Here is a 54,218-nt window from a genome sequence, read left to right as displayed (position 1 = left end):
CGACCGGCGGCAGCCTCAAGCTCTCGATCTGCTCCTTCATCGGCTTGCCGTGGTCGATCACCGCATGCGCGCCGAGATCGAGGCACCATTTTTGCGATTCCGGCCGCGTCGCCGTGGCGAGCACCGTGAGGCCCGTGAGGCGGCGCGCAAGCTGGATCAGGATCGAGCCGACGCCGCCGGCGCCGCCCGTGATCAGCAGCGTGCGCGGATCGACGCTCTTGCCCGGCACCGCGCCGAGCCGGTCGAACAGCAGTTCCCAGGCGGTGATGGAGGTGAGGGGAAGGGCTGCTCCTTGCGCGAACGACAGGCTCTTCGGCTTGTTGCCGACGATGCGCTCGTCGACCAGGTGGAATTCGGAATTGGTGCCCTGGCGCAGGATCGAGCCGGCGTAAAACACCTCGTCGCCCGGCTTGAACAGCATGACGTCCGGACCCACGGCATCGACGATTCCGGCCGCGTCATAGCCAAGAATCTTCGTCTCGCCCTCGGGCGGGGCGGCACGCTTGCGTACCTTGTAATCGACCGGGTTCGCCGAGATGGCCTTCACGGCGACGCGGATATCGCGCCCCTTGGGCTCGGGCTTTGCGGTCTCGAAATCGATCAGCGCGTCCTGATCCTCGATCGGAAGCGATTTTTTGTAGCCGACGGCCTTCATGGCTTGTCTCCATCAAATGGCGCGTAGCTTGTGATCTGCGCCTGGCCCGCTAACTGTCCCGCTAGCCCCGATTTGGCAAGTACTGTAAATTCGGGGATATAGTCCCTGTTTGGATACTATTGGGAAAACACGCATGAAGCGGCGAGATTTTACCCGGCGTCCCGGCTGCTCGGTCGAGGCGACGCTGGACCTGATCGACGGCAAGTGGAAGGGCGTGATCCTCTACCACCTCCAGGACGACACCCAGCGCTTCGGCGAACTGCGCCGCCGGATGCCCGGCATCACCCAGCGCATGCTGACAAAGCAGCTTCGCGCGCTGGAGGAGGACAAGCTCGTCATCCGCAAGGTCTACGCCGAGGTGCCGCCGCGCGTGGAGTATTGCCTCTCCGAGCTTGGCGAGAGCCTGCGGCCGGTGATCGACATCCTGAAGGCCTGGGGCGAAAGCCATCAGCAACGGCTGTCATGCGCGCCGCCGCCCGAAGCGGAGCCGGTCAAGAAGCCGAAGCGCGCAGCGTAACTCTCCGGGAGCGGACCGTGCCGCTCCCGGAAGAGATTGCATCAGAACGCAAACTGCGTGCGCAACGCGACCGCATCGAACTTCGAGCCAGTGTCCGCCGCCGACACCGCCGAGGCCTGCTTCGACACCGTGCCATGCAGATAGTCGAGCATGAAGCGCACATTGCCGTTGACGTACCAGTTGAGCGCCAGCGTGTAGACGGTTTGCCGCCCGCCGGCGATGCCGGCGGCGGTCGCCAACTGATCGTTCAGATCCACGGTCGAGTAGCGACCGGCGATCTCCCAGGCACCCCAGCCGCCGCCGTTGATCGAGAACGGATTGTTCGGCTTGACGCCGCCATAGGCCGCGTTGCTCGGATTGTACTTGCGCGATTCACCGGTCAGGACATAGGCCGCCTGTGCGTAGCCCCCCTGGAATTTCAGGCTCGACGTACCGATGGGCGCCACCGCGGTGTTCGCACCGCGATCGATGTTGAACCAGTAGTATTCGCCCTGGACCCAGAGCGGTCCATAGGTGGCCGCGGCTTCCACGCCATAGACCTGCGCGCCCGACACATTTGCAATCGCTCCGGTCGAGATCAGCGTCGTGGGATCGATGCGCAGCTCGGGACGATCGCTGAGCGTGAGCGTTTGCGTGTTCGCGAGCAGATTGCGCGGCGGCTGGATCAGCCATTCCGCGTCGGCGCCGAGATGCACCGAGTAGTCGTTGCCGCTCACGACCTGACCCGCAACGCGGGCGGTCGCGCCGTATTGCTCGCTGGTCCCGGGAGGTGACACGCTCGAGGCCGAGTGAATGGCACCCGAGGTCGGGCCGGTCACGTAAGCGCCGGCCCAGAACACGTCATTGTACCAGCGGGCACCGGCGGCGGAACGGAAGTCGCCGGCGGCGATATTTTGCGCGATGATGCCGACCGAGGCGCGTTCCATGAACGCAATGTCGTTGGAACTCGTGGATTCATCCAGGGTCCAGGCAAGGTCCATGATGCCGGCTTCGATTGCCATCTTGCCGCCGAACGGCTTCAGCCCCGTGTAGCTCACCCAAGCATTCTCGATGCCGGAGGTGCCTCCGCCCGGCAGGAAGCCGACAGGGGTCGCGCCGGCGGCGCCCGTGCCGCCAAATCCGTCGGACGAGCCCCCGAAATCGTAGATCAGCGCGAAATTCCAGTCTTCGAGGAATTTCCCGACGACACCGATGCGCGCGCGACGCACGTTTTCGCCGCTGTCCAGTTTTTGCGGCACAGTTGCCGCCGTGTTGGGACGATAGTCATAGCCGCCCATATCGTAGTGCACGCGACCGGTGATCGCGACGCAGTTCGCCCCGTCGGCGGTGCAGATGGTCGGCCGGTTGTTCGGCATCGTCACGACGGCGCCGGACGCGGGCGCCGGTCCCTTGAGCGGGATCGCCGCGCTGGCATTGGCCACGACCGCCTTCGCCTCCGAGCGCGCTTCGGCCTTGGCCTCCGCCTTTGCTTCGGCTTTGGCCTTCGCCGTGGCCGCCGTGTTGGCGGCGGTCTGGCTCTGGAGCTTGTCGAGCTTCTGCTCCAGCATCTTCAATTGCTGCTTCAGCAGAGCGATCTCCTGATCGCTGCTGCTTGCCGTTTGGGCCTGGGCCTGCGAGGCCGCCAGCGCACCGGCGAGACCAATCGCGGTGGCTGCAAGTCTTGTCCTGCTCACATCATGACTCCATCGTTTGACGAACTTCCCCAAGTCGCAACGGGAGAGCCTAGGTATGATCGATGACTGCCCCGCGACGCTGCGCCCGGTTGCGCGGTTCCCACTGATGCCAATTCGCCGCAACCGAATCCGCTCGACACCACAATGGTGGATGACGCGCATCATGCCAATCCACCGCCCAGGTAAATTGTCATTTCGCATGCGGGACTTGCAAGGCGGACACACCGGAAAGGCGGCTGAATAATGCCCCCTGGCGCCCTTCTATTGGCGGGCGAACGCGCCTATATTCCGGCGTCTTTTCCGAGAGGTAGGAATGTTTCGATCGACCCGGACCGCCGTCATCACGGCATTGTGCATAGCGTTTTCAGCCCACCTCAATCCGGCCGCCGCGCAGGACCGTCGTGCACCGTCCTCGCCCGCCGAGCTGCGGCTGTCCTATGCGCCGATCGTGCAGCGGGTGCAGCCAGCCGTCGTCAACGTCTACGCCGCCAAGGTGGTGCAGAACCGCAATCCGCTGCTGGACGACCCGATCTTCCGCCGCTTCTTCGGCGTGCCGGGCCAGCAGCCCGAGCAGATGCAGCGCTCGCTCGGCTCCGGTGTCATCGTCGATGCCTCCGGCCTCGTCGTCACCAACGTCCACGTCATCGAGGGCGCGGACCAGGTGAAAGTATCGCTGTCGGACAAGCGGGAATTCGAGGCCGAGATCCTGCTGAAGGATCCGCGCACCGATCTCGCCGTGCTGCGCCTGAAGGACACCAAGGAAAAGTTTCCGACCCTCGACTTCACCAATTCCGACGAACTGCTGGTTGGCGACGTCGTGCTCGCGATCGGCAATCCCTTCGGCGTCGGCCAGACCGTGACCCACGGCATCATCTCGGCGCTCGCGCGCACCCAGGTCGGCATCACCGACTACCAGTTCTTCATCCAGACCGATGCGGCCATCAATCCCGGCAATTCCGGCGGCGCGCTGGTCGACATGAGCGGAAAGCTCGCCGGCATCAATACCGCGATCTATTCGCGCTCCGGCGGCTCGCAAGGCATCGGCTTTGCGATCCCCGCCAACATGGTGCGCGTCGTCGTGGCCTCCGCCAAGAGCGGCGGCAAGGCGGTGAAGCGGCCGTGGTTAGGGGCAAAATTGCAGGCGGTGACGCCCGAGATCGCCGAGAGCCTCGGCCTGCGTTCGCCGACCGGCGCGCTGGTCGCAAGCGTGGTCTCGACCGGCCCCGCGGCCAAGGCCGGCCTGAAATCCTCCGACCTCATCACCGGGATCGACGGCCAGACCGTGGATGATCCCAACGCCTTCGATTACCGTTTCGCCACGCGTCCGCTCGGCGGCACGGCGCAGATCGACGTGCAGCGCGGCGGCAAGCCGCTCAAGGTCACGATCGCGCTCGAGACCGCACCGGACTCCGGCCGCAACGAACTCGTCGTCACCGCGCGCTCGCCGTTCCAGGGCGCGAAGGTCTCGTCCATCACGCCGGCGGTTGCCGACGAGCTGCATCTGGACGCCGACACCGAAGGCGTCGTGATCACCGATCTCGGCGGCGACAGCGCGGCTGCGAGTGTCGGCTTCCAGAAGGGCGACATCATCCTCGCCGTCAACAACCAGAAGATCGGCAGGACCGCCGACCTCGAAAAGGCGGCGGGCGAACGGCCGCGGATCTGGCGCATCACGCTGGTGCGTGGCGGCCAGCAGATCAACGTCACGCTGGGCGGATGAGCCCGAAGCGACCACAGGAGACGCCAACTCTCTTCGCCGCGGCGGGGCTCGACCACGAGGCTCCGCATCCGCTGCCGGATCGGCTGCGCCCGCGTGCGCTGTCGGAGGTCGTTGGCCAGGACCATATCCTCGGTCCCGACGGTGCGCTGACGCGCATGCTGGAGACGCGCACGCTCGGCTCGCTGGTGTTCTGGGGCCCGCCCGGCACCGGCAAGACCACGGTGGCGCGGCTGCTGGCGGATGCGACCGATCTGCATTTCGAGCAGATCTCCGCGGTGTTCTCCGGCGTCGCCGATCTGAAGAAGGCGTTTGACGCCGCACGCGCCCGCCGTGAGATGGGCAAGGGCACGCTGCTGTTCGTCGACGAGGTGCATCGCTTCAATCGCGCCCAGCAGGATTCGTTTCTGCCGGTGATGGAGGACGGCACCGTCGTGATGGTCGGCGCGACCACCGAAAACCCGTCCTTCGAGCTCAACGCGGCGTTGCTCTCTCGTGCGCGCGTGCTGGTGTTTCGCTCGCTCGATGCCGCCGCGATCGAAAAACTGTTCGCGCATGCCGAAGAGGTCGAAGGCCGCAAGCTGCCGCTCGATGACGAGGCGCGCGCCGTGCTGGTGCGCATGGCCGACGGCGACGGCCGGGCATCGCTGACGCTGGTCGAGGAGGTCTGGCGTTCGGCGCGGGCGGACGAGATTTTCAACGCGGCGCAGGTGCAGGAGATCCTGCAGCGCCGCGCACCGATCTACGACAAGTCGGCCGACGGTCACTACAACCTGATCTCGGCGCTGCATAAGTCGGTGCGGGGCTCCGACCCCGACGCCGCGCTGTATTACCTCGCGCGCATGCTCGATGCCGGCGAGGACCCGCTGTTCCTGGCCCGCCGCGTCGTACGCATGGCGGTCGAGGACATCGGCCTTGCCGATCCGCAGGCGCTCGTCATTGCCAACGCGGCCAAGGACGCCTTCGACTTCCTCGGCCATCCCGAGGGCGAGCTCGCGATCGCGCAAGCCGTCGTCTATCTCGCCACCGCGCCGAAATCGAATGCCGTCTACACGGCTTTCAAGGCCGCGATGCAGGTCGCAAAACAGGCCGGCTCTCTGCTACCGCCAAAGCACATCCTCAATTCCCCGACCAAGCTGATGAAGTCCGAAGGCTACGGCGCGGCCTACGAATACGACCACGACACCCCCGACGCCTTCTCCGGCCAGGACTATTTCCCGGAACTCCTGGGCCGCCAGACCTTCTACGACCCGCCCGAGCGCGGCTTCGAGCGCGAGATCCGCAAACGGCTGGATTACTGGGCGAAGCTCCGGAAGGAGCGGGGAGGCTCTCGCTAGAAACGGCCATTTCGCCGTGACGGCAGCCGGCTTTTAGGGTAGGCAGGCAACCATGAGTCGCCGCATCAAGAGAATGAACCCAAAGCCCCGTTCGCGTGACGAGCGCGACGATTCGCGTCCGTTCAAGGCGCGCACCGCCAAGAAGGCGGGACCGCGTCCGGGTGCCAAGCCGGGTGCGAAGCCGCCGCGCTTTGCGGCGGAGCGTGCCGAGCGGCGGCCGCCCAAGGCTGCGCCCGAAGCGTCTGCGCCGGCAAAGCCCGTCGAGGCGCTGCTGCCGACGAAGGTGCAGACCGTCAAGGTGACGGCTGATGAAAACAACATGCGCGTCGATCGTTTCCTGGAAGCGCGCTTTCCCGGCCTGTCGTTCTCCCACATCCAGCGCGTCGTCCGCAAAGGCGAGTTGCGGGTCGACGGCAAGCGCGTCGACAGCAAGGACCGCCTGGAGGAGGGCCAGAGCGTCCGCATTCCGCCGCTGAAGCTCGACACGCCGAAGGCGGCCAGCCCACTGTCGGAAGCTGCGCAAAAAACGCTTGCCGCGCTGAAGGAGATGACGATCTACGAGGACGACGACGTTCTCGTGCTGAACAAGCCGTTGGGCCTCGCCGTGCAGGGCGGCTCGGGCATGACACGGCACATCGACCAGATGCTGGAGGTGATGCGTGATTCCAAGGGCCAGAAGCCGCGCCTCGTGCACCGCATCGACCGGGAGACCTCGGGCTGCCTGCTGATCGCCAAGACGCGATTTGCCGCCTCGCATCTGACCGGCGCCTTTCGCTCGCGGTCCGCGCGAAAGACCTATTGGGCGCTGGTGCCGGGTCTGCCGAAGCCGAAGCAGGGCCGCATCTCGACCTTCCTCGCGAAGGAAGAGAGCGAGGACGACACCATCATGCGCATCGCCCAGCATGGCGACGAAGGTGCCAGCCACGCGGTGACGTATTATGCGGTGGTAGAGACCGCCGGCAACAAGCTGACCTGGGTGTCGCTCAAGCCCGTGACCGGCCGCACCCATCAGCTGCGCGCCCACATGGAGCATATCGGCCACCCCATCGTCGGCGATCCCAAATATTTCAACATCGAGAACTGGCAGCTGCCGGGCGGCCTGCAAAACCGGTTGCATCTGCTTGCGCGCCGCATCGTCATTCCGCATCCCCGCGGCGGCGTGATCGACGCCACCGCGCCATTGCCGCCGCACATGCAGCAGTCGTGGAATCTGCTCGGGCTCGATGCGAGCCGGTTTGATCCGATCGAGAACGCGCCGGAAGAGTAGGGATTGGGGCCTCGCTACCAGCCCCGTCATTGCGAGGAGCGAAGCGACGAAGCAATCCAGAATGCTTCTGCGGATATAGTCTGGATTGCTTTGCTGCGCTCGCAATGACGGTGTTGAGGCAGTGGCGACTGGCCCCCTCACTTCCGAAACTGCTCCAGAAACATCCGCAGACTGTCATGCGGGCTCTCGACATCGGTGATCAGCCAGCCTTCGGGTCCGTTGACCAGGACGAAGTTCAGCGTGACCTTCCGCCCGCGATTGTCGAAATTCGCCGCGACATAGGTCTTGTCGTATTGCCTGCGAACGACCGCGATCGCGACCGGGCCGAGCTTCCAGTTCGGGCTCTGCACCAGGAAGTCGTAGGGCTCGACCCTCGGCGCGCTCCAGGCCCTGCGCAGGCTGGGGTCGAACAATTGCCGGGCGGAGGCGGCATCGCGCGGCAGGCCTTTTGACAGCTCCGGCGCGCCTTCGCCGTAGTGCGCGTAGACATTGCGGACCAGCGATTCCGGGGTGCGGAAACCGGCGTCCGCCGCGGCCAGCCAGAGCCCGGCGAGCAGGGCCACAATGCCCGCAAGTTCCCTCATGTCTTGCCGCTCGCTTTATCAGCCGCCAGTCTTGGCTTACAAGCCTAGCATTCAGAGACCGGGGCCGAAACGAGATGCGCGAATTGTTCGATGAGGTTGCGGGGCGGTCCCCGCTCGATCCGCAGGAGGCGGTGCGCCAGGCCGCGCGTACGCCGCGGCGCAAGCGCTTCTACAAGGAGGCGGGCGTGGCCGAGGCCGAGGGCGGCTTCGCCATCACGCTGGACGGCAGGCCGATCCGGACGCCATCGGCCCGCCAGGTGGTGATCCCGTCGCGCGCGCTGGCCGATGCCGTGGCCGCGGAATGGGCGGCTCAGGGCGAGACGATCGATCCCGTGACGATGCCGCTGACGCGGATCGCCAACAGCGTCGTCGAGGGTGTCATCGATCGCGTCGAGCTCGTCAGCGACGACCTTGCAAAATACTTCGAGACCGATCTGCTGTTCTATCGCGCCGGCCACCCCGAAGGGCTGGTCGCCCGCGAGGCCACGCATTGGGACCCCGTGCTGTTCTGGGCCGCGGAGACGCTGGGCGCGCATTTCATCCTGTCCGAGGGCATCATGCATGTGAAGCAGCCGGACGAGGCCGTTCAGGCCGCCCGCGCCGCGCTGCCCGGTGATCCCTGGTCGATCGCGGCGCTCCACGTGGTCACGACCCTGACCGGTTCTGCGCTGCTGGCGCTGGCGCTCGCCCATGGCGTGCGCGATGCCGGCCAGGTCTGGGCCGCCGCCCATGTCGACGAGGACTGGAACGCCGAGAAATGGGGCGTGGACGAGGAGGCGGCTGCCCGCCGCGCCGCCCGCCTGAAGGATTTTCAGGCCGCCGTGGCGGTTTTGGCGGCCGTGAAGCCGCAAGCGGACAAAGGTCCTTAACGAGAGGTTTACGACGGGGCCTTAGGGTGGGGCCAGCGTTCCCAGGGCCCCTTCAGATGCCGACGCCGATAAGCTCGATCGTTCCCGTCAGTGCCGCCAGCCCTGTGGCTGATGCGGCGACGCCCGATCTTGTGCTCCAGGCCGGCAGCGTCGTGGACGCAAGGGTCGTCAGCGTGATGGCCGACAATCTGGTGCGGATCGCGATCGCCAATCTGTCGATGGATGTGATGTCCGAGGTGTCGCTGACACCGGGGCAAAATCTCCAGCTCGCAGTGTCGCAGAACGACGGCAACATCAGGCTCGCCATCATGAACGGGGCAGGCGAGGCGACGGCCGATCAGATCACGCTGACGCCGCGGGCGGTGTCACTCGTGGACAGCCCGTCGCTGGCGCCATCTGCGACCACCGCACGCAACACGCTGACGCCGTTGGAGCAGGTCGCCGTCACCGTGGCTTCGGCCGAGGCGGCGACAAAACAGGGCAGTCAGGCGCCGCTGTTCGCCAATCTCGCCTCCGTCGTCACCGGCAGCGATCTGCCGGCCGGACTGAAGCAGGCGGTGCTGGACGTGCTGGCGCAGCAGACGCCGCTCAACACCGCCCTCGACGGCGGTGATATCGAATCCGCCTTCCAGAAGTCCGGCCTGTTTCTCGAGGCGTCATTGGCCGCAGGCGCAACGCCGTCCTCCGGCACAATGCCGGACCTGAAGGCCGCGCTGCTGGTGCTGCGCCAGACATTGGCCACGCTCGAGACCGCCGCGCCACAGGCGCAAGGCGCCGCGATCGCTACGGCGGGGACATCGCAGGTCGCCGCCGTGCCGGCTCAGGCTGCGTCGCCGTCGACCGAGCTCGATATGACCCAACAGCCGCAGATGCCGCGCAGCGCCCATCTCGCGGCCGCTGTGCTCGCCGACATCGCCGGCGGCGCTCCGCAGGCCGCGATGCCGCGAACCATGTCCGCCGGCCTTGCCGCGGCCCTCCTTCAGGAGGTTACGCAAAACCTGCCGCGCCTGATCGGCAACGTGCCCGGCTCCAACAAGGCCGTGCCCGACGGCCATCTCTTCGAGGCCGCGGCGCGCGCGACACCGCCGCCGTTCCGCGGCGCGCTGCCGGCGCCGCAGGGGATCGCCTCTCCATCGCTCGCGCCGGATACGCCGCTCTCCGCAACGGTGCACCGTCTACTCGACGACACCGATGCCGCGATCGCGCGTCAAACGCTGCTCCAGGTCGCTTCGCTGCCTGATCGCACCGATGCCTCCGGCCATCGCATCGACCCGACCGCGCCGCAATGGAATTTCGAGATTCCCTTTGCGACGCCGCAGGGCACCGCGATGGCGCAATTCGAGATCTCGCGCGATGGCGGCAATGAGTCCTCTGATCCCGCCAAGCGCGCCTGGCGCGCGCGCTTCACGCTCAATGTCGAGCCGGCCGGCCCCGTGCATGCGCTGATCACGCTCAACGGCGACAAGACCTTTGTGCGGATGTGGGCGGAGCGGCCCGCGACCGCGCAGCAGCTCCGCGCCGGCATCGGCGAGCTCAATCAGGCCCTGACGCGCGCCGAGCTCAAGCCCGGCGACATCCTGGTGCGCGACGGCACGCCGCCGCAGCCGGCGCCGGCCCGCGCCGGCCACTTCCTGGATCGCGCCACATGAGCGATCCATCCAAGCTCGCAATTGCGCTGCACTACGAGAAGGGCAGCAACGCGCCCGTCGTCGTCGCCAAGGGCAAGGGCACGATCGGCGAAAAGATCGTCGAGATCGCCAAAGCCAACGACATCCCGATCGAGGAGAACGAGATCTTGGCCGGCGCGCTGTCCAAGGTCGAACTCGGCGAGGAGATTCCGCCCGACCTCTACAAGGCCGTCGCCGAAGTGCTGGTGTTCGTGTTGCGGCTGTCGGGCCGGGGGCGGTAGAGCATGATCCGGAAAAGTGTGCAGCGGTTTTCCGACAAGATCATGCTCAACAAATAACCTGTCATCGTTTCACCACGATAGCAGCTGCATGGTCGCGGCCATCTTCATTGCCCAACGGATACCGCTCTTGCTGACCCGCCGCTCCACGCTTGGCCTTCTCGCCGCAGCTGCCACCATGCCGCAGCGTGCGTTCGCGCATGTCGCGCCGCCGCGCAACGAGATCCGCGACAGCCTGGCAAAGCGCTTCACCGATCTCGGCACGGCGGGCACCTTCGTCGGCTACAAGGTCGAGGACTATCTGATCGTCGCCAGCGACAAGGAGCGCTCGGGCGAAGCGAAGCTGCCGGCCTCGACCTTCAAGATCCCGAACTCGCTGATTGCGCTGGAGACCGGCGTGGTCACCGATCCCGACAAGGACGTGTTCCCCTGGGACGGCGTGAAGCGGCCGATCGAGGCCTGGAACAAGGACCACACGATGCGCAGCGCCATCGCGGTCAGCGCCGTGCCGGTCTATCAGGAGATCGCGCGCCGGATCGGGCAAGAGCGGATGCAAAAGTATGTCGACATGTTCGACTACGGCAATCGCGATATCGGCGGCGGCATCGACCAGTTCTGGCTCACCGGCAATTTGCGCATCGACCCGGTCGAGCAGATCGATTTCGTCGATCGGCTGCGCCGCCGCGCGCTGCCGATCAGCAAGCGCAGCCAGGACCTCGTCGCCGACATCCTGCCGGTGACCAAGGTCGGCGACAGCGTCATCCGCGCCAAATCCGGCTTGCTCGGCGCCGAGCGCGGCGAGCCGTCGCTTGGCTGGATGGTCGGCTGGGCCGAGAAGGGCGAGGCGCACACCGTGTTCGCGCTCAACATGGACTGCAAGGAGCCGCGTCTCGTCGGCGAGCGCATGCCGTTGACGCAAGCCTGCCTTGCCGAGATCGGCGCGATCTAGCTGGCGCGTACGAACCTGCTAGCATCCTTCCGACCAAACAAAAGAAAAGGTCGGGAGGATAAAATGAAGTCAACGCCACTCTGGCTGTCGTCGCTCACGTTGGCCGCCGCCGGCGGCTGGCTCGCAGCCACGATGTTTGCCGCACCCGCCACCAGCAAGGAGCCGCGCTTTCCGCAGCTCACCATGGACCAGCTCGACGCCAAGCAGAAGCCGCTCGGCGAGCAGATCATGAAGGTGTCGAGCGTCGGCATCGGCGGGCCCTACAATCCGATGATCCGCAGCCCGGCGCTCGGCCAGCGACTGTTCGACCTGTTCTACTATCTGCGCTGGGAGACCTCGGTCCCGACCAAGCTGAATGAGTTCGCGATCCTGATCATCGGGCGGCAGTGGCGCTCGCAGGTGGAATGGTTCGCGCATGCGCCGCTGGCGGCCAAGGCCGGCCTGTCGGCGGATATCATCGCGGAGCTGAAGGCCAACAAGCGGCCGTCGAAAATGGCCGATGACGAGGCCGTGGTCTACGACTTCGTCACCGAGATCACGACGACCAAGAAAGTTTCTGACGAGACCTACACGCGGGCGAAGAAGGTGTTCAACGATCAGCAGATCGTCGATCTCACCGCGGTTGCCGGCAATTACGTGATGGTCGCGATGCTGCTGGCCATGGCGGAAGAGACGGTGCCGCCGGACAAGCAGGAGCCGTTCAAGCCGGGCGAGCCGTAGGAGGCGCGAGGAGCCCGCGACAAAATTGCGATGCCGTAGGGTGGGCAAAGGCGCATAGCGCCGTGCCCACCATCATCTAGTTGGTGGGCACGCTTTCGCTTTGCCCACCCTACGGCAGCGCGTGCGGGGCGGACAGTCTCACCCCAACTTGAACAGCGCCTGCAAAAACTCCACCACCGCCTTGCGCGACTCGGCGGCGGTTGTGGGGTTGCCGCCGACATGTGGGTTGAGCTCGACGCAGGAATCCTTGTAGGTGAACGGCGCGTTGGTATCGCCGTTCATCAGCACGCCGCCGTCGCCTTCCTTGATACGGCAGTTGCGCACGGTCTGCGCGTTGGCCGACACCGCAACGGCGCTGACGCCGAGCAGGCCGCTGTCGAAGCCGTGCGCGCTGTCGGGGTATTCGGTCAGCACCACATCGCGCCCGGCCGTCTTGAGCCGTCCGACGAACGCCTTGCAGCTCGTCACGGGATTGTAGTCGTCGGGCGTGCCATGGAAGATGCGGATCGGGCGTGCGGCGACGTCGCCGTCGCTTTGATACGTCGTCGAGCAATCCGGATAGAAGGGAATGTAAGCCGCGAACTGCACGCCGGACTTGTTCCAGAGCTTGTTGAAGCGATCGAGGCTCGCATAGAGCGTCGCCTGTCCGCCGCGCGAGAAGCCCATCAGCACGATGCGGTCAGGATCGACGCGGGGATGCTTCGCAAGAATCTCCAGTGAGCGGTAGATGTCGACGATCAGGTTGAGCCGGCCGAGCAGGGCCTGGTTCGGCCCCACCACCGTCAGCCCGCGGCCGGTAAAACCGTCGATCACGAAGGTCGAGATGCCCATGGCGTTGAAAGCGTGCACCCAGGCCTCGGTCGTGGCGCCGACGCCGCTCGAGCCGTGCATCAGCACCACGACGGGAAGCTTGCCGGTGCCCTGGGCGACGCGGAATTCGCCGGCGACCGTCACCGGCTTGCCGGCCGCCGCATCGCCGCTGAGGAATTGCTGGTCGGAGAGGGTGAGCGAGGGGATCGGATAGATCTCGGCGCGAGTGGCGACTTCCTTCGGCAGGGATTGCGCGTTGGCGCCAATGCCGGCGAGCAGTGTTGAAATGCAGAGCGCCATAGCGACGCGGAATGCCGTCGGCATCGTGATCCTCCCCCATGATTTTCATGGAGTAGAACAACGGACCTGCGCACTGTCAATTTGATGCGCGACGACCTCAGGTCTTATCCGCCTTCTTCGCCATCAGCGCCTGGTCGATCGCAAAGCCGCCGATCTCGCTCATCGCTTCCGAGATCACGTCGCCCTTGCGGGCAAAGCCGGCGGAGAGGACATCGAACTGCACCCGTGCCAGACGCAGCACCTCGAGCGGCACCGAGACCGCGGTGTCGTTGAAGCTGTCGACGGAGGCGCGCAAGCCGTCGAGCTCGGTGGTGAGCTTGCCGATATGGCTTTCCGCATCCTGCATCAGGCCGAGCAGCTTGCCGCGTTCGGCGTCGAACGCGGCGCGCTCGGCTGCCGCGGCCGCGGTCACCTCGGCGAGCTGGGTCCCCAGCGCCGCGATCTGGCTGACCATGGTGCTTGAGGCGAGCGCGGTCGTCTCGCGCAGCTCTACAAGGCGCTTGGTCTCTTCCTGTTGCTCGTGAAACAGCCGTTCGGCGGACATCGCCCGTTGCTTGAGCGATTCGATCAGCGCGGCCGCGCGCAGCAGCATCTCGCCGTTGCGCCCCGACACCATGCTGGCCATCCGCCGCAGGAAGTCGGTGGTTTCGGACGGGCTGTTCGGCGGCAGGGGGACGACCGTGGCGGACATGGGTGATGCTTGCAGCCAGACGTGGTGACCGCCGCCGTACCGACTGAGCTCACGCAACATTCGGCGCCTGATCGTGAAGGGAGCAAGCCTGAATCGGCCGGCCCGGTCAACCGGTGGGGGCCGACAAAACGACGGCAATCCCCTCAGGCGTCTTTCTGGCGGCCGATCCGCCCGAGATGGGTGAAGCCGAACCCGGCCGAATATTTCAGGCCGTAGCCGAGCGCCCGGTCGATGCCGATATGGGCGAGCCAGATCATGGCGATGGACAGCGTGAGCGGCGAGGCGAAGCCGAAGCCCAGCGTCAGCAGCGCCACCGGCGCCATGTAGCTGTGGGCGGCATTGTAGACCAGCGCCCCGAATCTGGCGTCGGCGAGGTACGCCAGGAAGCTCAGATCGGGGACGAAGAAGAGCAGGGCGAACACCAGCCACGAGCCGCCCCAGGAGGCGTAGAGCATCACCATCCCCGTGAACAGGGTCAGGCCTTCCAGCCGCAGCAGGATCTTGACGCCGCCGGTCGCCGCGCCCGTCTCGGCCGTTACCTCATCCATTGTCGTCTCCCAGGCAAAACTCTGTAATTCCTTGCGCTTTCCCGCTGCGGCAAGGCAGCCCTGCGGCGCCGAAAGCGGCTTCCCGGCCCGCAAAATGCCGTGTTAGAACCCCCGGCAATCGCATTTAGGCTAAGAACTGGCGGGAGCAAATGAAGAATATCCTGGACGCCCTTGAAGATCGTCGCGCCGGCGCAAAGCTCGGCGGCGGGGAGAAGCGCATCGAGGCGCAGCACGCCCGCGGCAAGCTGACCGCGCGCGAGCGCATCGAGCTCCTGCTCGACAAGGGATCGTTCGAGGAGTTCGACATGTTCGTCGAGCACCGCTCCACCGAGTTCGGCATGGAGAAGAACAAGATCCCCGGCGATGGCGTCGTCACCGGCTGGGGCACTGTCAACGGCCGCAAGACGTTTGTCTTCGCGAAAGACTTCACGGTGTTCGGCGGCTCGCTCTCCGAAACGCACGCGCTGAAGATCACAAAACTTCAGGACATGGCGATGAAGGCGCGGGCGCCCATCATCGGCCTCTATGACGCGGGCGGCGCCCGCATCCAGGAGGGCGTCGCCGCGCTCGCCGGCTATTCCTATGTGTTCCGCCGCAACGTGCTCGCCTCGGGCGTGATCCCGCAGATCTCCGTCATCATGGGGCCCTGCGCCGGCGGCGACGTATATTCGCCTGCCATGACCGACTTCATCTTCATGGTGAAGAACACCAGCTACATGTTCGTCACCGGCCCCGACGTGGTGAAGACCGTCACCAACGAGGTCGTCACGGCCGAAGAGCTCGGCGGTGCCTCGGTGCACGCCACGCGCTCCTCGATCGCCGACGGCGCCTTCGAGAACGACGTCGAGACGCTCTTGCAGATGCGGCGCCTGATCGACTTCCTGCCGTCCAACAACACCGACGGCGTGCCGGAATGGCCGAGCTTTGACGACATCGGCCGGGTCGACATGTCCTTGGACACGCTGATCCCCGACAATCCGAACAAGCCATATGACATGAAGGAGCTGATCCTGAAGGTCGTGGACGAGGGCGATTTCTTCGAGATCGCAGATGCCTTCGCCAAGAACATCGTCACCGGCTTTGGCCGCATCGCCGGCCGCACCGTCGGCTTCGTCGCCAACCAGCCGATGGTGCTGGCCGGCGTGCTCGACTCCGACGCCTCGCGCAAGGCCGCGCGCTTCGTCCGTTTCTGCGACGCCTTCAACATCCCGATCGTCACCTTCGTCGACGTGCCGGGCTTCCTGCCGGGCACCGCGCAGGAATATGGCGGCCTGATCAAGCACGGCGCAAAACTGCTGTTCGCGTATTCGCAGTGCACGGTGCCGCTGGTCACCATCATCACCCGCAAGGCCTATGGCGGCGCCTTCGACGTCATGGCCTCCAAGGAAATCGGCGCCGACATGAACTACGCCTGGCCGACCGCCCAGATCGCCGTGATGGGCGCCAAGGGCGCGGTCGAGATCATCTTCCGCGCTGACATCGGCGACCCCGACAAGATCGCGGCGCGCACCAAGGAATACGAAGACCGCTTCCTGTCCCCCTTCATCGCCGCCGAGCGTGGCTACATCGACGACGTCATCATGCCGCACTCGACGCGCAAGCGGATCGCCCGGGCGCTGGCGATGCTGAAGGACAAGAAGGTGGAGACGCCGGCGAAGAAGCACGACAATTTGCCGTTGTGAGGCCTCGTAGCCCGGATGGAGCGTAGCGAAATCCGGGTTTTTAACCCAAGTGCCGCATGTCGCTGATGACCGAAGACGATCCGACCGACGAGATTTCAGACATTGAGGCGCGGATCGAGCGGCTGGCCGAGATCGCCGAGCGATGCCGGAAGTACATTCTAGCATCCAAAATCGCGATTGGCGGCGGCGGCGCGCTGTTGTTGATCACGATCCTTGGGTTGTTCGGGACAGGTCTGACCGCGGCGCTCGGATCGATCGCCCTGGTGCTGGGTGGGATTGTGTCGCTCGGTTCGAACATCAGCACGCTGCAGCAAACCGAGAGCGCCATCGGTGCTGCGGAGGCGCTTCGCGCGCAACTGATCGGCAGGATCGACCTTCGCGTGGTTGAGGACACGCCGCTGAAATTGGTGTGAGGCGAAATTCGTAGGGTGGGTTAGCCCCGCGACTGCGCGAAGCGCAGTTCGCGCGGCGTAACCCACCATCCTTGTTGAAGCATGCGCTGGCGGATTGCGCTTGCGCTAATCCGCCCTACGTTTGGCATCCGCCGCAGCGAAATGCGTCATCTGATCGGCGTGGGCTTTTGCGAACGCCGGACGGCCCGTGGCGCGTGCGACGTAGTCGCGGCAGGCAGGACTGTCCGCCAGGCCGTCGAACTTGTCGACGACGCGCAGCACGTCCGACATCAGGATGTCGGCGACGGAGAAAGACCCCGCCAGCCATTCGCGGCCGGCCAGCACCGTCTCCATGTGCTTGAGCCTGAGTTTTAGGAAGTCGTCGACGAACTTCACGGCAGGTGAGCCATCGTCGCTGCCGGTGAACTTGAACATCGTCCAGGGCAGGGCAGGCATCTCCACCGAATTGAGCGCCGCGAACACCCACTCCTTTGCCTCGCTGCGACCGCGCGGATCGGTGGGCATCAGCCTGTCGCTGAGTTCGCCCAGATGCAGCAGGATCGCGCCGCTCTCGAAGATCGAGAGGTCGCCGTCGGTCAGCCACGGCACCTGGCCGAACGGCTGGTGCGCGAAATGCGCGGCGTCCCGCGGGCCAAACGGCACGCTCGCGACGCGGTAGGGCAGCGCGGCTTCTTCCAGCGCCCAGCGCACACGAAGGTCGCGCACGAAACCCCGCGGCATCTCGGGAACCCAATCGAAGGTGGTGAGGGTGAGGTTGGCCATGCGGTGTCTCCGTGCTGTCTGGGCATAGGACGGATGAAGGACGCGCGTTCCGACAGGCGCGGACGGTTTTTCTCCGCGGGCAGGGACCGTAGGGTGGGCAAAGGCGCACTTGCGCCGTGCCCACCATCTTTTGGCCGACGACAGAAGTGGTGGGCGCGCTCCGCTTTGCCCACCCTACGGGGCCACTGGGCTTCGCTCACTGCCCAAGCTTCGCCAACTTGCCTTGCTTCGCGGCGTCGACCGCGCGCTCTGCATCTTCCGGCAGCAGGGTCCGCTCCGCCACCTGCCGCGCCGCCTCGCGGCGGACCGCCGCCACATACGCCCCATCATCTGCATATCGCTCCGCGATCGACAGCCTGGGATCGTGCACTTCCTTCCGCGCGGCCTCGGTCGGTGCGAATGGCACCACCGCGCCTTGCAGCGGATAGAGCGCCGTCGGGCCAAATCCTTGCGCGCGCGGATTCCATGCGGTGTAGGTCGCGCGTGGCACCGCGAGCGCAAGCTGGCGGATACCTGCGATGGCCATGCCGTCATTGTCCGCCTTCGGCACGAACACGGGATAGCGGCCGATCTCCTTGGGCGGCAGCACGCTCTGGTCGGAGAAGGCGGCGAGCGTGTGGATGCCGGCATAGGGCAGGCCGGGGATATCCATCGGCACCGCGCCTTGCGCCGGCACCAGCGTGCCGTGGGCGCGCATGGGGACGCGGCTTGCGGGCGGCTTGATGCCGTCGCTGATCCAGGCGTTGAGGTCGGTGAGCAGCGCGCGCATCGGCCCGCCCGCATGCATCGGGTTCTGCGGCAGCGACATCGCCGGCACGCCCTTGCGCATCACGTCGGCGGCTTCTGCGAAATGCGGCGTGCCTGCGATCATGTAAGCGCGGACGTTGTCGGGGAGGTCGAGGTGGTTGCCGGCGAGGTCGGTGACCAGCAACGAGGCGTGCGAGGCCCACCATTCGTGCTCGCTGTCGGTCTGCATCATCTTCGGACACGTCGCCGAGAGCGCGCAACGGCGGAGCAGGCCGTCGGTCTTGCCGGAATAGGGATCGCTGAGGCTCGCATAAGTGAAGGGGAAGAGATCGGCCTGCCACGCCGGATCCTGCGGATGGCGCGGGTTGCGGCCGGGCTGGCCGAAGCGGACGTTTGTCGCCATCCGCCGCGTGCCCGCGACATGCGGCATCAATCCGTCGAACACCGTGCGCCCCTGGAGATCCTCGTTGAAGCCGAGATAGAGGAAGTCGCGCAGGAAGCGGCCGGATTGCGACACGCCGAAGCCGATGGCGCGGCTGACGGAGGGATGCAGGCCGTTCAGCAGCGGGTTCGCCTGCGTCTCGTCGTGGCGGAGAAAGCTGACGACGTCGCGCACGGCGGCATAGCCCATGCCGAGCGGGACAGGATCGCGCGCGGTGTAGGTGATCTCGTAGAGCGCGCCGGCATCAAAACCGTCGGGCCGGGTGATCTCCACCGTCACGGGATCGACGAGCTTTGCGAGGAGGCCAGAAGGCGACTGCCGCGGATCGGCCCAGGCGGCGCGCACGGAGACCTTGAGGTCGGCGGCGTCGGTCGCCGGCCAGGTCAGCGTCGCACGCGCGGGATTGGTCGTGTTGTCGAAGACCACCTCTTCGCGCGCGGGCCCGGTGATGGTCTTCAGCACCGGCGCCGTCATCGCCATCTGGCCGGGCTTGGAGGGGATGTCGCCCTGCCAGCCGACCCAGACCATCGTAAAGCCTTGGCGATGCAGGAAGCCGATGCCGGCGTCCTCGGCCTTGTCGGCATTGTTGGCGCCGGGCTGGGCGGAATCGTCGAACAATTGCGGTGCCAGCTTGCGGCCGCGATTGGGCACCTCGAGCAGCAGTGTGCCGTTGCCGTGGGTGGGATCGGTGGGCCGCAGGATCACGACGTCGGCGGTGGCTGCCACCTTGCCGTCGGAGCTACGCGGCGCGAGCGCGAGGTCGGTGATGACAGCGTTGCGATCGTCCGACGGGTTGAGCGCGAAGGTCGCGCGCGCGGTGATGCGCTCATAGGTGCCGACATCGCCAAAGCTGCGTCCGGCAAAGGCGGGCTCGCGCGCGAGGATGTCGAAGCGGACGATTTCGGCGAGCGAGACCGTGGGCCACAGGCACGTGATCGCAACGAGGCCCGTGATGATCCTGCGCATGGCCATTCCTTCCCCCATCGGCGCGATCCGAATGTTCCGTCGCGCGGGCTTTTTTGTTGCCGCGACTATAACCGTCTATGCTGCGGCCAAACAACGGGAGGAAACACATGCCTGCTGCCTACTCCGTCGTCCGTGCCACCGTCACCGACGCCAGCAAGCGCGCCGCCTTCGACACATGGTACGAGACGGAACATGTGCCGGACGCGGTGAAGGCGTTCGGCGTGAACAAGGCCTGGCGGTTCTGGAGCCTCGACGATCCCTCGCTGCATCAGGCCATGTATCAGTTCGATGACGAGGCCAGGCTGGCTGCGATGCTCAGGGGCGATGCGTTGAAGCAGCTCGTCGCCGATTTCAATCGCGACTGGCCGGACGTGAAGCGCACGCGCGAGACGCTGGTGCTGGCGCAGGAGTTTGCGAAGCAGGACGCCGGAGCGTAGCTCGCACCGAGTCCCGCAGCTCGTTCGTCCCTGACACCCATGTCATGAACCTGAAGATGCGATTCAGCTTCCGTTCATGTCGTGATCGCGACACTCCCTCTGCATCACTTGCTCGATAGCCTAGAGGACATGTCATGGAGCGTCGGAACTTTTTGAAACTTGCATTCGGCGTCGCGGCTGGAGCCGCGACGTTGACCGCGACCGCACAAGCTGCGCCGTTGGCGCCGCAGCCGCTTGGTGATCCCGCGCGCGCGCCGCAAGGCAATCCCGACGCTCGTCCCGCCGTCACCACCAGTGAGGAGACCGCGCAGCTCAAGCCCGAGCAGGTGCATTGGCATGGCCACCACCGCCATTGGGGCTGGCGCCGCCGCCACTGGGGTTGGCATCGCCGGCGCTGGCACCGCCACCACTGGTAAGCTCGGCACAAGCCAGGCCTTGAACGGGGATCGCGATTGCGGTCCCCGTTTTTATTCGGAGCCGGCGGATGCGACGCCAGGCGTTCAAAACGAAAATGGCCGCGCAGGCTTTCGCCGCACGGCCATCTCGCGATACGAAAAGGTCAGATCAGATCGGGCGGCAGCGGCCACCCCACCAACGGAAGCCGTACGGGCAGACGCGGGCGCGGGGCACGACGACGACCGGCGGGGCAACCACCACCGGGCCGGGCCGCACAACGACCGCACCGCGCATCGGGCGGCAGCCGCCATAGGCGCCGCGGTACCAGCCGGGGCCGCAGCCACCGGCGGCGCTGGCCGCTTCGCTGAAACCGACGACCGCGCTGGCGAGCATGACGGCGGCAAACAGGTATTTCATGTGATCTTCCTCTTGTCCTTGGGCAGGTTTTTGGGGCGCTTGCGGCGCACAATGAATCAAAAGACACGATTCGACACGTTAAATTTGGGGACGTGCCGACACGTCGCGATCCAAACCTGCCAATCATGACCTGAATGCGGCATGAACATTCTCCGCATGCGGCTTCCGGCGACAGCGATGGCGATGGCGCGCCGTCCCGATGGAATCGGAACGGAGCTCCAGGTTCTTTGTTCTGATGCGTTTCTTTGACGCGAACCGGTATCGACGTCGCTCGAAAACGCTCTAGCGGCCGAGAAAGCCCAGCACCAATTCCTTGTACTTCTCCGGCGCCTCCAGGAAGACGAGGTGTCCGGTGTCCGGGATCACTTCGGCCCGCGCGTTCGGCATCTTGGCCGCAAGCGCTTTCGCGAGCTCCGCGTTCTGGCCCATTTTCGCGCGCAATGCCTCCGGCGCGTTCGGACGGCCCGGCGCGTTGTGATCGTCGGCGCCCATGATGAACAGCGTCGGCTCTGTGATCAACGCGACCTCGTGCGCGACCGGCTCGCGATAGATCATCTGGCCGGAGCTGACGTAGGCGCGCAGCCAGCGCGGATAATCGGGACTGCCTTTGATGTTGAAGCGGGCGTCGACGAACGGCGTGATCGCGTCGTCCGGCAGCTTGATCGCGTAATTGGTCTGGAGCTGCTTGCGGTAGCCGTCGGGTGTGAGCTTGTCCTCGGTCTCGATGATCTTCTCGGTCGGCGTCGGCGGCACGTAGAGGCGGTAGTCTTCCAGCCCGATCGGCGCGGTCAGCACGAGATGGGCGACGCGGTCCGGATAGGCGCGGGCGATGCGTACGCCCAGCATGCCGCCGAGCGAATGCGCGACGACCTCGGCTTTGTCGATCTTGAGATGATCGAGCAGGGCGATGGTGTTGCGCGCCAGATTGTCGAAGTGCAGTTCGCCTTGCGGCTTGGAGGATTTGCCGAAGCCGATCTGGTCCGGCACCACGACGCGGAAGCCTGCCTCGCTCAGCATCTTGATGACGGGCGCCCAGTAGCTCGACGGAAAATTGCGCCCGTGCAGCAGCACGACGGTGCGGCCGTTCGGCCGCTCGGGCGTGACGTCCATATAGGCCATGCTGAGCTGCTCGCCGTCATTGATGACAGGCAGCAGATGCACGGGATACGGATAGGCAAAGCCTTCGAGCGCGATGCCATAGGGCTCGCGCGGGGTAGTGTCGGCGGCGTAAGCGAAAGAGAGCGGGGCGGTGAGGAGGGCGGCGGCAAGCGCGACCGGGAGGAGGCGGTTCATGAAGATCTCGTAATTGGAGCCGTCATTCCGGGGGCACGTCGAACACGCGAACCCGGAATCTTGAAGTTCCAGGTTCGATGCTTCGCATCGCCTCGGAACGATACTGCGCTTAAAGCGATGGATGGCCCGGTCAAGCCCGGCCATGACGGAAGCCGTGGTTCACACGCAAACGTGCGATCTCACGCACCTGGCGTGATCAATCCTTCCCGGTCCCGAACAGCGTCGCAAACTGCTTCTCGCCGGTACGTGTGAAATTCACCACGCGGCTGCCGGGCGTGGCGTCGCGCGCGGCCCATTTCAGCTCGGCGAACCGCTGCATCATGGCGGCGCCCAGCGTGCCGGCGAGATGATGGCGCCGCTCGCTCCAGTCCAGGCAGGCCTTGCACACCGGACGGCGCGGATGGGTGAGCATGTCGGGCAAGATCTGCAAATGCTTTGCGAGGAAGCGCTCGCCCTCGGCCGTCAGCTCGATGTCCTGCTTCTTCTGCCTGACCAGGTTTCGTGTGCGTAGACTGTCGAGCATCTGCACGCCGAGATCGCCGGCGAGGTGGTCGTAGCAGATCCGCGCGCGCCGCAGCGCCGGATCCTTCGGCCCGGTGCGCACGCGCATGTGGCCGGTCCGCGCGGCAAGGCCCGCAAGGCCTTCGAGCACGCCGGCCACGTCATCGTCGGTGAGGCGGTAGTAGCGGTGGCGGCCCTGCTTCTCCGGCTCGATCAGCCCGCCGGCCTCGAGCTTGGCCAGATGCGAGCTCGCGGTCTGCGGAGTGATGCCGGCCTCCTGCGCGAGCTCGCTCGCCGTCAGCGCGCGGCCGTTCATCAGCGCGGTGAGCATGTTGGCGCGGGCGGGGTCGCCGACCAGCGAGGCAATCATGGCGATGTCAGGACCTGATTTCATGCTTCGACGGTAGCCGAAGCATTGCGGTGGAGCAAGGACGTAGTCTGTCCCTGCGAACACGTCATTGCGAGCGAAGCGAAGCAATCCAGTTGCTTCAGCGGCGACGGTGTTGCTCGCGCTTGTCGCGATGAAAAATCAGCGAGCTCACCATGTCCGTCACCGTCTTCATCCGCTACCAGCTCGATCCCTTCAAGCGCGCGCAGTTCGAGGAGTACTCGAAGCGCTGGCTCACCATCATCCCGAAATGCGGCGGCGACCTGATCGGCTATTTCATGCCGCATGAGGGCACCAACAACATCGCGTTTGCGCTGATCACCTTCGAGAGTCTTGCCGCCTATGAGGCCTATCGCGCCCGGCTGCGGCAGGACGCAGACGGCATGGCCAACTTCCATTTCGCGGAGGAGAACAAATTCATCCTCGCGGAAGAGCGCACCTTCCTGCGCAAGGTGGTATTGTAGACCGCCAACGCAAAGGAGACGCCCATGATTGCCGTGATTTTCGAAGTCTGGCCCAAGCCGGAACATCGCCAGGACTACTTCGACCTCGCGGCCGACCTGAAGCCGATCCTGCAAACCATCGATGGCTTTATCTCGGTCGAGCGCTTTGAAAGCCTGACCGAGAAGGGCAAGATCCTGTCGGTGTCGTTCTGGCGCGACGAGGCGGCGGTTCAGGCCTGGCGCAACACGATGGAACACCGGCGCACGCAGGCGAAGGGCAGGGCGAAGATCTTTGCCGATTATCACCTGCGCATCGCCAGCGTCATCCGAGACTACGGCATGAATGATCGCGAGCAGGCGCCGAAGGACAGCCGCGCCGTGTACGACGCGCACTAGCGTTTGCGGGCGCGCACTGGCGCTGCCCAGTGCGCGCGCTTATGTCTGCGCGGCCAACAAGGGAGAGAAACATGCATGTGACAACCGCTGACAAGCGCGCGACGTTCAAGACGATGCACGAGAGCGGCTGCTTCATCCTGCCCAATCCGGTCGACGTCGGCAGCGCCAAGGCGTTGCAGCATCTCGGGTTCAAGGCACTGGCCTCATCGAGCGCGGGCTTTGCCTGGACCATCGGCAAGGCCGACAACCACGTCACGGTCGACGACGTCTGTCAGCATTTGGCAGCATTGTGCTCGGCCGTCGACATCCCCGTGAATGCGGATTTCGAGGGCGGCTTTGCCGTCGAGCCGGACAAGGTCGCGGACAATGTCGAGCGCGGTGTGCGCACCGGCGTCGCCGGCCTCTCGATCGAGGATTCCACCGGCGACAAGGACAAGCCGCTCTACGAGCGCGCGCTGGCGGTCGAGCGCATCAAGGCCTCGCGCAAGGCGATCGGCGACAGCGGAACGCTGCTGGTCGGCCGCTGCGAGGCGTATTTGTGGGGCGTCACCGACCTCAAGCTCGTTATCGACCGGCTCACGGCCTATGCGGACGCAGGCGCCGATTGTCTCTATGCGCCGGGCCTGAAGACGCGCGAGGACATCGCCGCCGTGGTGAAGGCTGTCGCACCAAAGCCGTTCAACCTGCTGATCGGCGCGTCCGGCCTGTCCTTGCAGGAGGCCGCCGACCTCGGCGTGCGCCGCATCAGCGTCGGCGGCTCGCTCGCCCGCGCCGCCTGGGGCGGCTTCATGCGCGCCGCGAAGGAGATGGCGGAGAAGGGGACGTTTACGGAGCTCGGCACCGGCTATTCCGGCGGCGAACTCAACAAGATGTTCAGCTAAACGAAAAGCGGCGGGATGTAAGGTCCCGCCGCTCTCTCATCCTCTCGGTGTCATGCCCCGCGCAAACGGGGCATCCAGTACGCCGCGGCCTCTCGATTCAATCTCCGCCGCTGGTGGAATACTGGGTCGCCCGGTCAAGCCGGGCGACGACAGCTGTTGTCGTTACTTCGCGCCCTCAGACGGGGCGGCCGGATCAGGCGCCGCCGGCTTGCTCGGGGCAGCACCCGTGGTCACGCCGGGTCCGGTGTTGTTGCGTGGCGTCACGTCACGCATGCCGGGAGGCGCGGCCGGATTCGCAGGCGGAGCCTGCTGGGCGGTCTGCGTTGTCGGCGTGTTGCTGGCCTGGTTGCCGGTGCTCGTGTTGTTCAGTCCGTAGAACACGGCACCCAGTACCAAGGCGATCGCCACTGCGAACAAGGCTACCTTGCCGCTGGAGGCGGGGCCTTCGCCAAGCTCGGGATCGACCTGAAGCTCGGCATCCCGTCGCGCCGCACGGACATACTCATCATCGGCGAGATTCGGGCGATACGGATCGTTGGGAAAACGGTCGTCAGCCATCGATTTTGTCTCCTCGATTATTGCGGCTGGACAACCCCTAGATGCGAGATTCTGTTCCGCCCTCCTTAGTGCTTTCGTCGCATGTTGCCCTTGTGCAAGGAATCGGGAACCTGTTCATTTTGGAACAGTTGCGCGTCGGTTCCATCGAAGGGGAAGGGAACAAAGCGATGTGGAGCGTGCCGCCGAGCGATAGCGTGCTGCATCTGTTGTCGCTGGTCGCGGTCGCAGCGCAAGGCATGACCGCCGCGCTCGCGGCCGGCCGCCGGAGCATGGACTGGCTCGGCGTCTGCTTCCTCGGCTGTATCACCGCGCTCGGCGGCGGCACCTTGCGCGATCTCTTCCTCGGGCATTATCCGCTGGCCTGGGTCGCTCATCCCATCTACCTCGCGCTGGCCGGCGGCGCCGCCTTCCTCACCATCCTGATCGCGCGGCTCGTGCACCGGCTGAAGGTGGCCTTCATCGTGCTCGATGCCATCGGCCTCGTGGTCTTCACCATGGCCGGCTGCGACATCGCCTGGCAGACGGGTGCCACGCTGCCGATCGTCATCGTCTCCGGCATGGTGACCGGCTGCGCGGGCGGGGTGCTGCGCGATGTGCTCTGCAACGACGTGCCGCTGCTGTTCCGCTCCGAGCTCTACGCGACCGTTTCGGTGGCGACCGGCCTGTTCTATGCCACCGCGTTCGGCTTGAAACTCAACGCGGAGCTCTGGACCATCTTGACGTTTGTCCTCGGCGTCAGCTTCCGCCTGCTCGCGGTGCACTACAAATGGGAGATGCCGAAATTCGTGTTCACGGAAGGCGAGGAGCGGTAGGGCTTACTTCGCCTTTCGTAGAGTTTGAGCGCTATCGCATCCACGGCGTCATGGCCGGGCCTGTCCCGGCCATCCACGACCTTTGCCACGGCACGAAAGAACGTGGATGCCCGGGACAAGCCCGGGCATGACGACCTCTGGTGAATACTGAGGAGCGTGAACTACTGCTCCTTCCGCGCCTTCGCCACCTGCGCCGTGGTCACCAGCGGCGCGGCGTTGCCCCAGGAATTGCGGATGTAGTTCGTCACGGCGGCGATCTCTTCGTCGGACAATTGCTTGGCGTAGCCCGGCATCTCGCCGCTGTTGGGCGCGCGTGGCGTCGTCACGGTGTGGGCGCCGTCGAGGATGATGCGCAAGCTGGAGGACGGATTGACCGATTGCAGAAGCGCGTTACCGGGCAGCGGCGGATAGATGCGCGGCGCGCCGGAGCCGTCGGCTTCATGGCACGCGATGCAGAGTTTTGCGTAGACGGCCTGACCGGCCTTCATCTCGGCATCGTCGGGCGGCGTCACGATCGTCTCGCGCCGCGACGGCGGCAGGCTCTTCAGATATTCCGCGATGGCGCGCACATCGGCATCGCTCATCTTCGAGGTCGAGCCGACGACCACCTCGGCCATTAGCCCGCCAGCATGGCTTTTGACGTTTCGCCCGCTTTGCAGATACTCGGTGATGTCTTCGACGCTCCATGACTTCAGCCCGGTGCGCGCGGCGCCATCGAGCCTTGGTGCGTACCAGCCGCCGACCTCGTTGCCCGACAGCGCCTGCGCAGTTTTGTCCGCGCCGAAATAGTTCTTCGGCGTGTGGCAGGCGCCGCAATGGCCGAGCCCGGTGACGAGATAGCCGCCCCTGTTCCACGCCGCGCTCTGGCTCTGGTCCGGCTCGAACAGGGCGGGCTTGAAATACATCGCGTTCCAGACCCGCATCAAGCCGCGATGGCCGAACGGCCAGCGCAGCTCCGGCGGCTTGTTGCGGCTTGCGACGGGCGCCAGCGTTCCGAGATAGGCCCGGATCGCCAGCGTGTCGTCCTTGGTCATCTTCGTGAAATAGGGATAGGGGAAGGCCGGGTAATAGTTCGAGCCGTCGGGCGCGATGCCGGTGCGCACCGCGCGGGTGAAATCGGCGTCGGTCCAGGCGCCGATCCCGGTGTCACGATCCGGCGTCAGGTTCGGCGCGTAGATCGCGCCGAAGGGCGTATCGATGCGCTTTCCGCCCGCGAATGGCTTTGCCGGATCGGCGGTGTGGCAGCCCGCGCAGTCGCCGGCCTCGACCAGCGCCTTGCCATAGGCGATCAGCTCCGGCGATGGCTCGGCGGCGCGGGCCGCGCTCGCAACTGCACTGCACAATGCGACAACAGCCAGAATCATTCGCATCGAAAGCTTCCCCTGCGACCAATCGCCCGGATAGGAGCCTCACGTCGTTTCGCGTCGGTGGGGGTATGGTGACACAAATTGAAAATGCGCGATGCCTTTGCAGCCACGAAATTGCGATTATTACCCGGCGCTTCCTTTGGTCCAGATTTGTGATGCGGAGCGTTAAATATCCGACATAGAGTGGCGGAGTTGGTCGGCGCGCCCTAGCTAAAAACAACGGGCAGGCAACGGCTTAAGTGGCCAAACGCTCAAAAGGCCGGAAGAGGACAAGAATGGGTATCAACCAGGGTCCGATCAGTCTCGACCAGAAATACACCCAGGAAACCGGACACGTCTTCACCACGGGCATCCAGGCCCTGGTCCGGTTGCCGATGGCCCAGATCCGGCGTGACCGCGCCAACGGCCTCAACACCGCGGGCTTCATCTCCGGCTACCGCGGCTCGCCGCTCGGTGGCTACGACCAGCAGCTCTTTGCGGCGCGAAAACATCTCGAGCAGTACAACATCAAGTTCCAGCCCGGCGTGAACGAGGATCTGGCGGCGACCGCGGTGTGGGGCTCGCAGCAGCTCAACCTCTCGCCCGGCGCCAAATACGATGGCGTCGTCGGCATCTGGTACGGCAAGGGCCCCGGCGTCGATCGCTGCGGCGACGTGTTCCGCCACGGCAATGCCGCCGGCTCGGCCAAGAACGGCGGTGTGCTGTGTCTGGCCGGCGACGACCACGGTGCAAAATCCTCCACTGTTCCGCATCAGTCCGACCACGCCTTCATGTCGGCTTTGATGCCGTATCTCTATCCCTCCAGCATCCACGAAATGATCGAGATGGGCCTGCTCGGCATCGCGATGTCGCGCTATTCGGGCTGCTGGGTCGGCATGAAGGTGATCACGGAGACGGTGGAGACCACCGCCGAGATCGACCTCACCGACGAGATGAAGCCGTTCATCATCCCGCCCGATTTCGAGCTGCCGCCCGGTGGCCTCAATCTGCGCTGGCCTGACGACCGCTTCGAGCAGGACCGCCGCCTCCAGGACTACAAGGGCTTTGCCGCGATCGCCTTTGCGCGCGCCAACAAGGTCAACCGCGTCACCATGGATTCCCCGAACGCCCGCTTCGGCATCATGGCGTCGGGCAAGAGCTATGAGGACGTGCGCCAGGCGCTGCGCGAGCTCGGGATCACCGAGGAGGTCGCCGCCAAGATCGGGCTTCGCCTCTACAAGATCGGCATGCCCTGGCCGCTGGAGCCCGAAGGCGTACGCCAGTTCGCGGTCGGGCTCGAAGAGATATTCATCATCGAGGAACGGCGCGAGATCGTCGAGAACCAGGTCAAGCAGGAGCTGTTCAACTGGCGCGACGACGTCCGCCCGCGCATCGTCGGCAAGATGGACGAGCACGACAAGCGCTTCCTGACCTTCGCCGCCGAGCTCAGCGTTGCCTCGCTTGCGACCTCGCTCACGGAGCGGCTTCTCCGCCTCAATCTCAACCCCGAGATCGCGGAGATGCTCCGCGCCAAGGCCGACTGGTTCAACGGCCGCCAGGCCACGCAAATGCAGGCGACGGCGCCTGTCTCTCGCGTACCGTATTTCTGCTCCGGCTGTCCCCACAACACGTCCACCAAGGTCCCCGAAGGCAGCCGCGCGCTCGCCGGCATCGGCTGCCACTTCATGGCGCTGTGGATGGATCGCTCGACCGAGACGTTCACGCATATGGGCGGCGAGGGCGTGCCGTGGGTCGGCATCGCGCCCTTCACCAACGAGAACCACATCTTCGCCAATCTCGGCGACGGCACCTACTTCCACTCCGGCCTTCTCGCCATCCGGCAGGCGGTCGCCTCCAAAACCAACATCACCTACAAGATCCTCTACAACGACGCCGTCGCGATGACGGGTGGCCAGCGCCATGACGGCGATCTCTCGCCGCAGCAGATCACGTTCCAGCTCCACGCCGAAGGCATCCGCGAGATCTACCTGGTCTCGGAGGCGCCCGATACCTACCCGGCCGACACCATCGCGCCCGGCGTGAAGCTGTATCACCGCGACGAACTCGACAACGTCATGAAGATGTGCCGCGAGTACAAGGGCACCTCGGCGATCGTCTTCGTGCAGACCTGCGCCGCCGAAAAGCGCCGCCGCCGCAAGCGCGGCCTGATGGAGGATCCCGCACGCCGCGTCATGATCAACCCGGCGGTCTGCGAAGGCTGCGGCGACTGCTCGGTGCAGTCGAACTGCATCTCGGTCGAGCCCCTGGAGACCGAGTTCGGCCGCAAGCGCGCCATCAACCAGTCGTCCTGCAACAAGGACTATTCCTGCGTGAAGGGCTTCTGCCCGTCCTTCGTCACCGTCGACGGCGGCAAGCCGCGCCATCGTGCGCCGGCCGATCTCGGTGACATCGGCGAGCTGCCGGAGCCCGCGTCTCGGCCGACGGTGGACAAGCCCTATAATATCGCAGTCGGCGGTGTCGGCGGCACCGGTGTGCTCACGATCGGTGCGCTGCTCGGCATGGCTGCGCATATCGAGGGCAAGGCGTCGATGATCCTCGACATGTCGGGCCTGGCGCAGAAGGGTGGGGCGGTGCTCAGCCACGTCCGCCTGTCGGATCATCCGGCCGAGGTGACCTGCTCGCGCATCGTCACTGGTACGGCAGATCTCGTGCTCGCCGCCGACGAGGTGGTCGCGGTCGCCAAGGACACGATCTCGCTCTGCGACACCAGCCGCACCCGCGGCATCATCAACAGCCACGTCATTCCGACCGCCGACTTCGTCCTCAACCGCGACTTCAACTTCCAGACCCGCAAGTTGAACGGGCTGCTGGAAACGGCGCTGCACAAGGACTCGGTGTTCTTCGACTTCACCAAGCCGGCCGAGCAGCTGCTTGGCGACAGCATCGCCACCAACATGATGATGATGGGATATGCCTATCAGAAAGGCCTGTTCCCGCTGTCGGCAGAATCGATCGAGCAGGCGATCGAGGTCAACGGCGTCGCGATCAAGATGAACAAGGAGGCCTTCCGCCTCGGCCGCCTCGCGGTCGCCGATCCCCAGCGCCTCGCCGACATGCTGAAGGGGACGGACGAGGTGGTTGCGCCGAAGACGCTCGACGCGATGACGCTGGATGAGGTCGTCGCGCATCGCGCCAAGCACCTGACCGCGTACCAGAGCGGCCGCCTCGCAAAACGCTATCGCAAGCTGGTCGATCAGGTTCGCGAAGCCGCCAAGCAGGGCGGTTATGACGATGCGCTGCCGCGCGCGGTCGCGGTGAACTACGCCAAGCTTCTGGCCTACAAGGACGAATACGAGGTTGCGCGCCTGTTCACCGACGGTGCTTTCGAGCAGCAGCTCCGCGACCAGTTCGAGGGCGACTTCAAGTTCAACTTCAATCTGGCCCCGCCGATCCTCAGCAGTGGTGTCGACGCGCTCGGACGCCCGAAGAAGCGCGCCTTCGGCCCGTGGATGCTGAAGGTCTTCCGCGTGCTGGCGAAATTCAAATTCCTGCGCGGCACGCCGCTCGACATTTTCGGCCGCAGCGCCGACCGCAAGCTCGAACGCGATTTGATCGTGGGCTACGAGAAGGACGTCGCCACCGTGCTCGGCCTGTTGTCGCCGGTCACCGTCGACACCGCGGTCGAGCTGCTATCGCTGCCCGACCGCATCCGCGGCTACGGCCCGGTCAAGGAGAAGGCCGTCGCGGACGCGAAAGCCCGCTACGCCCAGCTCGCGGCCGACCTCGCGAGCCCGCCGCCTGCGCCGAGGCAGATCGCGGCGGAGTAGGGGCGAGCCACGATCTCGTAGGGTGGGCAAAGGCGCAAAGCGCCGTGCCCACCATCTCACCACGATTGAGCCGCAAGAGGTGGGCACGCTTCCGCCTTCGCTCTTCGAGCTACGGCGGACAAGTCGCTTTGCCCACCCTACGATTTCGTCTTTGAAATCAACCACCGTCCCACTGTGCATGGGGTTGTTTTCGCAAAAAAGAAAATCGCTTGTGCCGTCGGGCAAAACACCTTTAGGACTCTGGCCGTCATTGCGAGCGCAGCGAAGCAATCCAGAAATGCCTCCGCGGATAGACTCTGGATTGCTTCGCTGCGCTCGCAATGACGACGCGGTGGCGGAGTGGCCTTCCCGCCGCACTTCGAGATTGCGGTAGCCGGGAGTTGCGCCAACGCGCTGCCCTCTCGCCCGACGGAATATTTCCGCGCTTGCCAAGCTGGCCCCCGCGGTTCAGAAAAACGGAGCAAGAAGAAACGCGAGCGCGGAGACCTGACGTTTTGACCATCAAGGGCAAGGCCTACATTGCCGGGATCTACGAACACCCGACCCGGCATGCGCCGGACAAATCCACCGCCCAGCTCCATGCCGAGGTCGCCAAGGGCGCGATCGAGGATGCCGGGATCAGCAAGGACGACGTCGACGGCTATTTCTGCGCGGGCGACGCCCCCGGCGGCGCATGGCCGATGGTCGATTATCTCGGCCTGAACACCAAAAAACTCCGCCACGTCGATTCCACCGAGACCGGCGGCTGTTCCTACATCATCCATCTCGGCCATGCCGCTGAAGCCATCGCGGCCGGCAAGTGCTCGATCGCGCTGATCACGCTCGCGGGCAAACCGCGCACCGGTGTGATGCCGCCGCGCGCAGCCGGCGCGGAAGCCGATTTCGAGTCCGCTTACGGTGCGACCACGCACAATGCCTATGGCATGTGTGCCATGCGCCACATGCACGACTATGGCACCACCAGTGAGCAGCTCGCCTGGATCAAGGTCGCGGCCTCGCATCACGCGCAATACAATCCGCACGCGATGCTCAAGGACGTCGTCACCGTCGAGGACGTCCTGAACTCGCCGATGATCTCCGATCCGCTGCACCGCATGGATTGCTGCGTCGTCTCCGACGGCGGCGGCGCGCTGATCGTGACGACGCCGGAGATTGCGAAGAGCCTGAAGAAGCCGCTGGTCAAGCTGATCGGCCATGGCGAGGCGATGAAGGGCCCGCGCGGCGGCAAGGATCTCGATCTCACTTACTCCGCCGGCATCTGGTCCGGCCCGCGCGCGTTCGAGGAAGCCGGCATCACGCCGAAGGACATCAAATACGCCTCGATCTACGACAGCTTCACCATCACCGTGCTGATGCAGCTCGAGGACCTCGGCTTCTGCAAGAAGGGCGAGGGCGGCAAGTTCGTTGCCGACGGCAATCTGATCTCGGGCGTCGGCAAGCTGCCGTTCAACACCGACGGTGGCGGGCTCTGCAGCAACCATCCCGTCAATCGCGGCGGCATGACCAAGATCATCGAGGCGGTCAGGCAGCTGCGCGGCGAGGCGCATCCGAAGGTGCAGGTCAAGAATTGCGATCTCGCCATCGCCCACGGCACCGGCGGCCTTCTGGGCGTTCGCCACGCCGCCTCGACGGCCATTCTGGAGCGCGTGTGATGAGCGAAGCGAAAAAGTATCCGGCACCGGTCACGAACCCCGAGACCGCTGCGTTCTGGGACGCGGCCAAGCAGGGCAAGTTCATGATCAAGCGCTGCACCGCGTGCGGCGAAGCGCATTACTTCCCGCGCTCGATCTGCCCGTTCTGCTATTCGGACAAGACGGTGTGGGAGGAGAGTTCGGGTGAGGCCACGATCTACACCTGGAGCCTGATGCGCAAATCGCCGACCGGCCCCTATGCCATCGCCTATGTCACGCTGAAGGAAGGGCCGTCGCTTCAGACCAACATCGTCGACTGCGATCTCGAGAAGCTCAAGATCGGCCAAAAGGTGAAGGTGGTGTTCAAGCCGACCGATGGCGCACCATTGCCGTTCTTCACGCCGGCGTAATTTCTTCCTTCCCCCCTTGTGGGGGAAGGTGGCGCGAAGCGCCGGATGAGGGGTATCGCTCCGCAGAGGGACTCTCTGTGCGGAAGCAACCCCTCACCCAAATGAGTTTGCCGCACGGCTCTCGCGGCCCTCTCCCACAAGGGGAGAGGGCACATTAACGAGCGCCGCTGCTCGCGGAGAGACCGGGAGGAAACCAGAAAAATGTCCGCCAGATACGAAGAACTCAAAGGCCTCAAAAATCTCGGCCAGAAATACGCCTATGGCGATCGCGAAGTCATGCTCTACGCCTACGGGATCGGCCTCGGCGCCGATCCGATGGACGAGAAGGAGCTCGCCTTCGTCAATGAGGGCACGCTGACGCCGCGGCCGCTCAAGGTGGTGCCGACGTTTGCGTCCGTCGCGGCGTGGGGCTCTGGGCCGGGCGAAATGAATCTCAACCGTGTCATGGTGGTCGATGGCGAGCGCGACATCACCTTCCACCAGCCGCTGCCGGTCGCCGCGAACATCACCGCCGATTCCTCCGTGGTCGAGGTCTACGACAAGGGCAAGGACAAGGGCGTCGTCATCAGCCACCAGACCGTGCTCAAGAACGAGAAGGGCGAGAAGCTTGCTACTCTCGTTGCCTCGCGCTTCGCCCGCGGTGACGGCGGCTTTGGCGGGCCGAACCTGACCCAGCCCGATCCGCACAAGATACCCACGCGGAGCCCCGACAGGACCATCGACATCGTCACGCGCCCCGACCAGGCGCTGGTCTATCGCCTCTGCGGCGACCGCAACCCGCTGCACAGCGATCCCGAGTTCGCCAAGAAGGCCGGCTTCCCGCGCCCGATCCTGCACGGCATGTGCACCTACGGCATCACCTGCCGCGGCGTGCTCCAAACCTATGCCGATTACGACGCCTCTGCTTTCCGCCAGCACGTCGCGCGGTTCTCATCGCCGGTCTATCCCGGCGAGACCGTGACGATGGATCTCTGGAAGGACGGCAACGTGATCTCGTTCGAGGCCAAGGTGAAGTCGCGCGGCGTCACGGTGATCAAGAACGGCAAGACGGTGCTGGGTTAGGGCGGTCTCGTGCCCCGGACGCAGCGCAGCGCTCCTTAGCGGTGCGCTGCAGAGCCGGGGCCCAGAGAATGTCGAACGAAGAATGGGTCCCGGCTCTGCGACGCAGCGTTTCACGCTGCATCGCGTCCGGGGCACGAAAAACAAAAACAGGGAGAGGCCACCATGGGACTACTCGACGGCAAGGTTGCGCTGATCACCGGCGCGGGCGGAGGGCTCGGTGAGGCCTACGCAAAACTGTTCGCGCGGGAAGGGGCGTCCGTCGTCGTCAACGATCTCGGCGGCCCCCGTGACGGCTCCGGCGCCGACAAGTCGATGGCGCAGCTCGTGGTGGACGCGATCATGGCCGAGGGCGGCAAGGCGGTCGCCAACGGCGCCGACATCTCCACCATGGAAGGCGGCCAGTCGGTGTTCGACGACGCCATCAAGCACTTTGGCCGCGCCGATATCCTGGTGAACAACGCCGGCATCCTGCGTGACCAGACCTTTTCCAAGGCGTCCGAATCCGACTGGGACAAGGTGATCAAGGTGCATCTGAAGGGCACCTTTTGTTGCACCATGCCGGTGTTTCGCTGGATGCGGGAAAACGGCGGCGGCGTCATCGTCAACACCTCCTCGACATCAGGGCTGATCGGCAATTTCGGTCAGACCAATTACGGCGCGGCCAAGGGCGGCATCTGGGGCCTGTCCAACGTGCTGGCGATCGAGGGCCGGAAGTACAACATCCGGATCTGGACGCTGGCGCCGGGCGCTTTGACCCGCATGACCGCAGACCTGCCCCGCTATAAGGAGAACCCCGGTGCGGCGCTGGGGCCGGACGGCATCGCGCCGGCCGTGCTATACATGGTCAGCGACTTGTCGGGCGACCAGACCGGCAAGGTGCTGGGCGTGTCCGGGCCCCGCGGTGTGCGCGAAATGCGGATGATGGAAATGGACGGCTGGAAGCCGCCGCACACGGGCTGGAAGGCCCAGGACATCGCCGATCACGCCAAGGAGATCTTCTTCTCCGAGGAGCAGATCAAGATGGGGGCGCGGCGGTTTTAGCTACACTGTCATTCCGGGGCACGACGAAGTCGCGAGCCCGGAATCCATACCCCCGGCTTGTGGTTATGGATTCCGGGCCTGTCCCTTCGGGCCATCCCGGAATGACGAATAGAGAGAGACAAGGAAAGACGATGAAACTGACCGCCGACGCCAAGGGCACCTTCGCAATCGCGCCGACACCGTTCCACGATGACGGCCGGATCGACGAGCGCTCGATCGACCGCCTGACCGATTTCTACGAGGAGGTCGGCTGCGACGGCGTCACGGTGCTGGGCATCCTCGGTGAGGCGCCGAAGCTCGATGCCGCCGAGGCCGAGCAGGTGGCGGTGCGCTTCGTCAAGCGCGCCAAGAAGATGCAGGTGATCGTCGGCGTCTCCGCGCCGGGCTTTGCCACGATGCGCTCGCTGGCGAAGGCCTCGATGGATGCCGGCGCGGCCGGCGTGATGATCGCGCCGCCGCCGTCGCTCCGGACCGACGACCAGATCGTCGGCTACTATAAGCAGGCGGCGGAGGCGATCGGGCCCGATGTGCCCTGGGTATTGCAGGACTATCCGCTGACGCTCTCGGTGATCTTCACGCCTGCGGTGATCCGCAAGATCGTCACTGACAATCCGAATTGCGTGATGCTCAAGCACGAGGACTGGCCGGGTCTGGAAAAGATCTCGACGCTGCGCAACTTCCAGAAGGACGGCTCGCTCCGTCCGCTCTCGATCCTCTGCGGCAATGGCGGACTCTTTTTGGACTTCGAGATGGAGCGCGGCGCCGACGGCGCCATGACCGGCTACGCATTCCCTGAGCTCCTGATCGATGTCGTGCGCCTCTCGAAGGAGGGCAAGCGCGACGCTGCGCATGATCTGTTCGACGCGCATCTGCCGCTGATCCGCTACGAGCAGCAGCCGGGCGCAGGTCTGGCGGTGCGCAAGCACGTACTGCAGAAGCGCGGCATCATCGCCTCCAGCGCCCAGCGCAAGCCGGGCGCGACCATCACGCCGGCGGCGAAGGCGGAGGTCGATTACCTCCTGTCGCGCGTCGCCCGCGTCGACAAGCGCGCCAATCTTGGCCCGCAATCCAGCGCCGCAGGTTAGTTGAATGCCAGAGACATCAGCATCACGCCCGGCTTCGACCATCCTTCTGCTCCGTGACGGCGCAAAGGTCGACGGCAAGAGCCGCGACGAAATCGAAGTCTTCATGATGGTCCGCCATCATCAGATCGAGTTCAACTCGGGCGCGCTGGTGTTTCCCGGCGGCAGTGTCGATGCCGGCGACAACGAGATCGTCGCCCGTGCCGACCTCTATTCGGGCGGCGAGGGCCTGAGTGAATCGGATCGCGGTTTTCGGATCGCCGCGATCCGCGAGACCTTTGAGGAGAGCGGCATCCTGCTGGCACGGGCGAAGGACTCGGGTACGCCGATCGATGCCAAGCGCGCCGGCGAGATCGCCGACAAGCATCGCGTCGCCCTCAACGAGCACAAAATCAGCTTCCTGAGCATCTTGGCCGACAACGGCCTCCAGCTCGCGCTCGACACGCTCGTGCCCTATGCGCACTGGATCACGCCGGAGGGCATGCCGAAGCGGTTCGACACCTGGTTCTTCCTCGCGGCCGCACCGCCCGATCAGCTCGGCGCCCATGACGGCCGGGAGTCGACCGACTCGATCTGGGTGTCGCCGCGCGAAGCGGTGGAGGGCGGCGAGAGCGGCCGCTTCAAGCTGCCGTTCCCGACCACGCGCAACCTGATCCGGCTCGCCAAGCAGGGCAGCGTGGGCGCCGCGCTGGAGCACGCCCGCGGCATGTCGATCGTCACGGTGATGCCTGTCATGACCAAGACCGAACGCGGCCGCCAGCTCCGCATTCCCCGTGAAGCCGGCTATGACGGCGAGGTGTTCGAGGTCGGGGCGGTCGGCTAGGATACTTCGATACTAAACGAAGTATTGACGGCCGCGGACGCGCTAGGTTCCGTCCATCGCGAATGGACGGGACGAGCAAAATGGATCAGGGACGGGACCCCAACATCGCCGTCGAGCTGGCGCTGCTGGTCGCGCTCGCAACGCTCTGGGGCGGCTCCTACACCTTCATCAAGCTCGGCGTCGCCACCATTCCGCCGATCACGCTGATCGCGGCGCGCACCACGATCGCCGGTCTGCTGCTGCTCGTCGTCATGTGGGCGCGCGGCATCAGGATGCCCACGGATGCCGCGACCTGGCAGCGCTTCGCGTTCCAGGCCGTGCTCAACAGCGTCATCCCCTGGACGCTGATCGCCTGGGGCGAGCGTCATGTCGACGCGTCGCTCGCGACCATCCTCAACTCGGCCGGGCCGATCTTCACCTTCCTGCTCACGGCCGTCGTAACGCGCCACGAGGTGACGACGCCGCGAAAACTGTTCGGCGTAGTCGCCGGCATGGCGGGCATCCTGCTGATCGTCGGCGTCGACGCTTTCCACGACGTCGGCAGTGGCCTCGTCGCGGAGGCCGCCATCGTCGCCGCCACCATCTGCTACGCCTGCGCCGCGATCTTCGGCCGCAGTTTCAAAGGCCTCGATCCGATGGCACCGGCCGCGGGCTCGCTGCTGGCGGGCGCGGCGGCGCTGATCCCGGCCTCGCTGATCGTCGAACAGCCCTGGACGCTGTCGCCCTCGCTGAGTTCCGTGCTGGCGCTGCTCGCGCTGGCGACCTTCTCGACCGCGGCGGCGTTCGCGATCTACTTCCGCCTGATCCAGACGCTGGGCTCGGTCGGCACCACCGCGCAGGCCTATCTGCGCGTGCCCATCGGGGTCGCCATCAGCGTCGCCTTCCTCGGCGAAATCCTGAGCCGGACCGCCTGGATCGGGCTTGCCTGCGTCGTCCTCGGCGTCGCCGCCATGACGATCCCGGCCCGGCGGCCGGTCAGCGTCAAAACGTCATAATCAGGTGGGGAGAAGGGCGGCGGACTCGCGATATTAAGGATATTCGGCAGCGCGAGGCATGTTCCCCCGGGGCCGCAAACCATCGTATATTGGGCCTCCAATAGCCCGGTCCTCAAAAGCCCCAATGTCCGCCGAATTGACGCCGACCCCTGAGAAAAAGCGAACATTCTCGCTCTCCATCGGCCAGCTCACCTTCGGCAGCTTCCTCCTGGTGCTGGCCGTGATCATCGTCACCTCGACCGCGAGCGTGATCGCGATCCGGCACATCGATACGACCTTCGCTGAGTTGCAGCGGCTCCAGAGCGTCGGCGACCTCGCCGAGGACATCGACCGCCGCATGAACGAGCTGCGGCTTGCGGCGCGCGATTTCGTCACCGACCCTGGCGCCGGCACCCAGTTCAAGCAGGTCGGCGAGGCGGCCTCGACGCTGAATGACATCCTGAGGAAGACCCGCATCGAGCTCGCGCCCGAGCAGCAGGACATGATCGACGGGGTCACCGAGCGCCTCGCGACCTATCGCAATGGCCTCGAGCGGATCTCGACCCTGATCGACCGCCGCGCCCAGCTGCTCGCCGGGCTGCCGCCGCTGCGCGACCGGTTCGACGTGGCCGTCGGAGCCGCGGCGGACCGCGAGCTCGCCTCCCGCCTGTCGGAGTCACAGAGCCGGATCGCACTCGGGCTGCTCGCGCGCAACCCGTCCGCCGCCGAGCAGGCCGCACAGGGGATGCGGGCGATGGACATCGCGGACGCCAGGCTGAAGACGGCCGTGAACGACTATGCCGAGGCCATCATCGCGGTGGCGGTCCGGGAGCGGCAGATCGCCGATATCGACCGCGAGGTGCTGGGCACCGAGGGCCGCCTGATCGGCCGCGTCACGGAACTCCTGCGCGAGGTCAGCGCCCGGCGCGGCCACGTGCTGTCGCGCGATTTCGCCCGCACGCTGACGGAGGCGCGGTGGCAGAGCATCGTGTTCGGCACCATCGGCGTCTTGATCGGCATTCTCGCGGCCGGCTTCGTGGTGCGGCGGACCGTCCGGCCGCTTGCGAAGATCGCGAGATCCATCCGCGCGCTCGCAGCGGGCGAGAAGGACACTTCGATCCCGTCGGCCGACCTCGACAACGAGATCGGCGACATCGCGCGCGCGGCCGAAGTGTTCCGCCGCGCGCTGGAGGAGGCCGACACGGCGCGCGAGGCGGCGGTGCGGGCGCTCACCGAGCAGCGCCTTGCCGAAGAGAGCTACCGCAAACTGTTCGAGGGCTCGGTCGACGGCATCTACGTCACGACGCCGGCCGGCGATCTCCTCAACGCCAATCCGGCGCTGGCGCGGATGATGGGCTATGACAGCCCGCAGCAGCTCATCGACAGCATCAACGACATCGCCCACACCATCTACGTCCACCCCGAGGCGCGCGCCGAATACCAGCGGCTGATGGCGCGCGACGGCATCGTCCGCGAGTTCGAGTACCAGGTGCGCCAGCGCAGCGGCAACATCCTGTGGCTTTCCGACAGCGCCACGGGCGTGCGGGACGAGGCGGGCAACATCGTCCGCTACGAGGGCACGCTGCGCGACATCACCGACCAGAAGCGGGCGGAAGACGCCATCGCCGAAGGACGGCGCCTGCTCCAGCAGGTCATCGACACCGTGCCCGCGGTCATCAACGTCAAGGACCGCGAGCTGCGCTACGTGCTGATGAACCGCTATATGGCCGGCATCTTCGGCATCGAGCCCGCCGATGCGCTCGGCCGCACCACCGCGGATCTGATGTCGCGCTACGGCGCAGCCAAGACCGACGAGAACGACAAGCGGGTGCTCAGGCTTCGAAAAGGTCTCGGCTTCTACGAGGAGGAGTACAAGGATGCCTCCGGCAATATGCGGCAATGGCTGGTCAACAAGCTGCCGCTGCTCGATGCCGACGGCGAGATCGAGCGGATCGTCACCGTGGCGCTCGACATCGGCGAGCGCAAGCGCGGCGAGCAGGAGATGCGCAAAGCCAAGGAATCGGCTGAGACCGCGTTGCGAAACCTGCGCGAGACCCAGGCCTCGCTGATCGAGGCGGAGAAGCTCGCCGCGCTCGGACGGCTCGTCGCCGGCGTCGCCCACGAGGTCAACAATCCCGTCGGTATCAGCCTCACGGTCGCATCCGCGCTGGAGCGCAAGACCGCGATGTTCACCTCCGAAGTCGAGCGCGGCGAGCTCCGTCGCTCCACGCTCAACGACTTCCTCAACACCAGCCGCGATGCGTCCTCGCAGCTCGTCTCCAACCTGAACCGCGCGGCCGAGCTGATCCAGTCGTTCAAGCAGGTTGCGGCCGACCGCAACTACTCGGACCAGCGCAGCTTCGATCTCGGCGACCTCACCGAGCAGGTGGTGATGAGCCTGCGGCCGGGCTTGCGCAAACACAATCTGACGCTCAACGTCGAGTGCCAGCCGAGCCTGACCATGAACAGCTATCCCGGCCCGTATGGCCAGGTGCTGACCAATCTGTTTCTCAATTCGGTGGCGCACGCCTTCCCGGACGGCCGGCCGGGGATCATCGACATCCAGGTGCGCGAGTCCGGCAAGGACAATGTCGAGATCATCTTCTCGGACAATGGCTGCGGCATGTCGCTCGACGTCCGCCGCCGCGCCTTCGATCCGTTCTTCACGACGCGGCGCGACCAGGGCGGCACCGGCCTCGGACTGCACATCGTCTACAGCATCGTGACGAACCGCCTCGGCGGGCGGCTCGATCTCGATTCCGAGCCGGGCGAGGGCACGCGCATCCAGATCATCCTGCCGCGTACCGCGCCGCTCGAGCAGGCTGCGGAATAGTTCCGCGCCTAATCAGCTTCCGCGAGCTTGTGCAGCGTGGCGCCGAAAATCAGGCTGGCCTTGCCGACGAGCGCTGTGCCCGTCATCTCCGCGCGGGTGTCCGTGTAGGTCCCGCTGACGCCGATGCCGACCGGGGCAGGGCCGCCGAACAGCGGATTGTCATCGCCCCGCGGCGAGGTGTGCCGTTGCACCAGCACCTCGCCCTTGAAGGTGTGGTCGTCCTTCACGACGTAGCTGCCGGTGTAATAGAGGTACGCATCGCCGCCAAGGATCTTGCCGTCGCGAAAAAGAATCACGCCGCTGCCCTTGCCGACTCGACCATCGAGCAGGTTCACGTGAATCGAATAGAGGCCGTTCTTCATCACGTCCCACAGGCCGGCCGCCATCGCCCAACGGCGTAACCGGTAGAGCTTTTATGCCAAAGCGCGTTCCCGCGCGCAACGCGGCAGTTTGCCGGGCGGCGGTGTGATCTTGCCGCCGCCAGCCGTAGTTGTCCCGGCTTGTCTATGACACCGCCATGACGGTCTGATCATGACGCGAGGCCAGTCGTTGCGAATCAAGTTGGCCCGCGAAATGCATAACCATTGTTGCACTGGCCGCGGGGTGCTGGAGCAAGACAAACGTGAGCAACTGGATCGATTCCGGCGGCGATGAGCCGCGTCTGTACAGTGTGCGTCCCACGATTTGCGAAACACAACGGCCGACTGGCGGCGCGCCACGCTGGCGAAGCATGGTGAGCCTCACTTGCGCCTTGGCTCTGATCGCGCTCGCAGCCCCCTCGGGGCATGCGCGCGACCGCGGCCAGTTCGTCAACACCAATGCCGAATTGAAGGCGTGGTTCGACGGCCTGCGCAGCGGCAAGGGGCCTTGCTGTTCCGATGCCGACGGCTCGGCGCTCTCGGACACTGACTGGGAGAGCAAGGACGGACATTATCGTGTCCGCATCCCGCGCCTGGGCCACGTGCTCGACGGCCAGCAGCAGGAGCTCGTCTGGGTTGATGTGCCCGAAGAGGCCGTCATCTCGGAGCCGAACCGGGTCGGGCGCACCATGGTGTGGCCGATCTACGGCTACATGGGCGTCGCCATCCGCTGCTTTATGCCCGGCAGCATGAGCTAGCCGGGCGACAGCACGCCCGGCCTCTCGTCGACCTCAGATGCGGCGCCGCGTTAGGTGTATTTCTTGTCGCGCTCGAGCAGCTCGATGGAGATGCCTTCCGGGCCGCGGATGAAGCAGATGCGCACGCCGGGCCGGATCGTGGTCGGCTCGCGCGTGAAGGTGACCCCCTTGGCCTTGATCTCGGCCGCGACGGCGTCGATGTCCTTCACGGTGAGACCGAGATGGTCGAGGCCCTGATGCGGGTGCGGCGGCGGCGGGTTGACGGCGTTGTCGCCCTCGAGCGATGCGATGAAGATTTTTGCGCCGCCGAGATTCACGTCGATCCGTCCCGGTGCGCGCACGATCTCGCCGCCGAGGATGTCCCGCAGCCAGGCCGCTGTGGCCTCCGGATCGGGACTGCGCAGATGGACGTGATCCCAAGTGACGACGACTGGCATTTCATGTTCTCCCAACGGGGTCTTCGATGTTGCAGCGCATGTTAGCGGCCCCGGCTGGTGATCGCCACCGTCCTTGCCGACTCGCCACGAGCGCGGGAACCTTAGTTCGTCTCCCGGATTAAGGTAAACAGTGGCCGAGTCCGTCATCGAACGAACTCCGGCCGCGGTTGGTGATACAGCCATGAACGCCAGGTTTGACCGGATCGGGTGGGGACGTTTCGCCGGGAGCGGCGAGCGCCTGGCGCGAGCCGTGACGATCGCGAGCGTCTCGTTCGGGCGAAGCCTGCTCTGGCTACTGGCGGCGATCATCGTCGGCTGCGGGGTGTGGATGCTGCTGCCGCTCTCCAGGGGCAACAGCACCGAGCCGGTGAAGTCTGACGTGGCAACGGTCGAACCGGCACCTCCGGGCAGTACGGCGGCGGCGGTCTCGCCGATTGTCGAAGCTCAGGCGCCAGCTGCGGCAGAACTCGATCGCCTCAAAATCTCATCGCAAACCTGGCGCCGTGGCGGGCTCGGCTCGAAGGCGCTGGTGACGTTCACGCTGCGAAACGACAATGACTATGCCGTTAAGGATCTGGAGATCGTCTGCGCGTTCACGCGGCGCGATGGCAGTCATCTCACCGACCGCAGCCGCGTGCTTGCCGACACGGTAACGATGAAGAGCCGCAAGACCTTTGCGCGTATCCCTGTCGGCTTCATCAACGTTAACGCCGATCAGGCGAAGTGTTCGCTGGTTGCAGCACGGCGCGCGTAACGCCCGGCAGTTCCCGGTAGCGGAAAAGTTACTGTCCGCAGGCCTTGGCCGAAAAACTTGGCGTTGCCATTTGAACCAAGGGCCGGGTGCAGGAACCAATTAGAGTATCGCCGGTTTAAGGCGAAGAGCCCACGCGGGGATGCGGGGGGCGGAGCGTGGCCGATGCCCATTTTCAGGTACTTCGTTTTCGTCGGTGGAGCCTTGCTCGCACTGTTGTTCGTGGCGGATTACGTTCTGCCGTCGCAACCGGTCGCACGGGCTATCGTCACCGCAAGCAACGATCAGCCGCTGATCCGGATCCGGTCGGATCGCCATTTGCCTGAGCGCGTCGTGCTCGACACCAGCCAGCCGACCATTGCCGCACCCGCAGTGAAGACCGCCGCGGTCGTTGCGCCTCAGCCGCCGGCGCAGGAGGCTGCTTCGCCGGAGCTGGCCGAGATGTCGGCCAAGGCGCGGGTGCGCGAGACCTTCGCCCAGTTTACGCCGGCCCCGAAGGCCAACGCCACTGCGGCCAGGAAGGCGGAGGCCAAGCCGCAAGTTCAGGCGCAGGCTCAGCTTCCTCAGGGGCAGACGCCTCAGATCCAGGCTCAGCCCAAGCGCAAGGTCGCCAGGGCGCACCCGGCGCCGCAACAGGGCCGGCCGATGCTGTTCGCGCAGCAGCCCCATTTCGGTCTCTTCAACACGACCTGGTAAGGGTGCCTCCGACCCGTCTCGAATCGAGACGGGGAGGGCTTTTTATTGGTCAATCTCTCTGCTAATTCGAACCGATCCGAACGCCGTCCGGTGCGCTGGCTTGCCAGCAGCGGTCCGGCGCTTCTCGGTTGCGGCCCCATACCCGGGCCGGGGCGCTCGTAGCTCAGCTGGATAGAGCATCGGATTTCGATTCCGAGGGTCGGAGGTTCGAATCCTTCCGAGCGCGCCAACACAATCAACAACTTAGACCTCATTTGCGCCAGACCGGTTTTTGCGGTTTGCAATTGGTTTGCAGACTTAATGCAAAGTCATATATTTGCAATCTATAGTTGTTGGTTTGCAGGCTGCCGAATAGTTGAGCAAAATCAATACCCCGAAAGGGGTTCAGTTTGCAATTAAGTTATTGATATTGCTATATAAATTTAGGATTTCGATTCCGAGGGTCGGAGGTTCGAATCCTTCCGAGCGCGCCACTTGTCAGGCCGGAGCCTCGAGGCTCGGCCGGCTCAATCCGCGGGTCCCCTTACTTGCCCTGGATCTTCAGCCCATTGGGGCCGACATTGATCTGCAGGCCGTCGGGCTGTTTCTTCGCCTGGTAGAGGTTGTAGCCGAGCACGGCTGCCGTGACGACCAGAGCGCCGATGATCAGAAACAGGACGTTGCGGTTGATAGACATTCTCTTCCCTGAACCACTTGATTGACGGCGAGAAAAACCCCGCGCGTAGGCGCGCGGGGTTTCTCAGCGCGCCCCCGGGGCTGGCTGGCGGCGCACTGCTCGGACCTGACAACCTCGTTCGAGGGAACCTGTTCCATAGCACCCCGACGCGTGGTCAAGGCAAGCCATCGGCGTCGCGCCTGTGATGTCAGCTTGCGGAACGGCAGGTGTGGCGGGCCCGTGCCAGCGTGTCGGAGGGCGCCTCATGGAAGGTCGCGCGGTAGGCCGCGGCAAACTCGCCGAGGTGATGAAATCCCTGGGCGCGTGCGCATGTGGCGACCGTCGCGCCGCCGCCCTTGAGCAGCCGCGAGCGTGTGGCCCACAGCCGCTTCAGGCGGATGTATTGATGCAGGCTCATGCCGCGCACCTTGCTCACCGCGCCGCCGAGCGTTCGGACCGAAACGCCCAACTCACCGGCGAGATTGGCCGTATAGATCGGAGCGGTCGGATAGGCCGAGACGTAATCGTCGATCTGCTGCACGAGCCTGGCCGATCGCGCGCCGGCATTCGGGGCGGTGCGATCAGACGACGGGTCGATTTGAAACAAATCGTCGAAGGCGAGCAGGAGGCCCTCCTGGAGATGCGCGGCGACCTCGGTGGTTTCGAACATGTGCGGCTCTACGGACGCGGTCCGCAGGATGTCGAGAACAAGCTGACGCGCGTAGAGATGCGCCACGGGGTCCGCGATGCGAACCCACAATGCATCGGCGCGATCGAACCAGCCGCGATCTCTGAGCCCGGGGGAGAACATGATCAGCGCGTGGTAATTGGTCTGATGCTCGACGAAATGACAATGATGATTGCCGCGCAAGGCGATGAAAACGCGCGAGTCGAGCTCGATCCCGCTCGAGCTGGCCCGCAGATCGTCGGTCATCGGCAGGATCACCATGCCGCCCGGTGCGCGATAGGCGGTATCGAGAATCCGCGCAAACGACCTCGCCACGATGATCCGGCACCCCGGCAGGTTCACGATCGCACGCGCCGCAGCGAAGTTGGCGACGTCGAGCGGAATGCTGCGGGCGTCTTCCATCGACTCGGCCGGTCGAAACGCGTCGACATCGGCAAACCGGATCAACTGGAGGGCGGAGGAGGGGGCGAGAGCGTCGAAGAACATGCTTCTGGCCGGATGCTGCAATGTGACAATTAAATGAAAATCAATACATCGCAATCAATGGCGAAACAGGATGATTCAGTAAACCGGATTCCAGGCCGTAGTATTGCGGACATCATGCCACGCGGCGCGGCGGGTCGATGTCACCGTCAACGGTCCCGGTTCATCGGTTGGCCTGAGGCGAGGTCGATGAAATGGAGACGCGTGCAGGCGGGACAGGCGAAGGACTCGAAGCTCCGCCCCTCGAGCCGCCGCCCCTCGAGCCTCCGCCCCTCAAGCCTCCGCTCGTCAAGGCTCCGCTCGTCAGGCCTTGGCTGCCTCTCGAGATGCGTCTGCACATTCATGCCCGTCTGGGGGCATCGGAAAACAATGAAATCCGCCATCGACGCAGAATGACGGCACATCGAATTTCATCTTTGATCTAGATCAGTTTTGGAATCGCTCCACGCAAGCCGCGCGCACGCGAATGGACGCAAGGCGCGATCTCGCAAAAGCGAAGGGGCCCGAGAGGGCCCCTTTGGAGATCACCAGCGGCGATAGCGTGGTCCGTAATAGCGAGGCCCATAGGCGCGTGGCCCATACCCATAATATCGGGGCCCGTAATACGGCCGCGGGCCGTAATACCCATCATAGTTCGGGCGCCAGAAACAGCGTCCCCAGGCGTCGCAGACCATGCGGACCTGCTCGACGTCGGAGACCTGCGGCGTCGCAGGTGCGGGCGCGATGGGCATGGCGGACGCCGCCGGCGATGCCATGATGGCACCGAACAGGGATGCGGCGACGAGGCCAGTCTTGAGATTCATGATGTCTTCCTCTGCTTACGCAAAACAGGATATCGAAGTTGTTCTGATCAAATTGTGGCGGAACCGAAATGTAATGCTGATGAACAAATCTTCAGCAAAGCTCGCCGCAGACCTGACCTTTCGCTCCGCAAGATTATCCCAGGTTCGCGCGCGTGACCAATGCTGCGCTTGCACTGGCGCTGCCTGGCAGGACATTGCGTTCATCTTTGATCCTGCGCAATTCGCCGGCACGACTTCATCCCTAGTCTTGCCGTAGCCAGCGCTTCGAGGAATTCGAAGAGCAGGCTCGCGAGATTGCCTGGAGCTGTGCAATGGACAAGATGAGAATAGACAAGGGTGACTGGCTGATCGTGTGCGACGGGCGCAAGGCGCTCATTCTGGAAAACCTCGGCGACGAGATGTTTCCGAACCTCCACACCCGGGAGGTGCACGAGCAGCCCAATCCTTCGACGAGTGCGCAAGGGACCGATGCGCCGGGCCGGCTGAATGCCGCCGTCGGCGGCGCGCGCAGCTCGGTCGAGCAGACCGATTGGCACGATGAGGCCGAGCGTGCCTTCCTGCGGAACCTGGCCGGCCGGCTCGATGCCGCCGTCAGCGCGGGCGAGACCTCGGCCCTGACCATGGTGGCCTCACCACGCGCGCTCGGGATGATCCGCGCCGATTATTCGGTCGTGGTGCGCAAGGCGCTTCAGGGCGAGGTCGGCAAGGACCTCGTCAAGCTGCCGGTCTACGAGATCGAGAAGCAATTGCTGCTGTCGGGCGCCGCCAAATAGCGGCACCCGCAGAGGACGCGCCAGCGCGCCTCAGAAGCAGGGGTGCCGGCGGCCGTCCTGGCCGATATAGGTGGCCGAGCTCTGGTAGCAGCGGTTGTTCGACGGGCCGTCGTAGAAGGCGAAGGTGCCGGGGGTAACGCCGGGCCCGTAATTGTGCAGATAGCTGATCGGGTAGGGCAGCGGGTTGGTGTAGTGGCGGTGGTACCGGTGGTGTCCCCGCGCCTCCGCAAGGCTGGGGGCGAGGATTGCGGCCGACAGGGCAGCAACCGCGGCTACAAGCTTCAACGTGCTCATCTCGATTCTCCGGAACCCGCGCGAATAGGTCAGGTGTTTATAGCCATTTCGGGCCGCCGGGACACCCGTCCGGGGCCCGGAAATCGGGGCCAATCCCGCCGATTCCCGGGTGGGTGTGACAGAATTGCCCGGAGCAGGGTCGAAGGCTGCCCATTTTTGGCCTTTTCGGGATGCTTAACGAATTCCCCACACAAGTATGGCCAAAGAGAATTCGCTTAAGAATCCTGTCGCCGGCCCTTTGGGGGTCCTTCGAGGCCGGTTCATTCCTGAAGGCTTTCGCCGTCACGCACCATGCGCATCACGCTTTTGAGCCTGCTGTTGCTCTCCGCCGCCGCCACGCCGGCGCGCGCCGAGCTGCACATCACACGTGACCACGGCGGCTACGTCGAGGAGTACAAGGCCAAGTACAAGCGCGTCCGCGAGAAGGGCGAGCGCGTCATCATCGACGGCATCTGCAACTCGGCCTGCACCCTGGTGCTCGGCATGGTGCCGATGAACAAGATCTGCGTGACGCCGCGCGCCAGCCTCGGCTTCCATCAGGCCTATTACGACAAGGCCTTCACCTTCGGCATCAAGGTCACCAGCGCGGAGGGGACGTCCGACCTGATGTCCTATTACCCCAACACCGTGAAGGACTGGATCCGCCGCAATGGCGGGCTCACCACCGACATGAAGAAGATCAAGAACGGTGTCGAGCTCTGGAAGATCATCGACCCCTGTCCGGAAGAATGGTGAGCGGCTGAGCTGCGCTCCCGCTGTCCGTCGCAGCGCAGCATCGCTCGTTTTGGAAATTCGCATTGCCGCATAGGCCCCGGTCGGGCAATGAGGGCGGCAATGAACCATAATCAAGAAGCCCTGACCGCCCGCGCCGCACCGATCCTGTTCGTCGTGCTCTGGAGCACCGGATTCATCGGCACCAAATACATCATCAACAACGCCGATCCCTTGACCTATCTCGCCATTCGCATGGCGATCGTGGTCGGCCTGATGGCGATCATCGTGGCGATCGCGCGACCGAAATGGCCGGACCGTGTCGACGTCGCGCATAGCGCTGTTGCCGGCATTCTCGTCCACGGCTTCTATCTCGGCGGCACGGCCATTGCGATCGCGCATTCGATCCCGGCCGGACTCTCGGCGCTGATTCCGGGCCTTCAGCCGATCCTGACCTCGACCATCGCCAACCGCTGGCTCGGCGAACGCGTGACGCCGGTGCAATGGGCGGGGCTGGTGCTTGGCCTCGGCGGTGTAGCGCTGATCCTGCACGGCCGTCCGATGACCGGCGAGGCGGGGCTCGGCTGGCTCGCCTCGGTGGTGTCGTTGATCAGCATCACGCTCGGCACGCTCTATCAGCGCCGCTACTGCAACCACATCGACTGGCGCGCCGGCAATCTCGTGCAATATATCGCCGTCACCGTCTTCTTCACGGTCGGCGCCTTCCTGTTCGAGGACCGCGTGGTGCACTGGACGCGGGAGTTCGTGCTCGCACTTGCCTGGCTTGCCGTGGCGCTCTCGATCGGATCGATCGGGCTGTTGTACTGGCTGATCCGCCACGCTGCCGCGACCTCGGTTGCGAGCCTGTTCTACCTGGTGCCCGCCGTCACGGCGCTGATGGCCTATCTGCTGTTCGGGGAGAAGCTCGATGCGCTGGCGATTGCCGGCATGGCGATGTGCGCGGCGGCGGTGTTCGTCGTCAATCGGCGTTTCTAGGCAGGCAGGCCAGTACGTCGGAATACATCCCTGACGTGCGGCGCGCGCGCGTGCTAGGCTGGACTGATTTCAGCTTCCCTTTGGCAAGGTGATTTCCATGAAAAAAGCACGGCGTGCACTGCTCGGCAGGTCCTTGAGGCCGGTCCGGATTGCCTGCATCAACTACGCCGAGGAGATGATGAGCGAGCGGATGATGGGGAGGCTCACGGCGGCGCTCCAGAAATGCTACGACGAGCATTTCCTGCCGGTCTGGGGTTATCCCATCGATCTCGACGTCACCCGCAACCCGAAGCCGACGGACTGGCAGCTGCTCTATTTTGACGACGCCACCCACAAGAACTTCCTCGGGCGGCACGAGCTGACGCACCGCGGCCAGCCGATCTCAAAGATCTTTCTGAAGGCACTCGGCGAGGACGATCCGGTCAGCCTGGCGGCCTCGCACGAACTGTTCGAGATGGTGCTCGATCCCATGGCCAATCTGTGGGCCGACAAGACTCGGCACACCCAATATGCCTACGAGGTCTGCGACGCCGTGGAAGAGGAGTCTTTTCTCGTCAACGGCTTTCCGATGTCGAACTTCGTCTATCCGTCCTGGTTCGAACCGTTCGAGCATCCCCGCGGCACCAAGTTCGACCATATGGGGTCGCTCAAGGCGCCGTTCTCGATGACGGAAGGCGGCTATGTCATCAAGAAGGTCAACGGCCGGAAGGTGATCAAGCAGTTCGGCTCATCCGAGAAGCGGAGGCGCTTCGCCAAGGAGGACCGGCGCGGCCATCGCAGCGAATTTCGTGATCCGCAAGGCGAGCATCACCCGGGCCGGCGCGCAGCCAAGCGGCGAGGGTAGGGGCGGGAGAGGTCTCCGGGCGCGCCCGCACCTGGAGACCTGCTCGAGCGCTGCGATCAGCGCTTGGCCTTCTTTTTCGACTTGGCTGCCTTCTTCGCAGACTTCCTGGTGGCCTTCTTTGCAGTCTTCTTGGCCGCTTTCTTCGACGACTTCTTTGCAGCCTTCTTCGAAGCTTTCTTCGCAGATTTCTTGGATGCCTTCTTGGTCGCCTTCTTGGCTTTCTTCTTGGAAGCCTTCTTCGGCGCTACTTTCTTCGCGACCTTCTTGGCGGCTTTCCTGACCTTCTTGACGGCGGTGACTGCGGCTTCGCTGGTCGCTTCCACGGCGGTGGTGACCGTGTCCAGCGCCTGTTCGGTGATCGGCTTCTCGTCGTCCATATCGTCCCCCACGGTTTGTATGGAGCGATGACGATAGCGGGTTTCAAAATCGAGTCAAAGCAGCGCTCAACCTTTGCGGATCTTTGCGTAGGCGGCGAGCGCGCGCTCGCGCCCCTTCGCGTGATCGACGATCGGCTGCGGATAGGTCTTGCCGAGCGTGACGCCCGCGCTCGCAAGCTCGATCGGTGATACCTGCCAGGGCTGGTGGATCAGCTTGGCCGGCACGTCTTTCAGCTCGGGCACCCAGCGCCGGACATAGGCTCCATCAGGATCGAACTTCTCGCCCTGGAGAGTTGGATTGAACACGCGGAAATAGGGCGCGGCGTCGGCGCCGCAGCCGGCGACCCATTGCCAGTTGGCGGGATTGCTGCCGGCATCCGCATCGACCAGCGTGTCCCAGAACCAGCTCTCGCCGTCGCGCCAGTCGATCAGGAGATGCTTGACCAGGAAGGACGCCACCACCATCCGCACCCGGTTGTGCATCACGCCGGTGTGCCAGAGCTCGCGCAGGCCTGCATCGACGATGGGATAGCCGGTGCGTCCGCGCTGCCAGGCGGCGAGCGCTTTCTTGTCGCCCTTCCAGGGAAAGCCATCGAAATTCGTTTGCAGGTTTTCGGTGGCAAGGCTCGGATGATCGTGGAGGAGGTGGCGGCAGAATTCGCGCCAGCCGAGCTCGCTCAGGAACTTTTCGACGCCGGGCCCGATCGCTGGATTCTCCGCTGCGGCAAAGCGCGCGGCGTGCCAGATCTGGCGCGGGCTGAGCTCGCCGAACCTCAAATGAGGCGACAGGCTTGAAGTCCCCTCGCGATCCGGACGGTCGCGATCGCCGACATAGACGCGCGCGGTGTGCTTGAGGAAGTCGCGGAGGCGCACGCGGGCCGAGGCTTCTCCCGGCGTCCAGGTCTGGCGCAGGCCGCCAGCCCAGTCGGGCTTTGTCGGCTCGAGCGTCCAGCTCGCCAGCGCGTCGCTGGCGAGCTGCGGCGCGGGGCGTAGCTCCCGCGGTGCGGGCAGAGGCTTGGGCGGATCGCCCAGCGACAGCACCCGTCGCCAGAACGGCGTGAAGACGCGAAGACCGCGGCCCTCCTTGTTGCGGATCGCCGAGGGTGGCACCAGCAAGTCGCCAGGGAAGCTCTGCGAGTCCACGCCGAGCTTTGCCAGCGCCGCTTCGAGCTGTTTCTCGACGGCCTGATGCGATGCCTGCGCGACCTCATTCCAGTAGACCGCTCCCGCTCCGCTCTCCCGCGCCACCTCGGGGATCACTTTGGCCGCCGGCCCCTTGCGCAGGATCAGCGATCCGCCGTGCGTGGCGATCTCGGCGCCGAGCGCCCGCAGCGACTGCGCCAGCCACCAGCGCGTCGCACCGCCCGGTGCCCGTCCGGCCACCTCATCCATCACATAGAGGCAGATCACCGGCGCGCCTGTCTTCGCGGCAGCATGGAGGGCGGGATGGTCGGACAGGCGGAGGTCATCGCGGAACCAGACGATGACAGGCGGCGCGCTTGGCGTGGTCAGGGCAGGCCTCGTTTACAATTTGGCAAGCATGCCACGTGCGGCGGTGTGAACCGTCGTTAATTCGGTCGTAAGCCGATTGCATGAATATGCAGGAATTCCGGGGGTAGTTCCATTCATGTCCAACCGTGCGACGGCAAAGTTCTTGCCGCAATTCAAGCTGGGTACCAAGGCCGTCCTGTGCGCCGTGCTGCTGATCGCCGTGAACACGGCGCTCGTGGTCGGCGCCGGCTATTGGTCGCTCACCTCCGCCTTCAACGATCGTGCGCTGCGCGACATCGAGGTCAATTTGCGCACGCTGGCCCTGGCTTTTGCCGAGGTCGTTCCCGACGCGAAGATCACGATGCGGGATGGCGGGGTCGCGCGCGCCGAGATTCCCAAAATGCCGGAGTTCAGGGATCACGCCATCGTCGATCGCGCGGTGTCCTATGTCGGCGGCAACGCGACCCTGTTCGTGTTCGATGATGCGAGCGGGCAGTTCGTCCGCCGCTCGACCAACGTGAAGAAGGAGAACGGCGACCGCGCTGTCGGGACCCAGCTTGCCGCCGATCATCCCGGGCAGGCCGTCCTGCGCCGCGGCGAGGCGTACAGGGGCCCGGCCACGCTGTTCGGCAAAACCTTCATGACCGCCTATTTTCCGGTCGCGGATGCCACCGGCAAGGTCGTCGGCATTCTCTATGTCGGCATCCCCATGGCGCAGTTCGAGAGCATGCTGACCCAGGCCATCGAGAGCATGGCGATTGCGGCCGGTATTGCGGCGCTCCTGGTCCTGGTCCTCACCTTGCTGGTCGTCCGCCGTATCACCAGGCCGCTGACCTCGGTCACGCGCTCGCTGACGGCGCTCGCCGAAGGCAAGAGCGACGTCGAGATCGATTGCGAGGATCGCGCCGACGAGATCGGCGAGATCGCCCGCACGGTCGCGGTGTTCAAGAGCAACTCGCTGGAGCGGGCGCGCCTGCGCAGCGAGCAGACCGCGGTCACTGCTGCCGCGGCGGAGCAGCGCAAGGCGGAGCTGCGCAATTTCGTCGAGCAGTTCCGCGGCAGCGTCGGCGGCATCCTCGACAAGGTGCTGAACTCCTCCGGTGAGTTCGAGCGGGTGGCGCGGCAACTCACCGACACCGCACGCTCCACCGCCGATCTGTCGGCGCAGTCGGCCGGCGCATCCGAGAACGCCTCCGAGCACGTGCGCACGGCGGCCTCAGCCTCCGACGAATTGTCCCAGTCGATCTCCGAGATCACCCGCCGGGTGCAGGAATCGAACGAGATCTCCGCCGAGGCGGTGCGGCAGGCCGAAGCCACCGACCAGCGCATGGCGCAGCTCTCGGAAGCGGGGGCGCGCATCGGCGACGTCGTCAAGCTGATCACCTCGATCGCCGAGCAGACCAATCTTCTGGCGCTGAACGCCACCATCGAGGCCGCGCGCGCCGGGGACGCCGGTCGCGGCTTCGCGGTGGTGGCCCAGGAGGTCAAGACGCTCGCCGGCCAGACCGCCAAGGCGACGGACGAGATCTCGAACCAGATCGCCAGCATGCAGCTTGCAACGGAGGAATCGGTCACCGCCATCAAGGCGATCGGCCAGACCATCGAGCGCATCAGCGGCATCGCGGGCTCGATCTCGGCCGCGGTCGAGCAGCAGAGGAGCGCCACCCACAACATCGCAGCCAGCGTTCGCGCTGCGGCCTCCGGTACTGCCGATGTCGCGGTCAATGTCCGTCACGCCGCCAAGGGCGCGAGCGAGACGGGAGAGACGTCGAGCCGGATGTTCGCCTCTGCCCAGGCGCTGTCAGGCGAGAGCCTGCATCTGAAGGCCGAGGTCGACAGCTTCCTCGACCGCGTGCACGCGGCCTAATCCAACTCGGTCATTTCCGGGGCGGTCCGAAGGACCGAACCCTGGTGCGCATTGCGCACCAGGGAATCTCTAGATCCCGGGTTCTGACGCATCGCCCCGGGATGACTTTTTGCGGTCGCTATCCGCGACCGCCAAAAGTCACTTTGGCTGCGGCACGATGCGGATGTA

57 protein-coding genes and 1 tRNA gene (2 of these 58 only partly in view) are annotated in these 54,218 nt (G+C 65.1%); 35 read left to right on the top strand and 23 right to left on the bottom strand.

The genetic code is table 11. From position 1 onward, the window contains the following. Window positions 1-655, bottom strand: partial view of a zinc-binding alcohol dehydrogenase family protein gene (locus tag AB7535_RS19590; protein WP_085405462.1) — the 5' portion only. It extends 359 nt beyond the left edge of the window; 655 of the gene's 1,014 nt are visible here — the first part of the coding sequence; its start codon is at window positions 653-655; the stop codon falls past the left edge of the window. A gap of 133 nt (window positions 656-788) precedes the next feature. Between AB7535_RS19590 and AB7535_RS19585 the strand changes: the two genes are divergently transcribed. Beyond that, window positions 789-1,172 (top strand): winged helix-turn-helix transcriptional regulator, encoded by a 384-nt coding sequence (locus tag AB7535_RS19585; protein WP_085405463.1) that lies wholly within the window; start codon window positions 789-791, stop codon window positions 1,170-1,172. 41 nt (window positions 1,173-1,213) lie between these two features. On the opposite strand, the gene AB7535_RS19580 is transcribed toward AB7535_RS19585, so the two are convergent. Further along, window positions 1,214-2,845 carry an OprO/OprP family phosphate-selective porin gene (locus AB7535_RS19580; protein ID WP_085405464.1) on the bottom strand — a complete coding sequence of 544 codons (1,632 nt, stop codon included), beginning with the start codon at window positions 2,843-2,845 and terminating at the stop codon, window positions 1,214-1,216. A gap of 313 nt (window positions 2,846-3,158) precedes the next feature. Here AB7535_RS19580 and AB7535_RS19575 point away from each other — a divergent pair, with 313 nt between their 5' ends. The 3 genes from AB7535_RS19575 to AB7535_RS19565 are packed head-to-tail and all read left to right on the top strand — an operon-like array spanning window position 3,159 to window position 7,166. Continuing rightward, window positions 3,159-4,565, top strand: coding sequence for a DegQ family serine endoprotease (locus AB7535_RS19575; protein ID WP_085405465.1), 1,407 nt, complete (start codon window positions 3,159-3,161; stop codon window positions 4,563-4,565). Further along, window positions 4,562-5,899, top strand: coding sequence for a replication-associated recombination protein A (locus AB7535_RS19570; protein WP_085405466.1), 1,338 nt, complete (start codon window positions 4,562-4,564; stop codon window positions 5,897-5,899). The genes AB7535_RS19575 and AB7535_RS19570 overlap by 4 nt, the downstream gene beginning before the upstream one ends. Before the next feature lie 52 nt (window positions 5,900-5,951). Next, entirely contained in the window at window positions 5,952-7,166 is a 1,215-nt protein-coding gene (locus AB7535_RS19565) for an RluA family pseudouridine synthase (RefSeq protein ID WP_085405467.1), read from the top strand. Between the two features lie 137 nt (window positions 7,167-7,303). On the opposite strand, the gene AB7535_RS19560 is transcribed toward AB7535_RS19565, so the two are convergent. Continuing rightward, window positions 7,304-7,750, bottom strand: coding sequence for a hypothetical protein (locus tag AB7535_RS19560; protein WP_085405468.1), 447 nt, complete (start codon window positions 7,748-7,750; stop codon window positions 7,304-7,306). Window positions 7,751-7,824: 74 nt separating this feature from the next. Here AB7535_RS19560 and AB7535_RS19555 point away from each other — a divergent pair, with 74 nt between their 5' ends. From AB7535_RS19555 to AB7535_RS19535, 5 genes are all read left to right on the top strand, one after another. After that, window positions 7,825-8,619 carry an ATP12 family chaperone protein gene (locus AB7535_RS19555; protein WP_085405469.1) on the top strand — a complete coding sequence of 265 codons (795 nt, stop codon included), beginning with the start codon at window positions 7,825-7,827 and terminating at the stop codon, window positions 8,617-8,619. Window positions 8,620-8,675: 56 nt separating this feature from the next. After that, window positions 8,676-10,268, top strand: coding sequence for a flagellar hook-length control protein FliK (gene fliK, locus AB7535_RS19550; RefSeq protein WP_085405470.1), 1,593 nt, complete (start codon window positions 8,676-8,678; stop codon window positions 10,266-10,268). Continuing rightward, window positions 10,265-10,528: an EscU/YscU/HrcU family type III secretion system export apparatus switch protein gene (locus AB7535_RS19545; protein ID WP_028151179.1), complete on the top strand. Its 264-nt coding sequence runs from the start codon at window positions 10,265-10,267 to the stop codon at window positions 10,526-10,528. Before fliK ends, AB7535_RS19545 begins: the two co-directional genes overlap by 4 nt. Window positions 10,529-10,616: 88 nt before the next feature. Beyond that, the gene (blaOXA, locus tag AB7535_RS19540) at window positions 10,617-11,474 is read left to right on the top strand and encodes a class D beta-lactamase (protein WP_434057414.1); all 858 of its coding nucleotides are present in this window, start codon (window positions 10,617-10,619) and stop codon (window positions 11,472-11,474) included. Window positions 11,475-11,537: 63 nt separating this feature from the next. Continuing rightward, a complete protein-coding gene (locus tag AB7535_RS19535) occupies window positions 11,538-12,194 on the top strand; it encodes a carboxymuconolactone decarboxylase family protein (protein WP_085405471.1) in 657 nt (218 codons plus the stop codon). A 138-nt stretch (window positions 12,195-12,332) separates the two neighbouring features. On the opposite strand, the gene AB7535_RS19530 is transcribed toward AB7535_RS19535, so the two are convergent. The 3 genes from AB7535_RS19530 to AB7535_RS19520 all read right to left on the bottom strand — a co-directional run bounded on the left by AB7535_RS19530 (window position 12,333) and on the right by AB7535_RS19520 (window position 14,543). Further along, window positions 12,333-13,328 (bottom strand): dienelactone hydrolase family protein, encoded by a 996-nt coding sequence (locus tag AB7535_RS19530; protein WP_085405472.1) that lies wholly within the window; start codon window positions 13,326-13,328, stop codon window positions 12,333-12,335. 73 nt (window positions 13,329-13,401) lie between these two features. Continuing rightward, entirely contained in the window at window positions 13,402-13,995 is a 594-nt protein-coding gene (locus tag AB7535_RS19525; protein ID WP_085405577.1) for a hypothetical protein, read from the bottom strand. A gap of 143 nt (window positions 13,996-14,138) precedes the next feature. Beyond that, window positions 14,139-14,543 carry a DUF4260 domain-containing protein gene (locus AB7535_RS19520; protein WP_085405473.1) on the bottom strand — a complete coding sequence of 135 codons (405 nt, stop codon included), beginning with the start codon at window positions 14,541-14,543 and terminating at the stop codon, window positions 14,139-14,141. 149 nt (window positions 14,544-14,692) lie between these two features. Here AB7535_RS19520 and AB7535_RS19515 point away from each other — a divergent pair, with 149 nt between their 5' ends. Then, window positions 14,693-16,225 (top strand): acyl-CoA carboxylase subunit beta, encoded by a 1,533-nt coding sequence (locus tag AB7535_RS19515; protein WP_038943754.1) that lies wholly within the window; start codon window positions 14,693-14,695, stop codon window positions 16,223-16,225. Between the two features lie 65 nt (window positions 16,226-16,290). Continuing rightward, entirely contained in the window at window positions 16,291-16,638 is a 348-nt protein-coding gene (locus AB7535_RS19510; RefSeq protein ID WP_085405578.1) for a hypothetical protein, read from the top strand. A 105-nt stretch (window positions 16,639-16,743) separates the two neighbouring features. Here AB7535_RS19510 and AB7535_RS19505 read toward each other — a convergent pair whose 3' ends face one another. Together AB7535_RS19505 and AB7535_RS19500 are read right to left on the bottom strand one after the other, a co-directional pair. Beyond that, entirely contained in the window at window positions 16,744-17,400 is a 657-nt protein-coding gene (locus AB7535_RS19505; RefSeq protein ID WP_354115489.1) for a glutathione S-transferase family protein, read from the bottom strand. A gap of 196 nt (window positions 17,401-17,596) precedes the next feature. Next, a complete protein-coding gene (locus AB7535_RS19500; protein ID WP_085405579.1) occupies window positions 17,597-19,555 on the bottom strand; it encodes an alpha/beta hydrolase domain-containing protein in 1,959 nt (652 codons plus the stop codon). 107 nt (window positions 19,556-19,662) lie between these two features. Here AB7535_RS19500 and AB7535_RS19495 point away from each other — a divergent pair, with 107 nt between their 5' ends. Together AB7535_RS19495 and AB7535_RS19490 are read left to right on the top strand one after the other, a co-directional pair. Beyond that, window positions 19,663-19,992 carry a hypothetical protein gene (locus tag AB7535_RS19495; RefSeq protein WP_085405474.1) on the top strand — a complete coding sequence of 110 codons (330 nt, stop codon included), beginning with the start codon at window positions 19,663-19,665 and terminating at the stop codon, window positions 19,990-19,992. Window positions 19,993-20,126: 134 nt separating this feature from the next. Then, a complete protein-coding gene (locus tag AB7535_RS19490; RefSeq protein ID WP_028154910.1) occupies window positions 20,127-20,408 on the top strand; it encodes a hypothetical protein in 282 nt (93 codons plus the stop codon). Window positions 20,409-20,556: 148 nt separating this feature from the next. Here AB7535_RS19490 and AB7535_RS19485 read toward each other — a convergent pair whose 3' ends face one another. The 3 genes from AB7535_RS19485 to AB7535_RS19475 form a co-directional block, all read right to left on the bottom strand. Next, complete coding sequence (locus AB7535_RS19485; RefSeq protein WP_063982626.1) at window positions 20,557-20,805, bottom strand: GCG_CRPN prefix-to-repeats domain-containing protein; 249 nt, start codon at window positions 20,803-20,805, stop codon at window positions 20,557-20,559. Window positions 20,806-21,087: 282 nt separating this feature from the next. Then, on the bottom strand, window positions 21,088-22,098 hold the full coding sequence (locus tag AB7535_RS19480) for an alpha/beta fold hydrolase (RefSeq protein WP_085405475.1): 1,011 nt from the start codon (window positions 22,096-22,098) through the stop codon (window positions 21,088-21,090). A gap of 196 nt (window positions 22,099-22,294) precedes the next feature. Beyond that, on the bottom strand, window positions 22,295-22,993 hold the full coding sequence (locus tag AB7535_RS19475; protein WP_085405476.1) for an ArsR/SmtB family transcription factor: 699 nt from the start codon (window positions 22,991-22,993) through the stop codon (window positions 22,295-22,297). A gap of 149 nt (window positions 22,994-23,142) precedes the next feature. Between AB7535_RS19475 and AB7535_RS19470 the strand changes: the two genes are divergently transcribed. From AB7535_RS19470 to AB7535_RS19460, 3 genes are all read left to right on the top strand, one after another. Further along, the gene (locus tag AB7535_RS19470) at window positions 23,143-23,451 is read left to right on the top strand and encodes an NIPSNAP family protein (protein WP_028151164.1); all 309 of its coding nucleotides are present in this window, start codon (window positions 23,143-23,145) and stop codon (window positions 23,449-23,451) included. A gap of 24 nt (window positions 23,452-23,475) precedes the next feature. After that, a complete protein-coding gene (locus AB7535_RS19465; protein WP_085405477.1) occupies window positions 23,476-23,826 on the top strand; it encodes an antibiotic biosynthesis monooxygenase family protein in 351 nt (116 codons plus the stop codon). A gap of 71 nt (window positions 23,827-23,897) precedes the next feature. Beyond that, window positions 23,898-24,707, top strand: a complete 810-nt coding sequence (locus AB7535_RS19460; RefSeq protein ID WP_063982628.1) for an isocitrate lyase/PEP mutase family protein — start codon at window positions 23,898-23,900, stop codon at window positions 24,705-24,707. Between the two features lie 162 nt (window positions 24,708-24,869). On the opposite strand, the gene AB7535_RS19455 is transcribed toward AB7535_RS19460, so the two are convergent. Further along, window positions 24,870-25,265, bottom strand: a complete 396-nt coding sequence (locus AB7535_RS19455) for a hypothetical protein (protein WP_085405478.1) — start codon at window positions 25,263-25,265, stop codon at window positions 24,870-24,872. A gap of 167 nt (window positions 25,266-25,432) precedes the next feature. Here AB7535_RS19455 and AB7535_RS19450 point away from each other — a divergent pair, with 167 nt between their 5' ends. Then, a complete protein-coding gene (locus AB7535_RS19450) occupies window positions 25,433-26,077 on the top strand; it encodes a trimeric intracellular cation channel family protein (protein ID WP_354115487.1) in 645 nt (214 codons plus the stop codon). Window positions 26,078-26,238: 161 nt separating this feature from the next. On the opposite strand, the gene AB7535_RS19445 is transcribed toward AB7535_RS19450, so the two are convergent. After that, a complete protein-coding gene (locus AB7535_RS19445; protein ID WP_085405479.1) occupies window positions 26,239-27,447 on the bottom strand; it encodes a c-type cytochrome in 1,209 nt (402 codons plus the stop codon). 272 nt (window positions 27,448-27,719) lie between these two features. On the opposite strand from AB7535_RS19445, the gene AB7535_RS19440 reads away from it, so the two are divergent. The 9 genes from AB7535_RS19440 to AB7535_RS19400 all read left to right on the top strand — a co-directional run bounded on the left by AB7535_RS19440 (window position 27,720) and on the right by AB7535_RS19400 (window position 41,067). Continuing rightward, window positions 27,720-31,211: an indolepyruvate ferredoxin oxidoreductase family protein gene (locus tag AB7535_RS19440; protein ID WP_085405480.1), complete on the top strand. Its 3,492-nt coding sequence runs from the start codon at window positions 27,720-27,722 to the stop codon at window positions 31,209-31,211. 494 nt (window positions 31,212-31,705) lie between these two features. Beyond that, window positions 31,706-32,863 carry a thiolase domain-containing protein gene (locus AB7535_RS19435; protein WP_039147548.1) on the top strand — a complete coding sequence of 386 codons (1,158 nt, stop codon included), beginning with the start codon at window positions 31,706-31,708 and terminating at the stop codon, window positions 32,861-32,863. Beyond that, on the top strand, window positions 32,863-33,252 hold the full coding sequence (locus tag AB7535_RS19430) for a Zn-ribbon domain-containing OB-fold protein (protein WP_085405481.1): 390 nt from the start codon (window positions 32,863-32,865) through the stop codon (window positions 33,250-33,252). The genes AB7535_RS19435 and AB7535_RS19430 overlap by 1 nt, the downstream gene beginning before the upstream one ends. A 201-nt stretch (window positions 33,253-33,453) precedes the next feature. Continuing rightward, window positions 33,454-34,314 carry a MaoC family dehydratase gene (locus tag AB7535_RS19425; RefSeq protein ID WP_085405482.1) on the top strand — a complete coding sequence of 287 codons (861 nt, stop codon included), beginning with the start codon at window positions 33,454-33,456 and terminating at the stop codon, window positions 34,312-34,314. 162 nt (window positions 34,315-34,476) lie between these two features. Next, window positions 34,477-35,355, top strand: a complete 879-nt coding sequence (locus AB7535_RS19420) for an SDR family oxidoreductase (protein WP_085405483.1) — start codon at window positions 34,477-34,479, stop codon at window positions 35,353-35,355. Window positions 35,356-35,486: 131 nt separating this feature from the next. Beyond that, window positions 35,487-36,440, top strand: coding sequence for a dihydrodipicolinate synthase family protein (locus AB7535_RS19415; protein ID WP_085405484.1), 954 nt, complete (start codon window positions 35,487-35,489; stop codon window positions 36,438-36,440). Window positions 36,441-36,444: 4 nt separating this feature from the next. Beyond that, complete coding sequence (locus tag AB7535_RS19410; RefSeq protein ID WP_085405485.1) at window positions 36,445-37,260, top strand: NUDIX hydrolase; 816 nt, start codon at window positions 36,445-36,447, stop codon at window positions 37,258-37,260. 80 nt (window positions 37,261-37,340) lie between these two features. Next, window positions 37,341-38,255, top strand: a complete 915-nt coding sequence (locus tag AB7535_RS19405; RefSeq protein ID WP_085405486.1) for a DMT family transporter — start codon at window positions 37,341-37,343, stop codon at window positions 38,253-38,255. A gap of 124 nt (window positions 38,256-38,379) precedes the next feature. After that, window positions 38,380-41,067, top strand: a complete 2,688-nt coding sequence (locus AB7535_RS19400) for a PAS domain S-box protein (protein ID WP_085405487.1) — start codon at window positions 38,380-38,382, stop codon at window positions 41,065-41,067. Window positions 41,068-41,075: 8 nt separating this feature from the next. Here the strand turns inward: AB7535_RS19400 and AB7535_RS19395 are convergent, their stop codons facing one another. After that, window positions 41,076-41,429: a GrlR family regulatory protein gene (locus AB7535_RS19395; RefSeq protein ID WP_063986297.1), complete on the bottom strand. Its 354-nt coding sequence runs from the start codon at window positions 41,427-41,429 to the stop codon at window positions 41,076-41,078. Window positions 41,430-41,689: 260 nt separating this feature from the next. On the opposite strand from AB7535_RS19395, the gene AB7535_RS19390 reads away from it, so the two are divergent. After that, on the top strand, window positions 41,690-42,184 hold the full coding sequence (locus AB7535_RS19390) for a hypothetical protein (protein ID WP_085405488.1): 495 nt from the start codon (window positions 41,690-41,692) through the stop codon (window positions 42,182-42,184). Window positions 42,185-42,234: 50 nt separating this feature from the next. Here the strand turns inward: AB7535_RS19390 and AB7535_RS19385 are convergent, their stop codons facing one another. Continuing rightward, window positions 42,235-42,621 carry a VOC family protein gene (locus tag AB7535_RS19385; RefSeq protein WP_085405489.1) on the bottom strand — a complete coding sequence of 129 codons (387 nt, stop codon included), beginning with the start codon at window positions 42,619-42,621 and terminating at the stop codon, window positions 42,235-42,237. Window positions 42,622-42,802: 181 nt separating this feature from the next. On the opposite strand from AB7535_RS19385, the gene AB7535_RS19380 reads away from it, so the two are divergent. From AB7535_RS19380 to AB7535_RS19370, 3 genes are all read left to right on the top strand, one after another. Then, window positions 42,803-43,375: a hypothetical protein gene (locus AB7535_RS19380; RefSeq protein WP_166097179.1), complete on the top strand. Its 573-nt coding sequence runs from the start codon at window positions 42,803-42,805 to the stop codon at window positions 43,373-43,375. A gap of 162 nt (window positions 43,376-43,537) precedes the next feature. Continuing rightward, on the top strand, window positions 43,538-44,068 hold the full coding sequence (locus tag AB7535_RS19375) for a hypothetical protein (RefSeq protein ID WP_085405491.1): 531 nt from the start codon (window positions 43,538-43,540) through the stop codon (window positions 44,066-44,068). 152 nt (window positions 44,069-44,220) lie between these two features. Further along, window positions 44,221-44,297: transfer RNA gene (locus AB7535_RS19370), tRNA-Arg, on the top strand. A gap of 294 nt (window positions 44,298-44,591) precedes the next feature. Here AB7535_RS19370 and AB7535_RS19365 read toward each other — a convergent pair. The 4 genes from AB7535_RS19365 to AB7535_RS19350 form a co-directional block, all read right to left on the bottom strand. Then, the gene (locus AB7535_RS19365) at window positions 44,592-44,744 is read right to left on the bottom strand and encodes a hypothetical protein (protein ID WP_014494567.1); all 153 of its coding nucleotides are present in this window, start codon (window positions 44,742-44,744) and stop codon (window positions 44,592-44,594) included. Between the two features lie 187 nt (window positions 44,745-44,931). Continuing rightward, window positions 44,932-45,897 carry an AraC family transcriptional regulator gene (locus tag AB7535_RS19360; RefSeq protein ID WP_085405492.1) on the bottom strand — a complete coding sequence of 322 codons (966 nt, stop codon included), beginning with the start codon at window positions 45,895-45,897 and terminating at the stop codon, window positions 44,932-44,934. 146 nt (window positions 45,898-46,043) lie between these two features. Beyond that, on the bottom strand, window positions 46,044-46,277 hold the full coding sequence (locus tag AB7535_RS19355; RefSeq protein ID WP_085405493.1) for a hypothetical protein: 234 nt from the start codon (window positions 46,275-46,277) through the stop codon (window positions 46,044-46,046). Between the two features lie 141 nt (window positions 46,278-46,418). Continuing rightward, the gene (locus AB7535_RS19350) at window positions 46,419-46,697 is read right to left on the bottom strand and encodes a hypothetical protein (RefSeq protein ID WP_071912916.1); all 279 of its coding nucleotides are present in this window, start codon (window positions 46,695-46,697) and stop codon (window positions 46,419-46,421) included. A 311-nt stretch (window positions 46,698-47,008) separates the two neighbouring features. On the opposite strand from AB7535_RS19350, the gene AB7535_RS19345 reads away from it, so the two are divergent. After that, window positions 47,009-47,470 carry a host attachment protein gene (locus AB7535_RS19345; RefSeq protein WP_071912919.1) on the top strand — a complete coding sequence of 154 codons (462 nt, stop codon included), beginning with the start codon at window positions 47,009-47,011 and terminating at the stop codon, window positions 47,468-47,470. Window positions 47,471-47,500: 30 nt separating this feature from the next. On the opposite strand, the gene AB7535_RS19340 is transcribed toward AB7535_RS19345, so the two are convergent. Continuing rightward, window positions 47,501-47,764, bottom strand: a complete 264-nt coding sequence (locus AB7535_RS19340; RefSeq protein ID WP_063982649.1) for a hypothetical protein — start codon at window positions 47,762-47,764, stop codon at window positions 47,501-47,503. Between the two features lie 291 nt (window positions 47,765-48,055). Between AB7535_RS19340 and AB7535_RS19335 the strand changes: the two genes are divergently transcribed. The 3 genes from AB7535_RS19335 (at window position 48,056) to AB7535_RS19325 (ending at window position 50,315) form a co-directional block, all read left to right on the top strand. Further along, window positions 48,056-48,499, top strand: a complete 444-nt coding sequence (locus tag AB7535_RS19335) for a hypothetical protein (RefSeq protein WP_085405494.1) — start codon at window positions 48,056-48,058, stop codon at window positions 48,497-48,499. Between the two features lie 99 nt (window positions 48,500-48,598). Next, the gene (locus AB7535_RS19330; protein ID WP_085405495.1) at window positions 48,599-49,471 is read left to right on the top strand and encodes a DMT family transporter; all 873 of its coding nucleotides are present in this window, start codon (window positions 48,599-48,601) and stop codon (window positions 49,469-49,471) included. A gap of 97 nt (window positions 49,472-49,568) precedes the next feature. Further along, the gene (locus AB7535_RS19325; protein ID WP_063982651.1) at window positions 49,569-50,315 is read left to right on the top strand and encodes a hypothetical protein; all 747 of its coding nucleotides are present in this window, start codon (window positions 49,569-49,571) and stop codon (window positions 50,313-50,315) included. 56 nt (window positions 50,316-50,371) lie between these two features. Here AB7535_RS19325 and AB7535_RS19320 read toward each other — a convergent pair whose 3' ends face one another. Further along, complete coding sequence (locus tag AB7535_RS19320; RefSeq protein ID WP_439036799.1) at window positions 50,372-50,692, bottom strand: histone; 321 nt, start codon at window positions 50,690-50,692, stop codon at window positions 50,372-50,374. A 66-nt stretch (window positions 50,693-50,758) separates the two neighbouring features. After that, window positions 50,759-52,150 (bottom strand): cryptochrome/photolyase family protein, encoded by a 1,392-nt coding sequence (locus AB7535_RS19315; protein WP_439037355.1) that lies wholly within the window; start codon window positions 52,148-52,150, stop codon window positions 50,759-50,761. 169 nt (window positions 52,151-52,319) lie between these two features. On the opposite strand from AB7535_RS19315, the gene AB7535_RS19310 reads away from it, so the two are divergent. Continuing rightward, the gene (locus tag AB7535_RS19310; RefSeq protein ID WP_439036798.1) at window positions 52,320-54,050 is read left to right on the top strand and encodes a methyl-accepting chemotaxis protein; all 1,731 of its coding nucleotides are present in this window, start codon (window positions 52,320-52,322) and stop codon (window positions 54,048-54,050) included. A gap of 138 nt (window positions 54,051-54,188) precedes the next feature. Here AB7535_RS19310 and AB7535_RS19305 read toward each other — a convergent pair whose 3' ends face one another. Then, window positions 54,189-54,218, bottom strand: partial view of a peroxiredoxin gene (locus AB7535_RS19305; protein ID WP_014494579.1) — the 3' end only. Its footprint extends 630 nt past the window's final position; only the last 30 of its 660 coding nucleotides appear in the window; its start codon lies off the right edge, out of view; it ends in the stop codon at window positions 54,189-54,191.

This window comes from Bradyrhizobium sp. 956_D2_N1_4 (genome assembly GCF_052076025.1).
Classification (GTDB): domain Bacteria; phylum Pseudomonadota; class Alphaproteobacteria; order Rhizobiales; family Xanthobacteraceae; genus Bradyrhizobium; species Bradyrhizobium barranii.
Note: the sequence above shows the minus strand (reverse complement) of the source record. Positions and strands in the feature narration are given on the sequence as shown.

What these genes read in the sequence shown, in the direction of transcription:
- AB7535_RS19585 (WP_085405463.1), top strand. Translation starts at nt 789, where the DNA reads ATGAAGCGGCGAGATTTTACCCGGCGTCCCGGCTGCTCGGTCGAGGCG.
- AB7535_RS19575 (WP_085405465.1), top strand. Translation starts at nt 3,159, where the DNA reads ATGTTTCGATCGACCCGGACCGCCGTCATCACGGCATTGTGCATAGCG.
- AB7535_RS19570 (WP_085405466.1), top strand. Translation starts at nt 4,562, where the DNA reads ATGAGCCCGAAGCGACCACAGGAGACGCCAACTCTCTTCGCCGCGGCG.
- AB7535_RS19565 (WP_085405467.1), top strand. Translation starts at nt 5,952, where the DNA reads ATGAGTCGCCGCATCAAGAGAATGAACCCAAAGCCCCGTTCGCGTGAC.
- AB7535_RS19560 (WP_085405468.1), bottom strand. Translation starts at nt 7,750, where the DNA reads ATGAGGGAACTTGCGGGCATTGTGGCCCTGCTCGCCGGGCTCTGGCTG.
- AB7535_RS19555 (WP_085405469.1), top strand. Translation starts at nt 7,825, where the DNA reads ATGCGCGAATTGTTCGATGAGGTTGCGGGGCGGTCCCCGCTCGATCCG.
- fliK (WP_085405470.1), top strand. Translation starts at nt 8,676, where the DNA reads ATGCCGACGCCGATAAGCTCGATCGTTCCCGTCAGTGCCGCCAGCCCT.
- AB7535_RS19545 (WP_028151179.1), top strand. Translation starts at nt 10,265, where the DNA reads ATGAGCGATCCATCCAAGCTCGCAATTGCGCTGCACTACGAGAAGGGC.
- blaOXA (WP_434057414.1), top strand. Translation starts at nt 10,617, where the DNA reads ATGGTCGCGGCCATCTTCATTGCCCAACGGATACCGCTCTTGCTGACC.
- AB7535_RS19535 (WP_085405471.1), top strand. Translation starts at nt 11,538, where the DNA reads ATGAAGTCAACGCCACTCTGGCTGTCGTCGCTCACGTTGGCCGCCGCC.
- AB7535_RS19530 (WP_085405472.1), bottom strand. Translation starts at nt 13,328, where the DNA reads ATGCCGACGGCATTCCGCGTCGCTATGGCGCTCTGCATTTCAACACTG.
- AB7535_RS19525 (WP_085405577.1), bottom strand. Translation starts at nt 13,995, where the DNA reads ATGTCCGCCACGGTCGTCCCCCTGCCGCCGAACAGCCCGTCCGAAACC.
- AB7535_RS19520 (WP_085405473.1), bottom strand. Translation starts at nt 14,543, where the DNA reads ATGGATGAGGTAACGGCCGAGACGGGCGCGGCGACCGGCGGCGTCAAG.
- AB7535_RS19515 (WP_038943754.1), top strand. Translation starts at nt 14,693, where the DNA reads ATGAAGAATATCCTGGACGCCCTTGAAGATCGTCGCGCCGGCGCAAAG.
- AB7535_RS19510 (WP_085405578.1), top strand. Translation starts at nt 16,291, where the DNA reads ATGACCGAAGACGATCCGACCGACGAGATTTCAGACATTGAGGCGCGG.
- AB7535_RS19505 (WP_354115489.1), bottom strand. Translation starts at nt 17,400, where the DNA reads ATGGCCAACCTCACCCTCACCACCTTCGATTGGGTTCCCGAGATGCCG.
- AB7535_RS19500 (WP_085405579.1), bottom strand. Translation starts at nt 19,555, where the DNA reads ATGCGCAGGATCATCACGGGCCTCGTTGCGATCACGTGCCTGTGGCCC.
- AB7535_RS19495 (WP_085405474.1), top strand. Translation starts at nt 19,663, where the DNA reads ATGCCTGCTGCCTACTCCGTCGTCCGTGCCACCGTCACCGACGCCAGC.
- AB7535_RS19490 (WP_028154910.1), top strand. Translation starts at nt 20,127, where the DNA reads ATGGAGCGTCGGAACTTTTTGAAACTTGCATTCGGCGTCGCGGCTGGA.
- AB7535_RS19485 (WP_063982626.1), bottom strand. Translation starts at nt 20,805, where the DNA reads ATGAAATACCTGTTTGCCGCCGTCATGCTCGCCAGCGCGGTCGTCGGT.
- AB7535_RS19480 (WP_085405475.1), bottom strand. Translation starts at nt 22,098, where the DNA reads ATGAACCGCCTCCTCCCGGTCGCGCTTGCCGCCGCCCTCCTCACCGCC.
- AB7535_RS19475 (WP_085405476.1), bottom strand. Translation starts at nt 22,993, where the DNA reads ATGAAATCAGGTCCTGACATCGCCATGATTGCCTCGCTGGTCGGCGAC.
- AB7535_RS19470 (WP_028151164.1), top strand. Translation starts at nt 23,143, where the DNA reads ATGTCCGTCACCGTCTTCATCCGCTACCAGCTCGATCCCTTCAAGCGC.
- AB7535_RS19465 (WP_085405477.1), top strand. Translation starts at nt 23,476, where the DNA reads ATGATTGCCGTGATTTTCGAAGTCTGGCCCAAGCCGGAACATCGCCAG.
- AB7535_RS19460 (WP_063982628.1), top strand. Translation starts at nt 23,898, where the DNA reads ATGCATGTGACAACCGCTGACAAGCGCGCGACGTTCAAGACGATGCAC.
- AB7535_RS19455 (WP_085405478.1), bottom strand. Translation starts at nt 25,265, where the DNA reads ATGGCTGACGACCGTTTTCCCAACGATCCGTATCGCCCGAATCTCGCC.
- AB7535_RS19450 (WP_354115487.1), top strand. Translation starts at nt 25,433, where the DNA reads ATGTGGAGCGTGCCGCCGAGCGATAGCGTGCTGCATCTGTTGTCGCTG.
- AB7535_RS19445 (WP_085405479.1), bottom strand. Translation starts at nt 27,447, where the DNA reads ATGCGAATGATTCTGGCTGTTGTCGCATTGTGCAGTGCAGTTGCGAGC.
- AB7535_RS19440 (WP_085405480.1), top strand. Translation starts at nt 27,720, where the DNA reads ATGGGTATCAACCAGGGTCCGATCAGTCTCGACCAGAAATACACCCAG.
- AB7535_RS19430 (WP_085405481.1), top strand. Translation starts at nt 32,863, where the DNA reads ATGAGCGAAGCGAAAAAGTATCCGGCACCGGTCACGAACCCCGAGACC.
- AB7535_RS19425 (WP_085405482.1), top strand. Translation starts at nt 33,454, where the DNA reads ATGTCCGCCAGATACGAAGAACTCAAAGGCCTCAAAAATCTCGGCCAG.
- AB7535_RS19420 (WP_085405483.1), top strand. Translation starts at nt 34,477, where the DNA reads ATGGGACTACTCGACGGCAAGGTTGCGCTGATCACCGGCGCGGGCGGA.
- AB7535_RS19415 (WP_085405484.1), top strand. Translation starts at nt 35,487, where the DNA reads ATGAAACTGACCGCCGACGCCAAGGGCACCTTCGCAATCGCGCCGACA.
- AB7535_RS19410 (WP_085405485.1), top strand. Translation starts at nt 36,445, where the DNA reads ATGCCAGAGACATCAGCATCACGCCCGGCTTCGACCATCCTTCTGCTC.
- AB7535_RS19405 (WP_085405486.1), top strand. Translation starts at nt 37,341, where the DNA reads ATGGATCAGGGACGGGACCCCAACATCGCCGTCGAGCTGGCGCTGCTG.
- AB7535_RS19400 (WP_085405487.1), top strand. Translation starts at nt 38,380, where the DNA reads ATGTCCGCCGAATTGACGCCGACCCCTGAGAAAAAGCGAACATTCTCG.
- AB7535_RS19395 (WP_063986297.1), bottom strand. Translation starts at nt 41,429, where the DNA reads ATGAAGAACGGCCTCTATTCGATTCACGTGAACCTGCTCGATGGTCGA.
- AB7535_RS19385 (WP_085405489.1), bottom strand. Translation starts at nt 42,621, where the DNA reads ATGCCAGTCGTCGTCACTTGGGATCACGTCCATCTGCGCAGTCCCGAT.
- AB7535_RS19380 (WP_166097179.1), top strand. Translation starts at nt 42,803, where the DNA reads ATGAACGCCAGGTTTGACCGGATCGGGTGGGGACGTTTCGCCGGGAGC.
- AB7535_RS19375 (WP_085405491.1), top strand. Translation starts at nt 43,538, where the DNA reads ATGCCCATTTTCAGGTACTTCGTTTTCGTCGGTGGAGCCTTGCTCGCA.
- AB7535_RS19365 (WP_014494567.1), bottom strand. Translation starts at nt 44,744, where the DNA reads ATGTCTATCAACCGCAACGTCCTGTTTCTGATCATCGGCGCTCTGGTC.
- AB7535_RS19360 (WP_085405492.1), bottom strand. Translation starts at nt 45,897, where the DNA reads ATGTTCTTCGACGCTCTCGCCCCCTCCTCCGCCCTCCAGTTGATCCGG.
- AB7535_RS19355 (WP_085405493.1), bottom strand. Translation starts at nt 46,277, where the DNA reads ATGGCGGATTTCATTGTTTTCCGATGCCCCCAGACGGGCATGAATGTG.
- AB7535_RS19350 (WP_071912916.1), bottom strand. Translation starts at nt 46,697, where the DNA reads ATGAATCTCAAGACTGGCCTCGTCGCCGCATCCCTGTTCGGTGCCATC.
- AB7535_RS19345 (WP_071912919.1), top strand. Translation starts at nt 47,009, where the DNA reads ATGGACAAGATGAGAATAGACAAGGGTGACTGGCTGATCGTGTGCGAC.
- AB7535_RS19340 (WP_063982649.1), bottom strand. Translation starts at nt 47,764, where the DNA reads ATGAGCACGTTGAAGCTTGTAGCCGCGGTTGCTGCCCTGTCGGCCGCA.
- AB7535_RS19335 (WP_085405494.1), top strand. Translation starts at nt 48,056, where the DNA reads ATGCGCATCACGCTTTTGAGCCTGCTGTTGCTCTCCGCCGCCGCCACG.
- AB7535_RS19330 (WP_085405495.1), top strand. Translation starts at nt 48,599, where the DNA reads ATGAACCATAATCAAGAAGCCCTGACCGCCCGCGCCGCACCGATCCTG.
- AB7535_RS19325 (WP_063982651.1), top strand. Translation starts at nt 49,569, where the DNA reads ATGAAAAAAGCACGGCGTGCACTGCTCGGCAGGTCCTTGAGGCCGGTC.
- AB7535_RS19320 (WP_439036799.1), bottom strand. Translation starts at nt 50,692, where the DNA reads ATGGACGACGAGAAGCCGATCACCGAACAGGCGCTGGACACGGTCACC.
- AB7535_RS19310 (WP_439036798.1), top strand. Translation starts at nt 52,320, where the DNA reads ATGTCCAACCGTGCGACGGCAAAGTTCTTGCCGCAATTCAAGCTGGGT.